Source organism: Micromonospora sp. CPCC 206060 (assembly GCF_036906895.1).
In the GTDB taxonomy this organism is placed as follows: Bacteria; Actinomycetota; Actinomycetes; order Mycobacteriales; family Micromonosporaceae; genus Micromonospora.
Window position 1 is genome coordinate 1 of record NZ_JBAKHU010000023.1, and the last position, 57,671, is coordinate 57,671.

Consider the following 57,671-nt stretch of genomic DNA (forward strand, 5'->3'; position numbering starts at 1 on the left):
CCGCAACACCGCGTTTTCCCGCCGCAACACCGCGTTTTCCCGCCGCAACCCGGCGTTTTCCCGCCGCAACCCGGCGTTGTCCCGCTCCAACTCAAGAACCCGGGCCTCCAACCGGGCAAGCCGCTCAAGCAGCTCCACGATGGACGGCGTTCCGGACACCCAACCATGATCCAACCCGAACGACCCAGGTCAAGCCGACCCGCCGACGAGCACCTGACCAGTCACTCCGCGCCAACCAGAGAGTCGTCGGGCATAAGAAATTCCTCCTCGGGGCTCGACCGAATCGCAGAATACTTGAATCCATTGAGCGACAGTCAATCCTCGCGGACGTTGACCCGGGTGCAGCAGATATGCACACGGGAGCGGTAAATACACATCGGTGACATCACCGTCAACATTTGCAGTGTTGTCACCGGTCGCAGATCCCACATATTCTCGGATCCCACCATTGGGCGGTGCAGTGGAATCCCGTCGCCCGTCGTCAATTTCGGAGGATGGATCAGTGACAGGAGAGGCCGCGCCCCGGCCCTACCCGTTCGACCCGGACGGCGAGGCGGGTACCGATCCGGTGTACGCCCGGCTCCGCCGGGACCAGCCGCTGGTCCGGGTCCGGATGCCGTACGGCGAGCCCGCCTGGCTGGCCACCCGCCACGCCGATGTGAAGCTGGTCCACGCCGATCCCCGGTTCAGCCGGGCGCTGGCCGGGAAGCGGGATCAGCCGAGGGCCTTCCCGGTGATGCCCGACGACAACCTCCAGGGCATGGACCCGCCGGACCACGGGCGGCTGCGCAGACTGGCCGCCCGGGTGTTCACCGCGCACCGGGTGGCGCAGATGCGGCCGCTGATCCAGCAAATCACCGACGATCTCCTCGACCGGATGGACCAGGCCGGCCCGCCGTGGGACCTGGTGGAGGACTTCGCGGCACCGCTGACCGGCGGGGTCATCGCCGAGCTCTACGGTGTGCCGCATGCCGAGCGACCGCAGTTCGCCGAGTGGGCGAAGGCGCAGACGGCCACGACGTCCATGTCGATGGAGCAGATCGAGGACCACGTGGGCCGGCTCCAGCAGTGGGTCGCGGACACGGTGGCGAGGCGCCTCCGGGAGCCCGACGACGGCCTGATCGGGGTACTGGTCGACGGATACCGGCAGGCCCCGGACATCAGCGAGCACGAGGTGGTGACCCTGGCTCGGCTCATGCTCGCCGCCGGGCACGACAGCGTGAAGTACCAGCTCGGGCACTGCGCGTACCTCCTGCTCACCCACCCGGCGCAACTGGCGAGGCTGGTGGCGGACCCCACGCTGATCTCGTCAGCGGTGGAGGAGTTGCTGCGCTACGGGAAGACCGACGAGGCCGCGGTCTTCGCCCGGTACGCCACGGAGGACATGGAGCTCGGCGGGGTGCGGGTCCGGGCCGGTGAGCCGGTGATCCCGTCGCGGATCTCCGCCAACCACGACGAGCGGGTGTTCGACGACCCGGACCGGTTGGACATCGGCAGGAAACACAACCCGCACCTCGCCTTCGGTTTCGGCCCGCACCACTGCCCGGGCGCCAACCTGGCCCGGTCGGAGTTGCAGATCGGGCTCGGGAAACTGGTCGCCCGGTTTCCCACGCTGCGCCTTGCCGTGCCGGCGTCGGAACTCCGCTGGCAGAGCGGGGGCCTGGCCCGGGAACTCGTCTCGCTTCCGGTCACCTGGTGAACCGGATGTCGCCCAGGGGGGTCAGGGAGATGCCCGGTCCCGCCGGGCGGACGGCACCGCCGTCCCGACTACCGTCCCTGACGGGACTGCGCTTCGTGGCCGCCGCTCTCGTCTTCGCCACCCACGTCACCTGGAACACCAGCCTCGTCGAGGGGCCGTACGGTGCGGGGATCCGGCAGGCCTTCTCCCTGTCCGGGGCGTACGGGGTCGGCTTCTTCTTCATCCTCAGCGGGTTCGTACTGACCTGGACCGCCCGGCCCGACGACTCCGCCCCCCGGTTCTGGCGCCGACGCCTGGTCAAGATCTATCCCAGCCATCTGGTCACGTTCGCCCTGGCCGGTGCGCTGATGGTCGCCGCCGCCCGACCGGTCGCCACCGTCGACTGGCTGTCCAATCTGCTCCTGCTGCACGCCTGGTTCCCCCGCCTGGAGACCAGCACGTCGATGAACGGGGTGAGCTGGTCGCTCTCCGGTGAACTCTTCTTCTACCTCTGCTTCCCGCTGCTGTTCCCGATGATCGGTCGGATCCGGGACAACCGGCTGTGGGCGGCGGCCGGTGCGGTGGTGGCGCTGATCGTCGGCGCGGCGCTGACCGCCCAGTTCCTCGTCAGCGACCAGCCGCGGTTGCAGATCTTCTTCCTCGACGGTTCGTACTCGTTCACCCAGGTGTGGTTCGTGTACTTCTTCCCGCCGGTCCGTGCCCTGGAGTTCGTGCTCGGCATCCTGCTGGCCCGGATCGTGCTCGCCGGTCGCTGGCCCGCGCTCGGACTCCTGCCGGCTGCCGGCGTCGCGGTCACCGGGTACGTGGCGGCGCTGTTCCTGCCGTACCTGTTCGGTACCGGCGGGGTGGCCTCGATGTGGACCGCTCCCCTGATCGCGTCCGCCGCGGTCGCCGACTGGGAACGCCGCCGCTCGCCGCTGCGCGGTCCGGTCCTGGTCCGGCTCGGTGAACTGTCCTTCGCCTTCTACCTCGTCCACCTGATGGTCGTCATGATCGGTGGCCAGGTGATCGGCCTGGACCGCACGTTCCCACCGCCGGTCGGGCTCGCCCTGATCCTCGTGTTGCTGGCGGTCTCGCTCGCCCTGTCCTGGCTGCTCTATCGGTACGTGGAGGATCCGCTGGTACGGCGCTTCAGCCGCCCCGCTCCGCGTCGATCATGGAGTTGTGGTGCCCCACAAAAGGTACGAGACGGGGCGTAGGTGCCACCACAACTCCATGATCGACGTGGGCGGTCGGGTCAGTGGGTCAGCTCGGCGGTGGTGGGTGCCGGGGTGTGCCGCATCCGGCCGGCCCGGATCGCGCCGATGATGAAGCCGAGTACCAGCGGGGCGAGCACGATGGAGTTGCCGACCGCGCCCAGACCGGTAAGCAGCTTCATCTGGCTGATCACCAGCAGCAGCACCGCGCCGAGCAGGACGGTGGCCAGGCCGGGGGCGATCAGCCGCTGCCAGAGGGTCTCGCCACCGCTGCGGTTGCGGCCCAGGTAACGGATCACCGCGACGCTGGTCAGGATCTCCAGCGCCATCACCCCGACCAGGGTGGGGGTGTTGGTCCAGACGATGATCTGGGTGTACGGGTCGAGCGAGGTCAGCCCGAAGGCGATCAGGGCGACCACGATCGCCGCGGCGTGCACCACGCCGGCCACGCTCGGGGTGAGGGTACGCGGATCGGTGCGGCCGAAGGCCGCCGGGATGAGCTGCTCCCGGCCCAGCGAGTAGAGGTACCGGGTACTGGCGTTGTGCACCGCGAGCACCCCGGCGATGAAGCTGGTCACGATGAGCAGCTGCATCACCCCGGTCACCGCCTCACCGACGTACTCGGTGTTGAGGTTGAACATCAGGCTGGACGGGTCGTCGGCGAGCAGCGACTCCAGCCGGCTCGGCCCGGCCGCCATCAACACGGTCCACGAGATGAAGGTGAAGATCCCGGCGAGCAGCACGATCGACAGGTAGGTGGCGCGCGGCACGGTGCGCTTCGGGTCGCGGGCCTCCTCGCTGTACACGGCGGTCTGCTCGAAACCGATGAACATGATGAAGGTGAACACGAACAGCACGCCCACCGACGGGGTGGCCAGGTTGACCGGGTTGAAGCTCTCGAACGAGAAGCCCTCGTAGCCGCCCTGGACGAGCACCGCCACGGCCATCACGAACAGGATCCCGATCTCGGCGATCAGCAGCACCCCCAGCACCCGGGCCCCGATGTTGACCTTCAGGTAGGACAGCACCGACACGACCACGGCCACCACCAGGGCGCTGACCTGCCAGGGCACGTCCAGTCCGGCGACCTCGGTCATCGCCAGGGAGGCGAACACCCCGGCCGCAGCGGCGAAACCGACCTCACCGACGGCGTACGCGACGTAGGCCATCACCGCCGAGCCTGCACCGGCGACCTTGCCGAGCCCCGCGGTGACGTATGCGTAGAAGGCACCGCTGTTGCGCAGGTGCCGGCTCATCGCGGTGAAGCCGACCGCGAAGATGGCGTACACCGCCCCGGCGATGAGATACCCGGCCGGCACGATCGGGCCGGCGAGCAGGAAGACCAGGCCGACCATGCCGGCCATGCCGGTCAGCGGGGCGGCGCAGGACAGCACGAAGAAGACCAGTTCGCCGACGCCCACCGCGTTCGGGCGGAGCGTGTTGGGGGCCGGGCGGGTGCCGGTGGCTGTGAGCGGGTCGGCGGTCTGGGAGGGGGTCGTCTCGGTACTCATGGGTTGTGCTCCTTGCGGGATGGGGGTCATTCGCCCAGTAGCCGGGCCACCTCGTCCTCGCTCAGCTCGTCGAGCATGGCAACCATCGCGGCCTCGGCCAACTTGGCATGGTTGGCCACCGTGAAGTCACCGAACGCGGTCTCCGGTCGGATCTGCACACCCAGCGCCCGGTTGGTTTCCACCAGGATCTGGTTGCCCATCACGGAGTCACCGCCGAGCTCGAAGAAGCTGTCCAGGACGCCGATCGGCTCGATGCCCAGGGACTTCTGCCAGATCGCCACGATCCGCCGTTCCACCTCGTCGCGCGGGGCGACGTAGGTGGAGCTGAGTTCGGGCCGGGCGGAGAACCCGGTACCGATGGACCGCAGCGCCTCCGCCTCGGCGTTGGTCACCTCGGCGAGGAACGACCGACCGACGTCCGAGGGGTAGAACTGCACCAGGTCGCGCAGGTCGAACGGGAGCACGACCGGCTGTACCCGGGGACCGGTGGCCAGTGCCTCGAAGGCGTCCAGCCCGACCGGCGGCGGGATGGCGCTGGCCGCGGTACGCAGTTCGTGGTCGCCGGCGGAGTCCCAGTCGGCGGCCATGCCGGCGTCCGCCCAGGGCCCCCAGTCCAGGGCCACCGCCGGCCGCCCGGCGGCGTGCCGCAGGTGGGCCAGCGCGTCGAGGTAGGCGTTGGCGGCGGCGTAGTTGGCCTGTCCCGGCGAGCCGAGCACCCCGGCGGCGCTGGCGAAGCAGACGAAGAGGTCCAGTGGGTCGTCGGCGGTCAGTTCGTGCAGGTACCAGCCGCCGCGCACCTTCGGCGCCAGCGCCGCCCCGACCGCGTCGGCTTCCATGTCCAGCAGTGCCCCGTTGTGCAGTACCCCGGCGGCGTGCACGACGCCGCGCAGCGGACGACCGGCGGCGCGTACCCGGTCCAGGGCGGCGGCCAGGGCGTCCCGGTCGGCCACGTCGGCGCGGAGCACGGTCACGTCCGGGCAGGCCCGGCGCAGCGCGTCGGGCAGCGCCGCGTCGTCGCCGCTGCGGGAGAGCAGCACCAGGTGCCCGGCACCCCGCTCGGCGAGCCGTCGGGCCACCTGCAGACCGAGCGCGCCGGTACCGCCGGTGACCAGGTAGACGGCGTCCGGGTCGAGGTCGAGTCGGCCGGCCGGGGGTGGCCCGTCCGGCACGATCCGGCGGACGTACCGGCCGGTGCCGGCGTACCCGACCTCGGCGTCGGCGGTGGTGGCGGCGAGTTCGGCGCGCAGGGCCGCGACCGGGTCGCCGGCCGGGTCGAGGTCGACGCAGGTGATGTCGAGCAGCGGGTGTTCGAAGGGGACCGTCTTCGCCAGCCCCCAGAGGGTGGCGCCGAGCGGGTCGCTGACCGGCCGGTCGGCGACCGGCTGGGCGCCGCAGGTGGCGAGGACGACCCGGGGCGGGGTGGCCGCGATGCCGTAGCTGACCGCACGCAGCAGGTACAGCGCGGAGGTCACCGGCAGGGCGGCCCGGTCCGGGTCGGCCGCCGATGCCGGGTCCCCGGCGCCGAGCAGGTGCAGCACGCCGGCCAGGTCACCCCGGTCGAGCAGTCGCTGGTACTGCTGCGGGTCGGTGGGGTCCAGGCGTGGCCCGTCGGCGGCCGGACCGTCGCCCGGGTGGCAGATCAGCACCTCGTCGCCGGCCTCGGCGGCCAGCCGTTCGGCCAGTTCCCGGCCGGGTCCGTCGGGTGGGGTGAGCACCAGCCACCGGCCGGCTGCGGTCGGGGTGTCCGGGCCGGTGGCGGGCCGCCAGTCCAGCCGGTAGTGCCGCAGTCCGTCGGTGTCCTGCGGGACGGTCGTCGCCTCGGTGCGGCTCAGCCGCAGGCCCCGCAGCAGGCCGACCGCTGCCCCGTGGCCGCTCAGCAGCAGCACGTCGGCGAGGAGGCCGCCGGATCCGTCGGGGTGCAGGGTGACCTGCGCCTGGCCGGGCAGGGTGCCGGTGGCCCACCAGGTGGCCTCGGCCATGGCGACCGGCAGGATCGGGGTACCGCCGCCGACGTCCCCGGCGGCGCCGGTCGCGGCGACCACGTGCAGGGCCGCGTCGACCAGCCGCAGCCGGGCCGAGCCGGCGTCGTCGTCGGGTACGGCCAGTTCGCCGAGGGCCTCGCGTTCCCCGGCCCGGACCCGCTGCACGCCCCGGAACAGGGGACCGTATTCGAGGCCCCGGGCGGACAGCGCGGCGTAGAGCGCCCCGGCGGGCAGGTGCTCGGGGCAGCGGTCGCGTACCGCGTCGAGGTCGGGTGCGGCCGGGGTCGGGCCGGCCGGGCGCAGAGTGGCGGTGGCGTGCCGCTGCCAGCCGCCCGGCCCACCGGCGGGCCGGGCGTGCACGGCGGCGGTCCAGCCGTCGTCGTCGCGGTCCAGCCGGCACTGTATCCGCATCGGGGCGTCCACGATCAGCGGACGCAGGAACTGCACGTCGGTGGGCGCCCACCCGCCGCCGACCTGCTCGGCGGCGAGAGCGAACAGTTCCAGGTAGCCGGCGGCGGGGAAGACCGGGATGCCGGTGACCCGGTGTTCGTCCAGATAGGGCAGGGTGTCGACGCTGACCTCACGCTGCCAGACCCGGGTGGTGTCGACGTCGGCCAGGTCGACCGGTTCGCCGAGCAGGCTGCCCCCGCCGGTCGGGCGGCGGCGCGGGGCCTGACCGGCCGGGGCACGGTCCAGCCAGTGCCGCACGTGGTCCCACGGGTAGCCGGGGGCGCTGACCACCGGCAGGTCGTCCGGATAGACGTGCCGCCAGTCGACCGGTACGCCGAGCCGGTACAGCGCGGCGGCGGCGCGCAGCAGGTCCAGCCGCTGCCCCTCGGTGCCGGTGACGGTGCTGAGCACGGCAACGCCGCTGCCCTCGGTGCCCCGGCGCAGGGCGCTGCGCAGCACCGGGCGGGGGCCGATCTCCAGCAGCACGCCGACCCCGGCGGCGCGGGCCGAGGCGACCGCGTCGGCGAAGCGCACCGGGGCGCGTACCCCGGTGCCCCAGTAGCCGGCGGTCAGTTCGGCCGGGGCGATCTGCCGGCCCCGCACGGTGGAGTGGAACGCCACGGTGCCGGTGTCGGGGAGGTCGTCCAGTTCGGGGCAGTTGTCCTTGAGTTCGACGGTCAGTTCGGCGGCGGCGGCCTCCAGGTGCCGGCTGTGGAAGGCGTACCGCACCGGCAGCCGGCTGGCATAGCGGCCCTCCTCGACGAGTCGGGTGGCGATCCGGTCGAGGGCGTCCGGGTCGCCGGCGAGCACCACCTGGTCAGGGGCGTTGACCGCAGCGACGTCGACCAGGTCGCCGAAGCGCTGGGTGGCCTCGGTCTCGGTCAACCCGACCGCGAGCATCCCGCCCGGTCCGGTGGTACGCCCCATCGCCCGGCCCCGGTGCACGGCCAGCCGCAGCCCGGTCTCCAGGGGCAGTGCGCCGGCGACCACGGCGGCGGAGATCTCGCCGACGCTGTGCCCGACCACGGCGGCCGGGGTGACGCCGAGGGACCGCCACAGCTGCGCCAGGCCCAGCTGCACGGTCACGATGAGGACCTGGGCCACGGCGGTGTCGTCCAGGTCGACGGCCTCGTCACCGGCCAGCGCCGCCTCGATGGACCAGCCGAGCTGGTCGGCGACGGCCTCGTCGCAGCGGCGGACCACCGAGCGGAACAGCGGTTCGGTCGCGAGCAGTTCGCGACCCATCCCGGCCCACTGTCCACCCTGGCCGGAGAAGACGAAACCGACCTGCGGGGTGGTCGGGGCCGCCGGCCATTCCCCGGCCGCGTCGAGGCGGTCGGCGAGGGCGTCCAGCGCGGCCGGGAGGTCGGCGGGGTCGGCGACCACGACCGCGTCCCGGTACGGGCGGTGGTGCTCCCGGCGCAGGGCCCGGGTGGCGCCGAGCGCGGCACGTTCGGCGGGACCGGTGCCGGCGGTGTGCCGGGCGGTGGCCCGGGCCAGCCGGGCCAGTCCGGCGCGGCTGCGGGCCGACACCGGCACCACCAGCGGCCCGGTGTGTTCCGGCGCGGCGGAGAGCGCGTCCGTCCCGGTGGCCGCCACTTCGGTGCCGGCCACGGTCGGGTCAGCGGTCCCGGCGTCGGTGGTTACCGTGGCGGCCGGGTCGGCGGTGAGCACCACGTGGGCGTTGGTACCGCCGAAGCCGAAGCCGCTCACCCCGGCGCAGCGCTGGCCGGCCGGCCACGGGGTCGGCTCGGTGACCACCGCCAGACCCAGCTCGGCGAAGGGGATGCGCGGGTTCGGGTTGATGGCGTGCAGGGTGGGCGGGATGACCCCGTGGTGCAGGGCGAGGACCGTCTTGATCAGACCGGCCACCCCGGCGGCGGACTCCAGGTGACCGATGTTGCTCTTCACCGAACCGATCAGGCAGGTCTCCACCGCCTGTCCACCGTCGCCGCCCCGCACCCCGGCACCGTCGCCGCCCCGGGCTTCGGCCAGCGAGCGGGCCTCGATCGGGTCGCCGAGCGGGGTGCCGGTGCCGTGGCACTCGACGTACCGGGCGGCGTGCGGGGCGAGACCGGCGTCGGCGTACGCGTCGCGCAGCACGGCCCGCTGGGCGGCCGGGTTCGGGGCGGTCAGCCCGTTGGAGCCGCCGTCCTGGTTGACCGCACTGCCCCGGATCACCGCGTACACCCGGTCCCCGGCGGCGCGGGCGTCGGAGAGCCGCTTGAGTACCAGCGCCCCGCAGCCCTCCCCCCGGCCGTAGCCGTCGGCGGCGGCGGCGAACGGCTTGCACCGGCCGTCCGGGGCGAGCATGCCGGCCTCGTCCAGGCCGAGGGAGAGTTCCGGTTCGACGAGCAGGTTCACCCCGCCGGCCACCGCCCGGTCGCACTCCCCGGCGCGCAGTGCCCGGACCGCGAGGTGGACCGCGACCAGCGACGACGAGCAGGCGGTGTCCACGGCGAGGCTGGGCCCGCGCCAGTCGAAGACGTAGGAGAGCCGGTTGGCGGCCACCGCGAGGGCGTTGCCGGTGGCGGTGTGCCGGTTGATCAGGTCGGGGTCGGCGAGCTGCCGGTGGGCGTAGTCGTTGGTGGAGATGCCGACGAACACGCCGGTCCGGGAGCCGCGCAGGCCGACCGCCCGTTCCCCGGCGTCCTCGACCGCCTCCCAGCAGACCTCCAGCAGCAGCCGCTGCTGCGGGTCCATCCGGTCGGCCTCGTCGGCGGAGATCCGGAAGAAGCTGGCGTCGAAGCCGGCGATGTCGGGCAGGAAGCCACCCTCGGCGCCGGCCACGGTCCTCCCGCCCGGCCACCGGCCCTCGGGCACCGGCCCGACCGCGTCGGTACCGGCCAGCAGCACCTGCCAGAAGGCGAGCGCGTCGGGGGCGCCGGGCATCCGGCAGGCCAGCCCGACGACGGCGACCGGCTCCCCGGTGTCGGGGCTGCCCGGCCGCCCGGCCGGGCCCCGGTCACCGGGCCGGATCGCGGTACCGGTGGAGGAGCCGGTCGGGTTGGCGAGGTACGCCAGCAGCGCCGCCACCGTGGGGTGTTCGAACAGGACGATCGGGTCCACCGGCCGGCCCAGCTTTTCCTGGACCCGCTCGGCCAGCCGGGCGACCTTCACCGAGTCCAGGCCGTTACCGGCGAAGGTCTGGGTCGGGTCGATCTCGGCGGCCGGCCGGCCGGTGAGGGCGGCCAGTTCGGCGACCAGCCAGTCACGCAGCGGCTCAGCCGGTTCCCGCCGGTCCATTGTCGTCCCCCTCCTCGATCGGATCAATCTGCTGGTGGAGCACGGTCAGCTCACCGGCGCGCAGCGCGGCGGCGGTGGCCGAGCGGCGGATCTTGCCGCTGGAGGTCTTCAGCACCGAACGCGGCGCCACCAGGTGCACCGCCGCCAGCGGTACCTGGTGGACGGTGAGTACGGCCCCCCGGATCGCCTCGGCCAGCCGGCGCAGCTCCTCCGGGTCACGTGCGGTGACCTCCTGGATCACCGCGATGCCCTCACCGAGCGGGTCGACGTGGGTGACCGCGGCCCCGCCGCCGCTGCGCAGCCGGGGGTCGACGGCCTGCACGGTCTCCTCGACGTCGTGCGGGTACACGTTGCGACCGCGCACGATCAGCAGGTCCTTGTGCCGGCCGGTGACGTAGAGCTGCCCGGCCCGGAGGAACCCGAGGTCGCCGGTGCGCAGGAACCCGGACGGGCCGGGGCCGTCACCGGTGTCCGGGGTGGCCCCGAACGCGGCGGCGCTCTGCTCCGGCTTGCGCCAGTAGCCGCTGCTCAGGCTCGGCCCGAGGTACCAGATCTCGCCGACCTGCCCCTCCGGCAACTGCCGGTCGGTGTCCGGGTCGCAGATGCGTACGTCGTGGCCGGGTGCCGGCCGACCGGAGCTGACCAGGTCCCGGCCCGGCTGGTCGGGTGCGGCGACGACGGCCCGCCCGGCGGCGAGCTGGTCGGGGTCGACCCGCAGCACCCGGTCCGGTTCGTCCTGCCGGTGCGCGCCGGTGATCAGCAGGGACGCCTCGGCCATGCCGTAGCAGCCGACCACGGTGGCCGGACGCAGCCCGTACGGCCGGTACGCCTCCTCGAACGTGCGCAGCACCCGGGGGTTGATCGGCTCGGCACCGTTGAACGCGACCTGCCAGCTGGACAGGTCGAGTTTCTCGGTGTCGGCGGCGCCGGCCCGGCGGACGCAGAGCTGGTAGGCGAAACTCGGACCGCCGCTGATGGTGGCGCCGACCCGGGTGATCAGCTTCAGCCAGCGCAACGGCCGGTGCAGGAAGTGCAGCGGCGACATCAGGTAGCCGGGCATGCCCTTGTACAGCGGGTAGAGCACGGTGCCGATCAGCCCCATGTCGTGGTACATCGGCAGCCAGGAGACCACCGTGCCGGTCGAGGGCCGGTGCACGAACCAGTCCATCGCGTCGAGGTTGGCCAGCAGGTTCTCGTGCCGCAGCAGCACCCCCTTGGGGGAGCCGGTGGAGCCGGAGGTGTACTGGAGCAGCGCCAGCGAGTCGGGGCGTACCGGTGCGGCCGGGTCGGGCCGGGCGGTGCCGGTACCGACCGGGCGGGTGACCACCCACGGCACGTCACGCAGCCGGGGGTGCGCGGCGGCCCCGGCGGCGAACGGCTGGCAGGTCGGGCTGGTCAGGATCACCTCGGCCTTGCAGTCGTCGACCACCCGGGCCAGGTTGGCCAGGCCCGGGCCGGGCTTGCCGGGGGCCGGCGGATACACCGGCACCGCGGCAACCCCGGCGAGCTGGCAGCCGAAGAACGCCACCAGGAAGTCCAGCCCGGCCTCGAAGACCAGCGCCACCCGGGCGCCGGGGGCGACCCGCCGGGAAAGCTGCCCGGCGACGGTCGCCGCGTCGGCGGCAAGCTGCCCGTAGGTGAGGCTGCGCTGCTCGTCCTCACCGTCGGTGACGAAGGTGTAGGCCAGCTCGTCGCCCTGCCGTTGGGCCCGCTCGACCAGCAGGGTGGCCAGGGTGTCAGCCATCGCGCCGGTCCCCCGCCGCGCCGGCGCCGCCGACGTGCAGCCGCCACAGCGACGCCGCGTCGAGCGCCCGCTGGGTGCCGACCTGCTGCTTGCTGACCCCCTCACGCTCCCACAGCAACGGGTACGCCTCGACGACCGGCGGTTCGAACTCCTCGATCGGCCGGACGTTGGCCATCGCCTTCTCGATGTACGGGGCGAGTTCGGCCTCCTTGCGGGCCTGCCGGACGGCGTGCCGCTCGGCGAACTCGGGCAGCACGTCGGTGCCGAGCAGGTCCAGCGACTCGCAGATGTGCTCGTGTTCGTACCGGCCGCCCTGCTGGAGCAGGATGAGCTGGTCGACCCCGGCCTCCTCCAGTTCGGCGAAGTGTGCCCGGGCACCGGCCGGGTCGTTGACCCCGCCGAGGCCGGCCATCGGCTCCGGTGCGCTGCGCTTGAACTCGGCCCACAGGTCGGTCCGCCCCGGTACGTGTGCGCCGTGCCGGTAGTAGTGGGCCAGCGCCCACTTGAAGAACTGCTGCCCCTCCACACCCCGGGCCCGGGCCACCTCGGCGTCCGGGTGCACCATCACCCCGGCGAGCATGGCCACGTTCGGGTTGACCGTCTGCCCGATCGGGGTGCACTCCTTCTTGAACGTCTCGTAGTACTCGTTGACCCAGAACCGGGCCTCCCCGGCGTCCATGAAGGAGAAGGTCAGCGCGCCGACGCCGAGCCGGGCGGCCATCTTCAGGGTGTCCCGGTTGGTGCAGGCCACCCAGAGCGGCGGGTGCGGGCGCTGCACCGGCTTGGGCACGATGTTGCGCGAGGGCATCGAGAAGTACTTGCCCTTGTGCCCCGGGTACGGGGTGGCGGCCATCATCTTCGCCGCCTCGCGTACCCCCTCGGCCCACATGGCGCGCTTCTCGATGTAGTTGACCCGGAAGCCCTCCAGTTCCAGGCGGGAACTGGACTCCCCGGTCCCCCACTCGACCCGGCCGTTGCTGACCAGGTCGAGCATGCCGATCCGCTCGGCGACCCGGGCCGGGTGGTTGTACGCCGGGGCGGTCAGGTTGATGCCGTGCCCGATCCGCATCCGCTTGGTCCGCTGGCTGACCGCGGCCAGGAAGACCTCCGGGGCGGTGGAGTGCGAGTACTCCTCCAGGAAGTGGTGCTCCTGCGCCCAGGCGTAGTCGATACCCGCCTTCTCACCGAGTTCGGCCCAGGTCAGCGCGTTGTTGATCAGCTCCTGTTCGCTGTCTTCGCGCCACGGCCGGGGTAGCTGGAGTTCAAAGAACATGCCGAACTGCATCGACATACCTCCCTCGGGTCACGAGGCGCGGGGCGCCTGTCCTCGCTCGGCGAGCAGGGTCGCCAGCAGCGCGTCGAGCTTGTCGTCAGGAAGTTCACCGACCAGGCGGCGGATGCCCTCGTGCCCGTCGGTCAACTGGCGTTGCCGGTCCAGGCCGGCCTGGACCAGGTTGGCGAGGTGCTCCACCGTCGGGGAACCGAACAGCTTCTGCATGACCAGTTCCACCCCGTACCGCTCCTGGAGCTTGACCACCAGCTGCGCGGCCCGGATGGAGTGCCCGCCGAGTTCGAAGAAGTCGTCGTGCACGCCGACGGTGTCCAGGCCGAGGAAGTCCCGCACGATGTCGGTGATCTCGGCCTCCAGCGGGGTGCGCGGGGCCACGTACGCGGTCTCGGTGCTGCGGGTGTTGCCACCCGGGGTCGGCAGTGCGTTGACGTCCAGTTTCCCGGTGCCGGTGCGGGGCAGCTGGTCGAGGACGAGGAACCGGTCCGGCACCATGTACGCCGGCAGCACGTCGCGCATCTTGCGTCGTACGTCCGGGATGAGGTGGGTCTCCGGGTCGATCGCCGGCTCCCGGGGCACCAGGTAGGCCACCAGGAGCTGGTCCTCGACGCCGTCCGGGTCGGAACGGACCGCCACGACGGCCTCGGCGATCATGATGTGGCTCTCCGCGGCGGCGGTCACCTCGCCCAGTTCGATCCGGTAGCCGCGTATCTTCACCTGGTCGTCGCGGCGGCCGACGAACTGCAACGCCCCGTCCGGCCGGTAGCGGGCGAAGTCGCCGGTGCGGTACATCCGCTCCCCGGGTGTGTCGGCGAACGGGTCGGGCACGAACCGCTCGGCGGTCAGCGCGGGCGACCCGGCGTAGCCCCGGGCCAGGCCGGCACCGGCGATGCACAGCTCACCGACCGCGCCGAACGGCACCGGCCGCAACTCGTCGTCGACCAGGTAGCAGCGGGTGTTACGGATCGGGTGGCCGAGCGGGACCGGCTCGTCGGCCGCCAGCCGGGTGACGGTGGCCCAGACGGTGGTCTCGGTGGGGCCGTACTGGGTCCACGCGCCGCGCTGGGTGTCCACCAGGTACGCGGCCAGGTCGTCGCCGACCCGCTCGCCACCGACCAGCGCGTTGATCCGCACCGGGTTCTCGGCGCGACGCAGCAGCTGCCAGGCGGTGGCGGTACCGGAGATGACGGTGGCCCCACCGGCGGTGAGCGCGGCGGCGAACCGGTTGCCGTCGGCGATGTCGTCGCCGTCGACCAGGTGCACGGTGCCGCCCACCGACAGCGGGCCGAACAGCTCGGCCACCGAGGCGTCGAACGCCGGGGAGGCGATCGCGCCGAGCACCACCATCTCGTCGAAGTCGTGCTCCTCGACCAGGGAGAGCAGGTAGTTCACCGCCGACCGGTGGCTGACCAGCACACCCTTCGGGGTACCGGTCGAGCCGGAGGTGTAGATCTGGTACGCCAGCGCGTCCGGGTCGATGGCCGGGGCGGCGCCAGCGTCCGGGGCGGCGCCACCCCAGTCGTCGGTGAGCAGCACCTGCTCCGGTGCGGCGCCGAGTTCGGCGAGCCGGCCGGCGAGGCTCTTGTCGGCGGTGAGCAGCACCCGCACCCCGGACCGCTGTAGCGTCCCGGCGTTGCGCCGTTCGCTGTGCGCGGGGTCCAGCGGCAGGTAGCAGCCACCGGCGCGGAGCACCGCGAGGGCGGCCACCGCCAGTTCCGGACTGCGCGGCAGCAGGACCGCGACCGGCTCCTCGGCGCGCAGCCCGGCCCGGGTCAGTCGGCCGGCCAGCGCCCGCGCCCGGGCGTCCAGCTCGGCGTAGCTGAGCCGGGTGCCGGCGGCGGTCACCGCGAGCGCATGCGGGCGGCGAGCGACCTGCCGGTCCACCAGGTCCACCACGGTCAGCGGCGGCAGTTCCCGCTGCGGTCCGGCGGCCAGTTCGGCCAACTGCCGGACCTCGGCGTCCGGCAGCGGCCAGAGCCGGCCCAGCGGCTCGTCCGGCAGCATCAGCAGCATCCGGGTGGCCACCACGAACCGCTCGGCGAGCCGGCGGGCGGTGCGCGGATCGAACAGGTCGCTGCGGAAGACCAGACCGCCGTGCAGGTGCGGCTGGTCGCGCAGGTGCAGCTCCAGGTCGGCCCGGGCGGTACGCCAGCCGAGCTGCACCGGCGTGGCGGGCAGGCCGGCGAAGTCGGCGGCCGGGGCGCCCGGCTGGAGCACGAACAGCACCGGCAGCGGCCCGGCGTGCGCGGCGCTGCGCGGCAGCTTCAGTTCCTCGACCACCCGGTCGAAGGGCAGCTTCTGGTGGGCCAGGGCGGCCAGGGTGGTCTCCCGGACCCCGGCGAGCAGGTCCCGGAAGCCGAGCCGGGTGTCGACGTCGTTGCGGAAGGCCAGGGTGTTGGTGAAGTTGCCGATCAGGTCGTGGGTCTGGGCGAGTTCCCGGCCGGCGACCGCGCCACCGATCACGATGTCCCGCTGGCCGGTGGTCATCGCCAGCACCACGTTGAGCGCGGCGAGCAGCACCATGTACGGCGTGGTGTTGGTCTCCCGGGCGAACCGGCGGACCGCCGCGTCGAGGTCGGTGCCGAACTCGACCGGCGCCCAGTCCCCGTCGTAGGTGAACTCGGCGGCGCGGGGCCGGTCCACCGGCAGCTCCGGCGGGCGCAGGTCGGCCAGCCGCTCCCGCCAGTACGCCCGCTCGGCGTCGTACGCCGGGTCGTCGCCGTCGGCACCCGATCCGCCGTTCTGCCAGGCGGCCACGTCGGCGAAGCGGATCGGCAGCGGCGCCAGGTCGGCCGGCTGCCTGGCGACCCGGGCCGCGTAGAGCGTGGCGAGGTCGCGCAGCGCGACGGTGAGCGCCCAGCCGTCGGCGATCACGTGGTGCACGACCACCAGCAGCACGTCCCGGTCGGCCAGCCGGTAGACCACCAGCCGGGCCAGCGGCCCGGTGCCGAGGTCCATCGGTTCGTCGGTGACCTCGGTGGCCCGGGCGGTCGCGGTGGCCAGCCCGTCCCCGGCCGGTACGTCGGTCAGGTCGACCACGTCCAGCCGGGGGCGGGCACCGTCGGCCAGCACCTGCCGGGGTTCGCCACCGGTGGCGTCGATGACGGTGCGCAGGATGTCGTGCCGCCCGACCAGGTCGTCGAGCGCCCCGGCCAGTGCGTCGGTGTCGACCCGGCCGTCGAGCACCGCGCAGTGGCTGAGGTTGAAGGCGGCGGATCCCGGACGCAACTGCTCCAGGAACCACAACCGTTGCTGGGCCGGGCTCAGCGGCGCGGGTCCCGTCCCGTACGACGGGATCGGCCGCTCCGTCGGCGCGGCCGCACCGGGCCCGTCGCCGTCGGCGGCACCGGACCGCCAGCGTTGCAGCAGCCTGGCCTTGGCCGGGGAGAGACCGGCGCCCGGATCGGGGACGTTCATTGACAGCCTCCGTGGTCGGATGGGGACACCGCGCAGGGTGGATCGGGCAGCGCCACGGCCGGGGCCGGCCGGCGCGGACGGGTCAGGCCGACGTGGCCATCCGCTCCCGCAGGGAGCGCGGGCGCAGGTCGCTCCAGACCTGCTCGATGTGGGCCAGGCAGTCGGCCCGGGTGCCCTCGAAGCCGGCCTTGCGCCAGCCGGCGGGCAGGTCCCGGTCGGCCCACCACACGGAGTACTGCTCCTCGTCGTTGACCACGACGGCGTGGGTGACCTCAACGGTGTCGTTGCTCATCTGTCTCTCCTCGATGGACGTCGGTTCGTGGGGCGGCCGGGCGGCCGGGCCGGGGGGTGTCGGCCCGGCCGCCCGGCGGTTCACCGGGTACGTGTCACCGCTTGCGCGGGAACGCGCTCGGCGGGTCGAGGTGCCCGTGCCGGACGAGGAAGTCCAGGCAGTCGTGCATGTACTTCTCGTCCAGCGGGGCCGGCTCGTAGCCCATGCCCTTGATGCCGTCGAGCAGGTTGATGCACTCCATCCGGTTGTCGATGGCCTGTTCGGTCTCCATGCTCATCTCCAGGCCGGCGTCGCCGGAGGTGTAGAGCAGCAGGACCGGGACCATCGGGTAGACCGGGTGGTCGGGGCCGGCGTTGATGGCCAGCTGCACCGCCTCGTCGAAGTCGACGACCTCGAACGGGTACCCGTAGGACTTGATCCACGGGAACAGCGCGTTGTGCGGGATCGCGTCGGTGTTCCAGAGGTGGTAGATGTTGCCCAGCGACGCCTCCTGCCGGGACACGTGCACCATCGCGGCGCTGGCGTAGTCCAGGGTGATGGCGTTCATCGACTCCGGGTAGTCCGGCAGGATGCCGAACTCCAGGAAGCCACGCAGTGCGGTGAGCACGTAGTTCTGCGCGTGGCAGGCACCGGTACGCGGGTGACCCATCATGATCGACGGCCGGTAGATGGTCACCGGCAGGCCCCGCTCGCGGGCCTTCATGATGATCTTCTCGCTGACCCACTTGCTCTGCGGGTAGCTGAACGGCACCTGCGGGGGCTTCGCCGGCAGGTCCACCTCGAGGAACGGCCGGTTCATGTGACCGGCGATGAACACGTCGATGGTGGAGACGAAGTGCACCTGCTTGGTCTTGTACCGCGACGCCAGCCGCAGCATCTCGACCGTGCCGTCCACGTTCGGGGCCTTCAGCGCCGAGTAGGGCAGCGAGAAGTTCACCAACGCGCCGTTGTGGTAGATCGTGTCGATCACCTTGGCCAGGTCGTCGAAGTTCGACGGGGACAGGCCGAACAGCGGCCGGCCCAGGTCACCGATGACGGCCTTGACCCGGCGCTCGAACCGGTCGTCCCACGGCACCTCGTACATGGCGCAGCTGCTCTTCAGCCGGGCCATGCCGCCCGCGACATCCCGGGCCCGGACCAGGCAGTAGATGTCCGCGTCGGTCTGCTCGATAAGCTGGTCGAGCAGGAACACGCCGAAGTAGCCGGTGGCACCGGTCAGGAAGATCGCCTTCGGAGCGAAGAAGTCCGCCTGCGGCAGCCCCTCGCCGGTGATCGTCTCGTCCAGCTCGGCCTCGCGGTCCAGGTCGTCGACCGCGTCCCGGGTGGCCTTGAGGCCCTCGAAGCCCTCCCGCTCGTACAGCTCCACCCGGGCGGCCACACCGGACACCGTGGGGGTGCTGAACAGCGCGTGCAGCGGCAGCTCCATGCCGTACGCCTTGGACAGCCGGGCACCGACCCGGGACAGCTGCAACGAGCTGCCGCCGAAGGAGAAGAAGTCGTCGTGCAGGCCGACCCGGGCCACGCCCAGGGCCTCGGCGAACACGTCGGCGATCTCCTTCTCGATGCGCCGGCGGGGGACCTCGCCGGTGGGCAGCGAGACCGCCTTGACCTCCGGCTCGGGCAGCGCCCGCCGGTCGACCTTGCCGTGCGCGTTGAGCGGGAACTCGGCGCAGGTCACGATCGCGCTGGGGATCATGTAGCCGGGCAGCAGCTTCTGCAGGTGACCGGTCAGCTCGGCGGTGGTCGGGGCGTCCGCGCCCTCGGCCGGGATCACCCAGGCCACCAGCGAACCCTCGTCGGTGGGCAGGCTCTTGCGCAGGTCCACCACCGCGCTGGTCACGCCGGGGTGCTGCTGGAGGGCGTTCTCGATCTCGCCCAGTTCGATCCGGAAGCCCCGGATCTTGACCTGGGTGTCGACCCGGCCGAGGAACTCCAGCCGACCGTCAGCCAGGTAGCGGGCCAGGTCGCCGGTGCGGTAGAGCCGGTCGCCCGGCGCACCGAACGGGTTGGGGATGAACCGGTCCGCGGTCAGCCCCGGCTGACCCAGGTAGCCCCGGGCCAGGCCGGCACCGGCCACGTGGATCTCACCGGGCACCCCGACCGGTACCGGCTGGAGGTTGGCGTCCAGCAGGTAGACCTGGGTGTTCTGGATCGGCCGGCCGATCGGGACGCTCGCCCCGTCCTCCTCGGCGCCGGAGAGCTGGGCGGTGGCCCAGACGGTCACCTCGGTGGGGCCGTAGTCGTTGTAGAGCTTCGTCCACGGCAGCAGCTTGTAGTGGTCCACCGCGAGCTGCGCCGGGAACACGTCACCACCGGCCGAGATGTCCTTCAGCGAGATGAGCTGCCGGCCACCGGCCGCGAGCAGCAGCTGGTAGTACGACGGCATGTGGGTGATGTGGGTGATCCGCTCGGTCTGCACCAGCCGGGCCAGCAGTGCCGGGTTGCGCACCTGGTCCTCGCTGGGCAGCACGATCCGGCCACCGGTGAGCAGCGTCCAGTACAGGCCGGCGGCGGAGGCGTCGAAGGAGAGCGCCACCGGGATCGCGTAGGACTCCGGTGCCTCCCGGCCGAACGCGCTGCGGGCCAGAGTGGAGTTGACGATCTGCCGGTGCGGGACCACCACGCCCTTCGGGCGGCCGGTGGAGCCGGAGGTGTAGATGACGTACGCGGTGTTGGCCGGGTCGACGGCCACCTCGGGGGCGGCGTCGCTGCCGGCGAGCACCTCGTCGGCCTCCGGCGCGATCCGCAGCAGGGCCGGGTCGTCGGCCAGCGACTCGATCGCCTCGCTGGAGATGACGATCCGGGCTCCGGCGTCGGCGATCACCGCGCGCATCCGGTCACCCGGCTGCTCCGGGTCGACCGGCACGTACCCGCCGCCGGCCTTGAGCGCGGCGAGGAACCCGACGACGGTGCTGACCCGCCGGTGCGCCATGACCGCGACCAGCTCCTCCGGGCCCACCCCGTGGCCGCGCAGGTGGTTGGCCAGTTTGTTGGCCCAGCTGTCCAGCTCGCGGTAGGTGAGCCGCTGCCCGCCGGACATCACCGCCCAGGCGTCCGGGGTCCGCTCGGCCTGCTCGGCGATCAGCGTGTGCAGGACCGGGCTGGCCGGCAGCTCGGCGGCGGTGTCGTTCCACTGCCGCAGCACCAGGTCGGTCTCGGCGTCGGAGAGCATCTTCAGGTCGGCGCAGCGCCGGTCCGGGTCGGCCAGCGCCGCGCCGAGCAGCGCGGCCAGGTGGCCGAGGAACCGCTCCACGGTCTCCGGCTTGAACAGCTCGGCGTTGTACTCACCGACCAGCTCGTACCCGTCGCCGCCGTCGTGGGCGTAGACGGTCAGGTCGAACGCCGACAGGCCGGTGTCCACGTCGGCGACCGACCAGGACGCGCCACCCACCTCGCGGGTGCCGAAGGCCGAGCTGCGGTCGACGAAACGCACCTGGTGCAGCGGCGACCGGCTGAAGTCGGCCTCCGGCTTGAGCTGCGCCACGACCTGCTCGAACGGCAGGCGCTGGTGCTGCTCGGCCTCCTTGCGGGCGACGGCCACCCGGTCGACCAGCTGCCGGAAGCTGGGCTCGCCGCCCAGGTCCGCGCGGACCACCACGGTGTTCTCCAGCGGCGCCAGCACCCCGGCGTACGTCGACTCGATCCGGCCGTCGACCGGCAGACCGACGGTGATGTCCTGCTCCAGGGTGTACCGGCTGAGCACCGCGACCAGCGCGGCGAGGGTGACCTCGGAGAGGCCGGTGCCCTGGGCGTCGGCGAGCTGCCGGGCCAGGCCGACCTGGTCGGCGTCGAGCCGCCGGGTCACCCGGGCGCCGCTGAGCGACGGCATCCGGTCCACCGGCCGGGGACGGTCGGTGGGCAGCTCCAGGGTCGGCACCGCGGCCAGCCGCTTGGTCCAGAACTCGGTCTCCCGGCGCGCCTGCGGCGTACCCAGCCAGGTGCGCTCGTGGCGGACCACGTCGGCCAGGGACATCGTCGGCTCGGCGACCGCCGGCGCGGTACCGGCGGTGGCCAGTCCGTGGTAGATGTCGGCCAGCTCGCCCAGCAGCAGGTCTGCGGTGACCTCGTCGGCGAGCATCTGGTGCGCGGTGAAAATCACCTCGTGGTGCTCGGGGCCGCGCCGGAGTACCGACAGCCGCAGCAGCGGCGCGGTCTCCAGGTCGAACGCCCGCCCGGCCTCCCGGACCCGTACCCGGTGCACCTCGTCGGCGTCGTCCGCCACGTCCAGCACGGTGACACCGGGGCGTACGGTCCCCGGTTCGGCGAGCCCGCGCACCGGCCGGCCCTCCACTGCCACGTAGCTGGTCCGCAGGCTCTCGTGGGCGTCGACGAGTGCGTCGAGCGCCCGGTTCAACACGTCCACGTCCAGCCCGCCGCGTACCTCGACGACCCGGACCACGTGGGTGGGCACCTGGGGGGACACCTGGTGCAACACCCAGTAGCGACGCTGCGACGGCAGCAGCCGCTCACCTTCACGGTCACCGTCCTGGCCGAGTAACTGGGCCAGCAGGGCGCGCTTTTCCTCATCGGACAGCTCTGCTACCTGTTCGCGAACACTCGACACTGCTTCCCGCCCTCTCTCGACCCAGCGGCACAATTACGTGGATGGATCAACACGGGTTACACGCTAACGATCGCGTCGCGCAAGAAGCCGATGATTGACGGAAATCTTGCTGGCTAGAAGCATCGATACGTTAACCCGCCGGTCAACCGCGAACACCCGCCTGCCAGCACTTTCAAGACATCGACATATCTGTCAGGCAACCTTGACACCATTTCCGTCCGGGCCGAAGAATCCACTCATGCCTCGCCCAGGCACAACCCAATTCAGACTTTCTCGCAACAGTCGTCAGGGGCGAAGCAAGGTAACGCCGCGATATGCCCCTGGCTTTCCGATCCCACCGACCCGAAAGGGGGGACCCGCCATGCGTTACCTGCACTGAAGCTAAGCAGCGTCGTGGTCCGGCACGCCTCGCGTGCCGGGCCACGACCACCCGCATCGGCAGGTATCCGGCCGGCAGGCCAGACAGGCAGGTCGAAAGTGAGCAACCAGGACGAGCTGTTCAATCCGCTCGACCCCGAGGTCATCCGGGACCCGTACCCCGTCTACCGGCGGTTGCGGGAAGAGGATCCGGTGCACTGGCATTCCGAGCTCGGCGCCTGGGTGCTGACCCGGCACGCCGACTGCCTCCAGGCACTGAAGAACCCGGCCGTGTTCGCTGCGGACTTTCGCAAGGTGGGCATCCCCACCCCTGGCCCGCTGCTGAGCCTGCAGACCCTCGACCCGCCGGACCAGACGCCGCTACGGCACTTCGCCATCGACGCGCTGCGCTCGCAGGACCTGGGCGCCCTGGAGCGGCACGCCGAGGAGCGCGCCGAGCGGCTGCTCGACGACATCTCCGGCCGGGACAGCATCAACTTCGTCACCGACTTCGCCACCCCGTTCACCCTGGGCACCATCTCCGAGCTGGTCGGCATGCCGCCACCGGAGGCCGACGAGGAGTGGCGGCAGCGCAACGACGAGCTGCACCGCAGCATGGACGCCGGCCTGGACCCGAACAGCGAGGAGGCCGGGCTCGCCGCCCGCCAGCACTTCAGCGACTTCGTCGGCCGGTGGCTGGCCAGCGGCCCGACCGAGGGCATCTCCGGGTTCGTCGCCACCAACCGCAGCAAGGTCGACTACACCGACGCGGTGCTCAACAACTCGCTGCGCGCGTTCTGGCACGCCGGGTTCGAGGTGCCGGCCCGGTTCCTGGGCAACGCGCTGACCACCCTGCTGAACCGCCCCGAGCTGCTGCCGCAGTTCTTCGCCGACGTGGACGCCGGTGTCGAGGAACTGGTCCGGTTCTCCGGGCCGGTGCACGTGGTCAGCCGGGTCTGCACCGAGGACGTCACCATCGACGACCGCCGGCTGCGCCGCGGCGACATGGTGATCATCGTGCTGGCCGCCGCCAACCGCGACCCGGCCCGGTTCGACGACCCGGAGAACCTGGTGCTGACCCGCTCCCCCAACCCGCACCTGGGCTTCGGTCGGGGCGCGCACTCCTGCCTCGGCAACGCGGTGGCCCGGATCGAGGCCCGGGTGGCGCTGCCGGCACTGCTGCGCCGCTTCCCCGAGCTGCGCATCGACGGCGAGCTGGCCTGGTGGGAGAACGCCACGCTGCGTGGCCACTCGGCCATCCCGGTCGCCCTGCGCGGCGAGCCGGCCGCCGTCCGCTAGGTAACGACCATCCACGTCGAAGGAGCTGCCATGCCGGGCGACCCGGGTGTCATGCCGTCCAGCGCCGTTCCGCTCGTGGTGATCCCCGAGCCGGTCAACCGGCAACGGCCCCGCTTCGACCAGTCTGTCCGGGAGCTGTGGGCCCAGGCCGAGGCGAGCCTGGGCGCCCTGCTCGACATGATCGGTCGCAGTGGTGGCACCCCGGTCGACAAGCACTTCCGGTTCGCCGTGGAGAGTCTCGGTACGCTGGGCCGCCGGCTCGCGGCCCTGGCCCCGGTCGAGGGGGCGGAGCAGCTTCCGCCCCCGGTCCCGGTGCACTCGGACTACTTCCGGGTCCGGCACACCGCGCTCACCCCGGAGCAGCAGGCCGCCCAGGCCGTGGTCAACACCTTCCGCACCCTGGCCGACCTGCGGCTGACCATGCTGGAGATCAACGACGTGCTGGCCGAGCTGACCAGCATGGCGGCCCTGCTGGAACTGCTCCGCCCGGAGCCCGACCCGGCGGCCGGCGTACCGGCCGAGCGGGCCAACGGCCGGGTGACCGAGCAGAGCTGGTTCGAACCGACCGGCGACTGGCTGGACCGCTGGTTCCTGGTCCACCACTTCTACTTCCTGCTCAACGTGCACACCGCCGACGAGCTGCGGCGGGCCTGCGAGCTGGTGGAGGCCGGCGACGACGCGGCGGCGACCCGGGCGCTCACCTCGGCCGCCACGCTGATCCGGGGCTTCACCGCCGCGATGATCCACAGTGGTGCCCTGCCGGCCCGGTACTACCAGGAGGTGATCCGGCCGACCATGGCTCCGCCGTTCGTCCGGATCAACCTCACCGGGGTGATGCAGCTGGAACACCGTCGCTACCGGGCCGCCGTCGACGAGCTGTTGCGGGTACTGCCCGAGCCGTACGCCGACATGTACGTCAGCCGGCCGCAGCTGGCCGCCGCCCGGGACGAGGTACTCGAAGCCGACCTGCTCGACCTGGAACGGCACGTGACGCTCGCTGCGGTGCTGGTCGGCAACGACCGCTCCCTGGTCCAGCCCGGCAAGATCGCGCAGAACGCCACCAGCATGCTCCGCGAGATGCGGCACCTGCGCGCCACCAAGTACTGCCCGCTCATGCAGTTCGGCGACCAGTGGCTCAACCGGATGCCGCGGTGAGTCACCGACGGCCCGCGTCGCCCGTCGACGCGGGCCGGGGTCACCGCTGATTGGAGTCCGCATGTCATCGCAGCCGCCCATCGCCCCGGGTCAGCTCGCCGAGCCCCTGGAGATCGCGCCCGCCGACTGGCGCAAGCCGGACGTCTACCAGCTCATCACCTCGCTGGTGGTGCCGAGACCGATCGCCTGGGTGTCGACCGTTGCGCCGACCGGGCACCGGAACCTGGCCCCGTACTCCTACTTCAGCCTGGTCGCCGACCACCCGCCGCACGTCGCGTTCTCCTCGATCGGGGAGAAGGACACTCTGCGCAACATCCGGGCCACCGGCGAGTTCGTCATCAACATCGCCGACCAGAGCCTGCTCAAGCAGCTCGACGGCACCGGCAGCCACTTCGGCGCCGAGGTCGACGAGTTCGGCGAGGTGGGCGTGACCCCGGTGCCCTCGGTCCGGGTCCGACCGCCGCGGGTGCAGGAGGCGCGGGCACACCTGGAGTGCCGGGTGGCCGCGATCCACCCCGTCGGCAACGGCAACCTGATCGTCGGCGAGGTGGTGCACGTGCACGTCGAGCCGGAGGTCTGGCGGGACGGTCGGGTGGACAGCACCCTGCTGGACCCGGTGCTACGCCTCTCCCGCTGCTACGGGCGGCTGAGCACCGAGGTCACCGAGGAGGAGGAACCGGCGCCGCACGTCTTCACCTGAGCGACCGCCCACCGCCACATCCGGCCGGCGCAGCCCATGCCCGTCGAGCCTGATGACTCTGCGGCATATTCATGCCCGACAGTCATCAGGCTCATCGTGGTTGGCGCCCCGGCACGGAGGACCGGTCACCAGACGTCGCCGTCGCGCCAGTCGCAGACCAGCGGTTCGGACAGCTCCAACGGTTCGGCACCGGGCAGGACGAAGACCCCGCCGTCGTCATCGACGGTGCGCTGGACGCCGTCCGGGGTGAGCACCGCGGTCGGCCCGGTCCACCGCGCCCAACCCCGGGCGGCGTAGAAGCCGATCGCCTCCTCGCTGCTGCTCAACGCCCCCAGGTCGTACCCGCCCGCGATTACCCGCTCCAGCGCCGTCATCAGGGCCGCCCCGTACCCGCGCCCGCGCCGGTCCGCACGGACCGCGACGCCCTCGACGTAGCCGGTACGCAGCGCCCGCCCCCGGTACAGCAGCCGCCGCTGCACCACCGCGCCGTGGCCGATCAACTCGTCGCCATCCCAGACCAGCGCGTGCACCCCGCCCAGGGAGTGCTCCCAGTCCTGGTCGGAGAAGTCGCCGTCGAAGGCCCCCTCCAGCAGCGCCCGGACGGCGGCCCGGGTCTTGGCGTCCAGATCTGCGGTGTGTGCGGTAGAGATCCCGGTCATCAGGCCATCCTCTCCCGATCGGCAACAGCCGGACATGGCGGTGGGCCGCACCCGTGACAGGTACGGCCCACCGGTGTGTGTCCGGACAGGAGGGTCAGTCCTCCTTGGGCGGCGGGCCCATCATCATCATGGGCGGCGGGGCGATCGCCCCCTTCGGCAGGGCCAGCACGCAGACGGCCACCAGCACCGGCAGCACCAGGGCGGTGAGGAAACCGGCCCGGTAGCCGGACATCAGCGCCTCGGCCGAACCGTCCACCCCGCCGGCCGCGATCCGCACCACGACCACGTTGAGCAGCGCGAGCGAGAGCACGCCACCGATCTGCTGGGAGGTGGAGAGCAGGCCGGAGGCCAGACCCTGCTCGGTGGGGGCGACACCGGTGGTCGCCACGAACATGGCCGGCGCGAAGCCGAGGCCACCACCGATCCCGAAGATCACCAGACCCGGCACGATGTGCAGCAGGTAGTTGCCGTCGGCCGGGGTCATGGCCAGCAGCACGATGCCGACCGCGCTGAACGCGGCGGCGATCAGCAGCACGTTCTTCACCCCGAACTTGGCCACCGCGGCACCGGACTTCAGGGCGGCCACGGTGATCAGCGCCGAGACCGGGGCGAAGGTCAGGCCCGCCTGCAGAGACGAGGCACCGAGGACCTGCTGCATCACCAGCGCGGCGAAGAAGACGGTGGCCATGGTGGCACCGGCCGAGGCGAAGCAGATGACGTTGCCCAGGCTGACGTGCCGGTTACGGAACAGGCTCAGCGGCACCATCGGCTGGGCGACCCGGCGCTCGACGAGCCAGAAGGCCGCCAGCAGCACCAGGCCGGCCAGGCCGGTCAGCAGCACCACGGGCCGGAACCCGCCGTTGCCGGCCTGCGACGCGGCGGTGACCAGCAGCACCATGCCGGCGGTGAGGAGGCTCGCGCCGACCAGGTCGGTCTTGCCGCTCTGCCGCTCCCGCTGGTCGCTGACCTGCCGCAGCACCGCCACGATGACCAGCAGCGCGAACGGCAGGTTGATCAGGAAGATCATGCGCCAGCTCGCCAGCTCGGTGAGGATGCCGCCGAGGAGCTGGCCGACGACCGCGCTGCCGGAGGAGACCGCACCCCAGGCGGCCAGGGCCTTGGCCTTGCCGGCGCCCTCACCGAAGCTGACCATGACCATGGCCAGCGCGGCCGGCGAGACCATCGCCGCGCCGACGCCCTGCACGCCACGGGAGACGAAGAGCAGCCAGCCGCTCTCGGCCACCCCGCAGCCGAGCGAACCAAGGGCGAACACCACCAGACCGGCCAGCAGCATGCGCCGGGCACCGAACAGATCGGCCAACCGGCCGGCGGTGACCAGGAAGCCACCGAAGGTCAGCGCGTACGCCGTGCCGACCCACATGATGTCGGCGGCGCCGATACCCAATTCGTTCTGGATGGTCGGCATGGCGACGGCCACCACGGCGACGTCGAGGATCAGCATGAACTGCGCGAGGCAGAGTACCGCGAGCAGGGCGCGTCCCGCGCCAGATGGTGCCGCCTCGGCTACGCCGCCGGCGCCGGGCGACGGCGGCCCCGCGCTCTCGGCCGACTTGTTGGTCTCGGTGCTCATCGAGTGATCCTCCGGTTGGTGTCCGAGCGTTCTTCTCGGTCGCGTCAACCCGTCGCCGGCACTGGCGACCGGTTGGTCAGGTGTGCTGATGGACCCGCTCCGACCGGTACTCCGGGCCGGATGCACCGGCCCGGGGCGGGGAGGCGGGGGGACGTGCCCGGCACGAGGCGGCAGATCGGCCGCGACCGATGGTGCGACACCTGCCCTCCTCGCTCTAGACAGCGAAAGGCCCCGATCCCACGGATCCGGGCCGCACCGCTTGCGGTGGCAAAAGGTATAGCCAGTTAACCACAGGTGGTGGCGGTCAGGAAACGCCCTGCGAGGTGCAGATTACCGGCTGCTATCGAGTTGTCCACAGAATACGGACCGACGGCGGCTGCGGTTTGGCGCAGATGACGTCACCTGCGCCACCGCCGCTGTCGAATCCGGTGGCGACCGGGCCGCTATAGGAAATGGCTGCGGCCGGCCGACCGGTCACGGTGCGAACATCTCCACCGCCCGGGCCAGTTCCTCCGGTACGGGTGCCGGCACCGTACGATCCCCGTCCCGCCGCATACAGGCCACGGTCTGCCGGCCGATGGCCACGGTGACGTCGTCACGGCAGAACTGGAAATCCATCTCGACCCGGTTGGCGCCCTTCCCACGCAACGTCATGCCGACATCGATGACATCGAGCCCGAACGACTCGGCGTAGTAGTCCATCGCGCAGGAGACGGTGACCAGGGCCAACTCCCCCGACTGCACGGCCTTGAGTACTCCCGGCGCGTGGTCGAGCAGGAACCGTTCCCGGCAGTGGCCCTGCCAGTGCAGGTAGTGGGCGAAGTAGACGTTGCCCACCAGATTGGTCTCGTCGAACGTGACCAGGTGACGGTAGTGGTACACGGGGGTGGTCATCGCTGCCCTCCATCGATCGCCACGGCCACCGTCACCGGGGCCGGTCCGCCGGCCACCGCGACCCGGGCGACCAGCACCTGGGTACCGTTGCTGCGCACCACGACCAGACCCGGTTCGACCACCTGGTCCAGACGCAGCGGCTGGGTGACGGGCCGCTTCGGCAGCCGACGCAGGGCGGCCTCCGCCACCTGGACCCGCAGCACCGCCACCTCGACCGGCTCGCCGGTCTTGTCGGCGATGTCGCGGGCGAGCCGGTCCGGCGCCGGGTCGGTGTCCCCTGTGGACGGGCCGGACAGCCGCCAGTCGAAGGCCACCGGCCGGGGTGCCCGGGCGCCGATCGTGCCCCACCCGGTCCGGTACGTGGCCACCGGTCCCGACCAGCCCGGTACGGTCCGGGCCGGACCGGCTGCGGCGCCCGGCAACGACCAGATGTCGATGTCGTCGGCCACCTCGCACTCGATGAGCCGCCGGGCCAGCGAGGGTCCCATCGCCGCGAACGGCAGCGGGTCGTTGCGGTGCGGGCCGGCCGCCCGCAGACGCAACCCGGTCCAGGTGGCCACCGGCCGGCCGTCGGGGTCGTGCAGATCCACGTCGAAGACGTACTCACCGGCGGTGTGCGACCGTTCCGTCGCGCTGACCAGTACCGGCCCGGCGACCGGGCGCCAGACGGTGAACCGCTCGACCGCGACCGGCAGCGCCCGACGGTGCGGGACGCAGGCCAGCAGGACGTGGATGCTGGCGTCCAGCACCCCCGGATCGCCGAGCAGCAACTCCTGGCCGTGGAACTCGGAGAACCAGCGGGCGGCGGGATCACTGTCGACCCAGGCCCGCACGGTGAACGCGGAGAGCCACTCGTAGCTGGTCAGCCGCTGGAACCGGCCCTCGTGGAACAGCACCGGCCCGTAGAACGGGTGCGGTCGGTCCACCGCGCTGACCGGGGTACGCGCCCCGATCGGCGCCGGTGGCTCGGGGGCCGGGGCGACCGTGGCCTGGAAGCGGGTACCGGCGAAGCCGTCGCTGTCGTCACGGAGTACCACCTCGACCTCGTCCGGGTCGTGCGCGGCGCCGAGCGCGGCGCAGCGCAGGGTCCGGGCCGCCCGCTCCGGTACGGTGATCGGCGCGGTGAACGCGGCGTCGCGCAGCGACCAGACCTCCCGGCCGCCCCGCAGGGTGGCGGTGGCCTGGGCCATCGCCTCCAGACCGAGCACGGCGGGGAAGACGGCGGTGCCGTCCAGGCGGTGGTCGGCGAGATACGGGTCGGAGCCGACGGTGAGGCTGCTCTCCAGCACCACCTCCACCGACGGCAGCAGGTCGTGCCGCTCCTCGGCGAAGCGCAGCGTCCCGGTGGCCGCGACCGTGGGCGTGGTCAACGCCGGGGTCGCCGGGAACCGGCTGGTCACCAGGACGGTCACCGGCGCGCTCGGATCGCCGAGCAGGTCCCGCAGCACCGCCTCGCCCTGCTCCGGATCGATCGGGGCCACGCCCTGGCGGCGCAGCCCGTCGAGTGCGCCCAACCGGACGCCCATCCCCCGGTCGGCCCAGACCGACCACTCCAGCACGTGGGTACGGCAGGCCGGGTGCCGCTGCGCCCAGCGCTCGACCTCGATCCGCATCCAGTCGTTGGCCAGGCAGTACTCCGGCTGCCCGGCCAGGCCGCAGCGGCCGATGATGGATCCGTAGGCCAGGACCAGCTTCAGCCGGTCCCCGGCGGCGTCGAGCAGGTGCCGCAGCCCGTCCACCTTGGGTGCCAGGGTACGGCGCAGCCCGTCGACCGCCACGTCGGACATCCGGCGGGGTTCGTTGACACCCGCGCCGTGCACCAGGGCGGCCACCGGGCCGTGTACGGCGGCGGCGGCCAGCGCGGCCGGCACCGCGTGTGGGTCGGTCACGTCGCAGCTGACGTAGTGGGCGGGGACCCGCTGGCCGAGCTGGGCCAGCCCGGCGCCGACCTTCGGGTCGTCGGCGCTGCTGCGGCCGAGGACGACCAGCACGGCACCGGCCTCCTCGGCGAGCACCGCCGCCGACGAGGCGGTGATGCCGGTGACGCCGCCGGTGACCAGGATGACGTCCCCGGCGGCCAGCGGCAGCGGCCCCCCGCCGGCCACCGGTCGCACGGTGGTCTGGGAGCGCAGGATCCCGCCCTGCGGGTCCATCCGCAGTTCGAGGTAGCCCCGGTGGTCGGCCACCCCGAGGTCGGTCAACTGCTGTCCGGGCGGTACGTCGACGACGGTGGCCGCGCAGCCGGGCACCTCGGCGACGGCGCTGCGGGCCAGCGCGGCGGCGGCCGGATGGTCGTGGTGCACCACCAGCAGCCGTTCGGGCTGTTCGGTGCCGATCAGGGCCATCAGCTCGGCGATCCGGGTCGCGGTGTCACCGGACGGGGCGACGTCGGGCAGGACGACGGCCAGCCCGTGCCGGACCCGGGCACCGGTGGTCGGCGCGCCGGCCAGCTCCGTCAGCCAGTGTCCCTCCGGGGCGTGCACCTGCCAGCTCACCGGGGTACGGGCCGGGCCGGGCCGGTACGGCACCCAGGTGTGCGCGAAGACCCGCACGTCGGGGCGTACCCCCTCCACGGTGTCGCTCTCCCCGGCCGCTTCGGGCAGGTCGGCCAGCAGTTCGGCGGCCCGCCCGACGGTGGCACCGGCCAGTTCGGCGGGCGGCTGGCCCGGGACCTTGCCCAGCGAGCCGGCCAGTTCGGCGAAGGTCTGCACCACCTGCAACGAGTTCAGATGTAGGTCACCGAGGAGGCTGGCGTCCGGCCGGATGCCGTCGATCGGCAGTTCCAGCACCCGCGACAGGTGCAGGCGCAGGGCGCCCAACGGGTCGCCGCCGGCGGGGACGGTCGCACCGACGGGCGCGAGAGCGTGCTCCCGGGTGGAGAGCACGGCGGCACCGGCCGGCAGCGTCACCGAGGGCAGCGTCTCGCACTGGTTCTCCAGCAGGGCGATCGGCTGACCGGGCCGCATCGGCCGGGCCGGTCGCTCGGTGAAGAACGGTGCCGGGTCGGCCGCGCCGGTGGCGGCGAGCACGGCGGTGGCCCAGGCGTGCCGCCGCTGCGGCCCGCCGCAGTCGAGGCTGACCGCCGGCACGGTGACCCCGCAGTCGGCGGCCAGGCCGGCGAGGATGGTGCCCGGACCGACCTCCACGAGCAGGTCGCACTCCGCGGCCAGGTGGGTCACCGCGGCGAGGAACTCCACCGGCCGGGTGAGCTGGTCGACCAGCAGGCCGGTCAGGTCGGTGCCGGCGGGCAGCGGCGCACCGGTGGTGGTGGAGACCACCGGCCGGGCTGGTTCACCGAACGTGAGGTCCCGCAGCGCGGCACGCAGCGGCTCGCGTACCGGCTCCATGGCCGGGCTGTGGAAGCCGTGCGAGACGGGGATCTGGCGGCCGACGACCCCTTCGGCGGCGGCCCGGGCCAGCACGTCGCGCACCTCGTCGACGTCGCCGGCGATGGTGGTCTGCCGCAGCCCGTTGTGCCCGGCCACCACCACCGCCGAGTCGCCGATCAGCTGCCGGGCGTGCTCGACGCCGGTGCCCAGGCTGGCCATCGTGCTGCCCGGGGCGCCGTGTTCGGTCATCAGCCGACCCCGGACGGCGGCCAGGGCCAGTCCGTCGGCGGCGGAGAGCGCGCCGGCCCAGACCAGGGCGCTGATCTCACCGAGGCTGTGCCCGGTGGCGGCGACCGGTCGGCAGTTCAGCGCGTCGAGCCACGCCACACCGGCGAGGCTGGACCGGACCACCGCCGGTTGGGCCTGGTCGGTCGCCACCTCACCGTCGCGGACCACCAGCCCGTCGGGGAACGCCGGCACGTCGAGCCGGCGGGCCCAGTCGGGCAGGTCGGCGCGGACCGGGGCGGCCTGGCCGGGGAAGAGCAGGCCCACCCGGGGCGCCGCGCCACGGGCGACGACCGCGCCGGTGCGCTCGTCGAGCGCGAACGGGCCGTCCAGTTCGGCCAGCAGCTCCCGGGCCCGTCCGGCCGCCTCGGCGAGCTGGGTGGGCCGGGCCGCGATCAGGGCGGCCCGGTAGGCGTCGTCGGCGCCCGGGGCGTGACAGGTGACGGCGAGGTCGTGCAGTTCGGCCCGGCTCAACCGCCCGGCCTGCTCGGCGACGGCGCCGAGCCGCTGGTCCAGGCCCGCCCGGTCGGCCGCGCCGAGGAGCACGATGTCGTACTCGGGCAGCGGCGCGGCGAGCCGGGCGAGGGTCGCGGCCGGGGTCGCCGGACGGCCGGGGTCCGCCCCGGCCAGTACCACGTGCGAGTTGATACCACCGAAGCCCATCGACGACACGGCGGCGATGGTGTCCGGGCCGGTCCACTCCCGGGGCTCGGCGAGCACCTGCACCGGGGTACCCGGGTCGCGCAGCAGTCCGTGCGGGTCGTCGCAGCCGGTGGTCGGCGGCAGGACCCGGTGGTGCACGGCGAGCGCCGCCTTGATCAGACCGGCCACCCCGGCGGCGGCCTTGGTGTGCCCGATGTTGGCCTTGATGCTGCCCAGCGCGGCCGGGGCGGCGCGGTCCGCCGCGGCCAGCACCTCCCGCAGGGTCTCCAGTTCCACCCGGTCACCGACCGCGGTCCCAGTGCCGTGCCCCTCCACCAGGCCGACCGTCGCCGGGTCGAGGCCGGCCATCGCGTACGCCCGGCGCAGCGCCTTGACCTGGCCGTGCGCCGCCGGCCGGGTCAGCCCGCCGGAGCCGTCGGAGGAGGTGCCCCAGCCGACGATCCGGGCGTAGCTGCGCAGCCCCAGCCGGTCGGCCTGCTCGGCGCGCATCAGCGCGACCATCCCGCAGCCCTCACCGGGCAGGAAGCCGGTCGGATCGGCGTCGTAGACCCGCATCTCGTCGACGGCCAGCGCGCCGACCCGGGCGAACCCGACCAGTTCCAGCGGGTCGAGGCTCAGGTCCACGCCGCCGGCGACGGCGAGGTCGAGTTCCCCGTCGCGCAGCGCCCGGCAGGCCGTCATCACCGCCAGCAGGCTCGACGAGCAGGCACCGTCGACGGTGTAGCCGGTGCCGTGGAAATCGAAGTGGTTGCAGATCCGGCCGGCGATGGTGTTGGACAGCGACCCGGCGAGGGTCTCGTCGTTCGGTTCGGCGAAGGTGGACCGGACCAGGTGTTCCAGTTCGGCCAGGGCGAGCGCGGCCCGGTCGTCGTCCACCCCGGCCCGGTCCATCGCCAGCGCGGCGGCGCTGCGCAGGAACGGCAGCCGGGCGCGGACCGTCCAGGACCGGCTGAACTCGCCGGTCAGCGAGTTGCCGATGATCACCCCGACCCGGTCCCGGTCCACTCCGTCGCGGTCCAGGTCGTCGGCGTGCAGACCGGCGTCGGCGAGGACGTCGGCGGCGGTGGCCAGGGCGAGCCAGTGGCTGTGGTCGGCCGAGCGGTACAGCGGGCCGGGGATGCCGAAGCGTTCCCGGTCGAAGGTCCAGTCCCGCAGCAGGCCGGCGTGGGTCACGTAGGTGACGTCCGGGTTGTCCCGGTCGCCCCGGTAGCCGGCGCCGAGGCGCTGTTCCGGCAGGAGCCGGAACCCCCGGCGGCGACCCAGGACGGTCTGCCACAGTTCGTCGGGGCCGGTCGCGTCCGGGTACCGGCAGGCGATCCCGACGACCGCGATCGGCTCGGTGTTCATCCGCCGGCCGCCGCGGTTGTCGCCGGGGCGCCGACGGTGGTGGGCTGCGCACGCTCGCGGTACCGGGCGGCCAGCAGCACCGCGCCCCGCAGGATGCAGGTGATCACCAGGGCGAAGAAGAGCCCGAAGGAGATGCCGGAGACCACCAGGATGCCGTAGACGGCGGCGGCGGTGAGGCCGAAGATGACCTGCCCGCGTACCCGGGTGGGGGTGGTCCCGGGGTCGGTGATCATGTAGTTGGTGAACAGGATGAAGGCGAACCCGGTGATCGGCAGCAGCGCGCCGATCAGGGTGTGGTCCAGGATCAGCCAGCGCAGCACGGCCTGGGCGATGAACCCGCCGACCCAGGCGAGGATGAGCGGGCTGCGCCGGGTGAGCTTGGCGTTGAGCATCGTGCCGAGCATCAGTACGCCGAGCGGGAGCAGCCAGTCGACCGCGCCGGAGATGTTGTTGGTGAAGTGGTAGGGCGGCGCGATCCCGACCCACGGGAAGATCACCAGGGTCAGCGCGATGCCGGCGTTGGACGGGTTGAGCACGTGCCGCAGCCGGTCGCCGCTGCGCAGCCGGACCACGTACTTGCTGACGTTGGCCACGGTCACCGCGAACAGGTACGGCCACAGCGACGAGTTGCCCCACAGCAGCATCCCGCAGGCCAGACCGGCGATGTGGGCGGGCAGCAGGAAGGTGATCAGCTCGTTGGGTCCGCCCGCGTACTCGGGCCGCCGGCCGCGGGCCCGGGAGTCCAGCCACTCCATCAGCAGAGCCACCGCGTAGCTGACCAGCACGCTGAGGATCGGGGTGATCGGGGACTGCTCGAAGCCGAGGAACAGGTGGCCGAGGATGTTGAACACGGTGATGGAGAGGGCGAACCGGCGCAGGGCCTTGACCCGGGGGGTGACGACGAAGGTCGGGGTGGCCGCCGGGGTGGCCGGCGCCGTCGGGCCGGCGGCCTGGTCGAGGGCTGCGGCGTTACGGGGCTCCGCCGTGGTTGTCATCGCACTACCGCCGTTCCGTCGGGGTTGAGCAGGACGGTGTGGCGCCCTGCGGTGAGGGTGATCTCGGCGCGGTGCACGCCGTTGGCGTCCCGCCACGAGACGGTGGCCGGCACGCTGCCGCTGGCCGGCAGGGCGAGGTGCAGCTCGGCGGCGGAGACCCCGGCGTGCCCGTTGGCCGGGAAGAGCTGGGCGCGGCGGCTGCCCTCCGGGTCGCGGACCTCGATCTGGGCGCCGATCGCCGGGCGGGTACCGGTGCCGGCGGGCATCTCCAGCCGCAGCCCGACCCCGGGGGCCGCCTTGCCGTCGTTGAGCAGTACCCGGGAGTCCTCCCACTGGTTGGCGACCAGCACGTCGAGGCGGCCGTCGGCGTTGACGTCGCCGAAGGAGAGGCCACGGGACACGTCGGGGGCGTCGATGCCCAGCTCGGGGGCGAGGTCGGCGTAGCTGCCGTCAGCCTTGCGTGCCCAGAACGGGTTGTGCTCGTGGCCGGAGAGGTCGGCGCCGGGTACGAAGTGCGGCCAGGTGGCCGGGAAGCGCAGCAGGTCGTCGTTGCCCATGGCCAGTTCCTGGAGCTGCGGCCAGAAGTTGGTGTCGCCCTTGACGAAGCCGGTGGCCTGCATCAGTTCGTCCACGCCGTCGTTGTCGAAGTCACCGGACTTGACGTCCCAGGCCCAGCCGGAGCGGGACAGCCCGAGTTGTTCGCTGCGGTTGGTGAAGGGCACCTTTCCGTCGAGCAGCTCGCTGCCCTGTCCGGTGGGGACGAAGGCGAAGTTGCTCTCGTGCAGGGCGAAGTTCGTGGTGATGTTGCTGACCACGATCATCGGCAGGGTCTCGCCCCGGTCGTAGGTGAAGGTGACACCCATGCCCTTGAACGAGTCCCGGCCGAGCACCTGGGACTTCGGGGTGACCATGTCCCGGTCGCCGAGCACGGCGTCGAGCCGTACCTGACCGGGCTTGGAGTGGTTGACCAGCAGGTGGTCGGGGCCGAAGTCGTTGCCGAGGTAGATCTCCGGCAGGTGGTCGCCGGTGAGGTCCTGGAAGCCGATGGCCAGCGTCCAGGACGTCGAGGCCCGGGCCGGGATCGCCGCGCTGGCGTCGGTGAGGGTCGGTACGGTGTCCGGCTGGCCGGTGGGGCGGGCCAGTAGGAGCTGGTTGCGGCCGGCGTTGGCGGCCAGGTTCATCGAGTGCTGCATGGCGATGCGCTGGTCGTCGCGGGCGTTCGGGTCGAGGATCCGGGCGCCGTCGGGGAAGTAGTTGGCGACCAGGACGTCCAGGTGGCTGTCCCCGTCGACGTCGGCGACGTTGAGCCCCGTGGAGTTCCACGGCTGCATCGGGGTGACCAGCTCGGCCGCGCGGAACCCGGCGGCGGTGGGTACCGCCGTGCCGGCGGCACCGGCCGGGGCCGGCCCGGCCGTGTTGAGGAAGACGATCGGTGAGCGGCCCCAGTAGTAGACGACGATGTCCTGGTCACCGTCGGCGTCGAGGTCCGCCGGCACGCAGCCCATCGGGGCCATCGTCGCGTCGTAGGGCAGGGCGCCGGCGGTCAGCCGGACCGGCTGGTAGTCGGGGCCACCGGCCTGGGGCACCGGGCGCAGGGTCACCGAGTCGTCGCGCGGGTCGACCAGGCAGGCGTCGGCTGGCCGGCCGAGACCGCGCAGGTCGGTCAGGCCGACCGCGGCGCCGACCGCGGAGATCCAGCCGCTGAGTCCGCCCAACGCGGGTGCCACGTTACGCACCTTGCGGGCGCCTTCGGGCGCGCTGTTGAGCGGGTACGCCGTGAAGGCGAACCGGTCGGCCATGCTCTTCAGCTCTGCGGCGCTGGTGCCGGGCCGGACGACCAGCACCGCCAGGACCACACTCAGTGCCACCCCCACAACTTGGGGAACGAATCGCCGAAGGTTCTTCGGCATGTGTCTCACCTCCAGGGGAACGCGAGCTCAGCGGGATTCGGCAACCAGGGCCCGGAGGCGGGACTTCCACTCCAGGTATGCGGCCAGGTGCGGCGACGATTCGAGGTCCCGGGATGTCTCGGTGGTCCACCGGTGCACGGTGTGCACGTCGGTGCCGAGCAGCCGGCGGCAGACGTCCTCGGTGTGTGGCGGGACGATCCCGGAGCGGGCCCGGGCCCCGACCGCGAAGGTGACACCCTGCCGCAGGTGGGGCAGGTACCCGGCGGCCAGGGCGGGCAGCCGGTCGATTTCGTCGCCGTTGACGGCTCCGGCGTACCCGCAGGCCAGCCCGACTCCGCTCCACAGGTGCGGTCGGGCGGCGGGCGGCTGGTCGTTGATCACGGTGGCGATGCCGTCGACGTCGGCCGACTCGACGAACCACAGGGCCCGGCCGGAGCCGGCCACGGTGGCCGCCCACCGGTCCGAGGCGGGTCGTCGGGCCCGTCGGCGCAGCGCCGGCAGGCCGCCGAAGAAGGTCTCGCCGAATCCGGCACCGTCCAGGGCCAGCCACCGCATCAGCGGGGCCCGGGGCAGCCGGGGCAGCGGCAGCCGCATCGGGGCCAGGGTCCAGCCGGCGCCGACGTGGATCAGGTGGATGTACCGGTCCCCCGGACCGGCCAGCAGTTTCTCCACGGCCCGGGCCCGGCCGGCGGTGCACAGGTCGAGCTGCGAGGCGAACATGGCGGCGCCCTCGTACGCGAAGCCACGCTCCGGGTCGGGTACCTCGGCCAGGACGTCGTGCCGGTCCCGCCAGTGCAGGGCGGCGAGGTTGAACCCGGTCAGGAAGCTGTGCGCGTGCTGCTCCAGAATGGCCCGTGACGCCGGTCGGTCAAGCCGGAATCCGCGCCGCTGGAAATCGGCCATGCGCATCGGCAGGGGTAGCCGTGGCATGGCCTTCAGATCTTTTTGCTGTGACGCGGTCTGCGCGCTTTTCTGCGACACATCGGCCTCCCCGGCAGCTTACCCCGCAATGCCTTTGGTATCAGCAAATATTGAACGTGGTCAAGGTTCCCGCCAGTCATCTGTCGGGGCTCTGTCAACGTTCAGCAACATTTCCGTCGACCCACTGGAACCTCCCCAGGTCAGCGGCACTGCCGACGTAACCGGGTCAACGGGCGAGGCCCTCCGTCACCTTCCGCATCGCCTCCACTGCGTGATCGATTTCTTCCCGGCTGTTGTAGAGATGCGGCGAGAGGCGGATGGCGAAAGACGGCGGCTGCTCCTTCGGAGCGAATCCCACGCATTGGACAGCAATCCCGTGTTCACGTTGCATGCGAGTTTCGAATTCCATGAAACGAGCAAATTCGGAGAGATCAGCGGGATCGGTGAACGGCTGGAAGGCCACGATTGAGGAATGCAGCCGACGGTCGTCGTACGGGCTGAGCAGCCGGTCGGGGCCCCAGTGCTCGATGACACGTTGCTTCAGGTGCTCACCCAGCCCCAGCACGTACTGCTGCACCCGGGCCCGGCCGAGCCGGTCGAAAAGCTGTGCGGCGGCGGCCAGCGCGGCGGCGCGGGACAGGTCGGCCGAGTCGGTCTGCTGGAGCAGCGCGCCCAGGTCGTAGCCCGCCTCCCGGGAGGTGCTGCGCGGCGGCAGCGTCCCGTCGACCGGGTAGGTCAGCGACACCACCGGCCAGAAGGCCGGCAACGGCGCCGGGTTGTGCTCCGGCAGCACCCGGTTGCGGGCGTACAGGAAGCCGCTGCCCAGCGGGCCGCACTGGTATTTGCCGCCGGAGGCGCTGAGGAAATCCACCCCGGTGGCGTGCAGGTCCAGCACGAACTGCCCGGGCACCTGCGCGCCGTCGACCACCGACACCAGGCCGTGCCGCTGGGCCAGTTCGGCCAGCTCCCGGGTCGGGAAGGTGGTGCCGATGGTCAGGCTGACCGCCGGCCACTGGATGACCCGGGTCCGGTCGGTGATCGCGGCGGCGAACATCTCGACGATCTGCTCGGCCCGTTGCGCCGGCCCGACCGGCGGATCCAGCCGGCGCAGCACGACCCCCCGCCGCTGCGCCAGCAACGCCAGCGGCGACCGGACGGTGAAGCACTCGTGGCTGGTGGTCAGGATCTCGTCGCCGGGGGCCAGGTCCAGCCCGTGCAGGATCCGGGTGGTCGCGTCGGTGGCGCTCTGGGTGATCGCGATCTCGTCCGGCGCGCAGCCGTAGCTGGCCGCCAGGGTGGTCCGGGCGGCGACCACGGCGGTGTCCGCGTACGGGTCCCGGGGGTTGCGGGCGTACTCGCGGTCGGCCGCCCCGAGCAGGTCCAGCACCTCCGTCGGTACCGAACCGACCGCCGCGGTGTTCAGGTACACGCCCCCGGTGTCCAGCGGGAAGAGCTGACGTACCCGCCGCCACGCCGCCGGATCGGTCAGCGGTGCCGGGTCGGTGTCCGCCGGTCCGGGACCGGTCGTCGGGTCCCCGCCGGTTGCGTGCTGCGCCATCGAAGTCCTTTCGTCAGCCCGGTCCGCCGCTCGACAGCCGGGACGTGGGGCGGGCGTGGGTGGGGCGGCCGTGGGTGGGGCGGCCGGGGCGTGGACGGCCGGGCGGGGAGGCACCGGACCGGCGCGGGTGCCCGCCCTACGGGCGGCCGGCGCGCAGCGCGGTGACCAGGTCGGTGACCAGGTCTGCGGGATCCTCGATTCCCAGCGACAGCCGGATGAGGTTGTCGGTGACGCCCAGCCGCAGCCGGACCTCCCGGGGTACCGGCCGGTGGGTCATCAGGGCGGGACACTCGATCAGCGACCGGACCCCGCCGAGGCTGACCGCACTGGCGAAGAGGCCGACCCGGCTCATCAGCTTCTCCGGGTCGTGCAGGTACTCGAAGCTGACCAGCGACCCCGCCCGGGTCATCTGCCGGCGGGCCACCTCGTGCCCGGGGTGACCGGGCAGCCCCGGGTAGTGGATCCGGCCGACCGTCGGCTCGGCGCGCAGCGCCTCGACCACCGCCTCGGCGTTGTCGACCTGGCGGGCGACCCGCAGCGACATCGTCTTCAGCCCCCGGTGCACCAGGAAACAGTCCAGCGGACCGGCCATGTTGCCGGCCGTGGTCCGGTACGTCAGGAAGCTCTCGTGCAGGTCCGGGTCGTGGTAGACCAGGGCGCCGCCGAGGACGTCGAGATGCCCGGCGATGCACTTGGTGGTGCTGTAGAGGCTGATGTCGGCACCGAGCGCCAGCGGCTGCTGGAGCACCGGGCCGGCCAGGGTGTTGTCCACCACCACCAGCGCACCGCGCCGGTGCGCCCGCCGGCACACGTCGGCCAGGTCGACCACCTTCAGCAGCGGGTTGCTCGGCGACTCCACCCACACCATGGCGATGTCGTCGCCGTCGTCGCCGAGCGCCCGCTCGACCACGGCGGGGTCGGACAGGTCGGCGTAGTCGACCCGGATGTCGTAGCGGGCCAGCATGGCGAAGAGGGTGTGCGTGCCGCCGTAGACGTCGTCGGAGCTGAGCAGCCGCTGACCGGGCCGCAGCACCGACACGGCGGTCATCGCGGCGGCCTGCCCGGAGGCGTACACGGTGGCGAACGGGGCCTCCTCCACGGCGGCCAGCGCCCGTTCCAGGTCCTCCCGGGTGGGGTTCTCCCCCCGACCGTAGAAGTACCGGGGCGGGTCCTGCATGTCCCGTTCGTAGGTCACGGCCAGGTGCAGCGGGGGAATGACGTCCCCGGTGCCGGGTTCGGGGTCCTGGCCGATCCGTACCAGTCGGGTGTCGAACCTCATGCCGGTCCGCCCTCGGCCACCGCCCGCAGACAGAGGCTGACCGAGGGGAGGCTGACCGTGCCGTCGGCGGTGACGAACCGTTCGGCCTCGGCGCGCACGGCGGCCCAGATCTGCGGGTCGTCGACCGCTCCACAGCGGTCGGTCAGCAGCTGGCGCATCCGGGGCGGCAGCACGTCCCGGGTGAAGGTGACGAACTCGTCGACCGAGTCGAGTACGAAGGGCACCACGCACTCCTCCACGGCGACCTCGACGAATCCGGCCGCGCGCAGTTCCTCGGCGGCCTGGGTCGGGTCGGCCATCGAGAACGGGCCCGGCCCGCCGGGCGGCGGTGGGTCCAGCGCGAGCTGCCGGGAGATCACCGCGAAGCCGAGACTGATCATGGGTACCGACGGCGGCGGCCCCCAGACCGCGGCGGCCAGCACGCCACCGGGGCGCAGCAGCCCGGCCACCCGGCGCAGGGTGGCGACCCGGTCGGCGGCGAACATCAGCGCCCACCGGCTCAGCACCACGTCGAAGGCGCCCAGGGGCAGGGTCGCGGTCTCCACGTCCCCGACGGCGAAGTGCAGGTTGTGCCGGTCGGCGCCGGCGCGCTGGGCCGCGGCGATCATCTCTGGGGCCGGGTCGATGGCGAGCACGCTGCCGCCGGGCCCGACCACCCCGGCGGCGGTCCGGGCCGGCTCACCGACCCCGGTACCGACGTCGAGCACCCGCTGGCCGGCGGTCACGCCACCCAGCTCGATGAGCCGCCGGGTGACCACCCCGGCGCCCCGCTCGAACTGCGGGGCCCACCGCTGCCACGGGCCGGCTACCGAGTTCCAGATCGTACGCTGCTCGCCGCGGATCGCGGCGACGTCGATCGAGGCCGAGGACATCGCACTACACCTCGTATTCTGTCGCAGGTCACAGGAACCGGGTGTTCGGTTGTTCGGTCGTCCAGAAACCGGGGCGGACGGTGCGCAGCGCGTCGCAGACGCGTTCCAGGTCGCGTTCGGTGTTGTAGACCGCGAACGAGACCCGGACGGTGCCCACCAGGTCGAGGCTGTCCAGGAAGGTGCTGGAGCAGTGCACCCCGCAGCGGACCGCGATGTTGTGCCGGTCCAGGTGGCCACCGACGTCGTAGGGGTGCAGCCCGTCGATGGCGAACGAGACGATGCCGCTGGGATCATGCGCGGGGTCGCCGATGATGCGTAGCCGGTCGAGGCCGCCCAGCGCCTCCACCGCGGTACGGACCAGGGTCTCGTCGTGTGCCCGGACCGCGTCCCAGCCCAGGTCGGTCAGGTAGCGCAGCGCCGCGGCGAGGCCGAGTCCGCCGGCCACGTCCGGGGTACCGGCCTCCAGCCGCGCCGGAACCGGCACGTAGGTCACCGGTTCGGCGAACGACACCCCCTTCACCGTGCCCCCACCGACCTGGTACGGCGCCAACTCGACGAGCAGGTCCCGGCGGCCGTAGAGCACCCCGGTGCCCATCGGGCCGTACACCTTGTGGCCGGAGAAGCAGTAGAAGTCGGCGTCCAGGTCCCGCACGTCGACCCGGCGGTGGGCGACGGCCTGCGCGCCGTCGATGACGGTGACCACGCCGTGCCGGTGCGCGGCGGCGATCATCTCGCGCACCGGGTTCACCGTGCCGAGCACGTTGGAGACGTGCGCGAACGCCGCGATCCGGACCCGGGGACCGAGGGCCGCGGTGAAGTCGGCCAGCCGGACCCGGCCGTCGACGGCGACCGGCACCACGACCAGTTCCGCCCCGGTCTCCTCGGCCAGCCGGCGCCAGGGCAGCAGGTTGCTGTTGTGCTCCATGCCGGTGATGACGACCTGGTCCCCCGGCCCGACCAGCCGCCGTCCGACGGTGGCGGCGAGCAGGTTCGTCGCGTCGGTGGTGCCCCGGGTGAAGACGATCTCCTCCGGGTGGGCCGCCCCGAGGAATTCCTGGGCCGCTACCCGGGCCTGCTCGAACGCCTCGGTGGAGGCCAGGCCGAGACGGTGGTAGCCACGACCGACGTTGCTGTTGATGGTGGTGTAGTAGCCGGTTATGGCATCCAGCACCACCTGTGGTTTCTGGGTGGTGGCCGCATTGTCCAGGTAGACCAGTCCGGTGTCCTCCGGCTCGGCCCGGAGGATCGGGAAGTCGTCCCGGACCGATGTGGTCAGGTAGCGCGGACGGAGTTCGCTGTGCCGCATCTGAGTCATTCCCGCTCCCGGATCTGGAATGCGTTGCTGAATCGGTCGATATAGGTGCGTACGAACGGGAACACCTTCTGTTCGGCGTACGGCCGGTCCGGCGGCGGCAGGTAGCCGGGATCGCCGGGCTGCCGCAGCCGACCGTCCGGGCCACGCAGGTGCGGCCCGAAGAAGAACCAGCAGAACTGGCCGAGATGCTCCGTGAACAGAACGGGATGCACCTCGTCGGAATACATGTGCAGATGGCAGTAGGTGGCCTTGAATTCGCCACGCGGGCCGAAACTGTTGTGGAACATGACATGACCGAAGAGGTCGTGCACCACCCGGAAAAGGTCGTTGTGGGTCAGCTCGACGTCGCCCAGCACGACCCCCGAGGGCTCCCGCAGCGGGTGGAATCCGGCCTCGGCACCCGGTCGGGGGCCGTGTCCGTTGCGGGTCAGGTACAGCCGCAACCGCCGGGTCCGGCGCACCTCGCGGACCAGCTCGGCCGAGTTGCGGTACGGCTGGCCGGGCCCCTGCCAGGGGACGACCTCGACACCGGCGTCGAGCAGCACCTGGTACTGCGCCCGGTTCTCCTGCTTCAGCCGGTCGTAGCGGGCCCGCAACGTCTCGTCGTACGCCAGCATGGGTGCCTGGTGGAAGTAGTCCGCCACCTCACGGCAGTAGTCCTCGTCGAGGTGGACCGCCAGTCCGTCCAGGTGCGCGAGTGGAACGTCGCGCCGTCGAGACGGCGGTTGCCGGTCGACGTACTCCTGCGCCACGCGGAGCAGGTCCGGCTCGGCCGACATGTCGTCCCTCACCACCCTCTCCATGCCCCGCGAGCGTCGTGGCAGCGGCGGGCCGGACCGCCGGCTCGGCGGCGCGCACGACGCTCCCGGTACGCGGCCGGCCGCCGGCCCACCGACCCGACAGGTGCCGGCGGTGGCGCACATCGTCGACGGCCACTCTGGCAAGTTATGCCGACGATGATCCGCCGGCCAGACTTCCGTTAGCCCGAGGAAAGAGGTCCGTCAACGCCACGACGGGGTACGCCGGCGCAGGGTCGGGTTGCTGTCACGTCGGCCGACCCGGGGATTGACAACAGCCGTTGACAAGGTCGGCGGCGGGCTGGCACGGGGCCAGGATCGGGTTGTCATGTCAGCGGTGAAACATGCCGCCGGATCCCGGCCCGCACCCCCAATGGTCGGGACTCTCCGCAGGTCGGGCGGGGCACGGCGGGGTCGACTCAGGAATGCCGCAACCATGACACTAATTACCCCAAGGTAACAAAAAGCATTCTTCACTTTGCTATAGCATCGCCGGCCACGCATCGATTAACCTTCAGCTTGATCTGCACGTCAGGGTCGTCGATGCGGCGCCAGGGGGACACATGCAGCGTCACGAGTCGCATGATCATCCATCGTCAGTGGAAGACCATCCGATGTGGGGGGCACTGCCCTGGCTCCACCGGTGCTACGACCGGATCGCGAGCGTGCCCAGCCGGGGGGACGGCGGGGCAGGGCGCGGTGAGCGGACCAACCTCTCCTGGTCCCGCGCCAAGGACCTGGCCGCCGCAATGCTGGACTACGCGCGGTGGAGCGGGGACGAGGACCGCCTCGATTGCGCGATCGCCCTGCTGCGGTACGCGCGGTCGATCGCACCGTCCGCCGGCCCGCCCCGCCGGATCATCGCCACCCAACTCGGCCTGGCCCTCTACGTGCGCTTTCAGCGCCGTGGGTCACGGACCGACCTGGACGCCGCCGTCGCCGAACTGTGCCGGGGGCGTGGCCCGCTCGATGATTCTGAAGCGACCGGCAACGAGGTACCGACGTCGGAGGTCCGGCTGTTGACCGAGGCACTGCGCCACCAGGTCCAGGCCGACGAGCACCCTCTCGACCGGGAGTTGGCGACCACGCCGGTGCGGCACACTGCGGCGTGACCGTCGACCCACGGGCCACCGGCCACCCGATCCGACCAGCGCAGACCGGGCTGCCACACCCGCGACGGGTACCGGCCTGCCCACCGGGGCGCCCCGCCCGACCGACGAGCGCCGACACAGCCCGCCGGACCGGGGGCCCGGTGCCGGGTCCCGCCGACCGCGGTCACTTCCGGCGGCTACGGATTCCACGCGCCGGGCCGGAAACGGTAAAAGATGTTGACGGAAGCATGGCAGTGCTTTGTCATACGGGTCATCCTTTGGGAGACATTCGGTTACTATCGATAACTAGCGGTTTGACAGCCCCGCCTCGCGAAACACTGAGGTCTTTCACCAGGACTGGCATCCTCATGAAGACAGGCTCCCCAGCTTCCGACGCAGGCGCCACGCCGACCCAGTCGTTCGGAACACGCCTGCGCCTCCTGCGCCTCGACCGTGGCCTGCGCCAGCGGGACCTGGCCGGTGACAAGATCTCGGTCAGTTATATCTCGTTTCTGGAGTCCGACCGCCGCGCTCCCACCGAACGCGTCATCCGGCAGCTCTCGGAGCGGTTGGGCTGCCGCCCGGAGGAACTGTGGTCCCCGGCGGACTCCCCCGCCCCGGAGTCGCCCATTCCCGCCGCCGTGGATTTGCGGCTCGCCTGGGTCGCGCTGATGGTGGGCCGGTTCGGTGATGCGGAGAAGACCTTCGAACGGGTGCGGATCGAGCATGACACCGACAGCGACGAGGTCCGCGAGGCCGAGTTGGGCCTCGCCCACGTCGCCGAGGCGACCGGCCGGGTGAACGAGGCGGTGGCGGGCTTCGAGGCGTACCTCGCGACGGTGGAGCACGGCCACGGCCCGCACCGGCTCGCCGCCACCATGGGCCTGTCCCGTGGCCTGGCCCACCTCGACGACACCGAGCGGGCGATCCGGTTCAGCACCGAGGCAATGGACTACATCCGCCAGATCGGGCTGGACATGTCCGACGTGGGCGTGGAGATCCGGGCCATCATCGCCAGCATCCACTGCGACCGGGGCGAGCACGTCCTGGCTCGGCAGGCGATCGCCGAGGCGTTGGACATCGCGCCGCAGATCGCCGACCAGCACCGGCTGGCCGACATCTACTGGCAGGCCGGGGCGACCGCGGTCGCCGAGGGTGATCCGGGTCGGGCGCTGGAGCTGCTCAACCGGGGCGCCCAGCTCGGCAACGGCCGCGACTACCACCGCACCATGGGCATGCTCCGGGCGCTCTACGGTGGCCTGCTGCTGCGCCATCCACCGACCGACCCGGCGCTGGCCCACGAGATGCTCACCCAGGCCCTGATCGACCTGCGGGCCAGCGGCAGCCTGCTGGAAACCGCCCGGTGCCGTAACGACCTGATCTGCGCCCTGCTGATGCTCGGCCGACCGGCGGAGGCCGACGAGACGGCCCAGCGGTTCCTCGCCGACACCGCCACGCCGACACCGGAGCGGATCGCCACCCTGATCCTCCGGGCGACCGCCCAGTCCACGCTCGGCGACCTGGACGGTTCCCTGGCCAGCGGCGAGGAGGCCCGCACGGCGCTGGAGGACCTGGTCCCCTCGCCCCAGGTGTCCCGGCTCTGGTCGCAGTTGGCCGAGGCGATGACCCAGGCGGGCGACACCCAGGGCGCGATACTGGCCTACCGCCGCGCCGTCCAGGGCCTCGGAGTGCCACCCGGCCCGGCGATGATGCCCGGTGGGGACGGTTCACGACCGTTCTGACGGTGGCCCGGCGCGTCGGCCGGGACCGTCGCGGCGTTCTTCGCGGTGGGTGCGGCCAGAGCGGACGCCGGCCCCGGCAACGGCCGTCCCGGGTGCCCGGGCCGGTGCGCAGTCCGGCCCCGGCCGCGTCAGGCCACGGCCGGGGCCGGCTCCTGCTCGGTGAGGCGCAGGAAGACCTCGTCGAGGGTGGGCCGGCGCAGCGCCACGTCCTCGATCACCACACCCGCCGCGTCGAGTTCCCGGACCACCAGGGGGAGCGTGAACCCGCCGGTCGACGTGGTGACCCGGACCGTCCGCTCATCGTTGTCGACCACCGGTTCGATCCCGGTCAGCGCGGCGAGGACGGCCGCCGCGCCGGCCAGCGCGTCCCGGTGACTGACCACGACCTCCACCCGGGTACCGATGCTGGCCTTGAGGGCGTCCGGGGTGCCCGAGGCGATCGCCCGGCCGTGGTCGACCACCACCACGTGGTCGGCCAGGTGGTCGGCCTCCTCCAGGTACTGGGTGGTCAGCAGCACCGTGGTACCCGCCGACACCAGATCGACGACGTGACCCCACATCTGCTGCCGGCTACGCGGGTCCAGCCCCACGGTGGGCTCGTCGAGAAAGAGCACCGGCGGCGCGACGATCAGACTCGCCAGCAGGTCCAGCCGGCGGCGCATCCCACCCGAGTACGTGCCGACCAGCCGGTCGGCCGCGCCCACCAGGTCGAACTGCGCCAACAGGTCGTCGGCGCGGCGGCGGGCGGCCCGGTCACCGAGGTGGTGCAACCGGGCGAACATCCACAGGTTCTCCCGACCGGTGAGCCCCTCGTCCACCGCGGCGTGCTGACCCGCCAGGCCGATGTTGCGGCGTACCTGTTCCGGCTGTTCGACCACGTCGAAGCCGGCCACCCGCACCCGACCGGCGTCCGGGGCGGTGAGGGTGGACAGGACCCGGACCGCGGTGGTCTTGCCGGCTCCGTTGGGCCCCAGGACCGCACACACCGTCCCGGCGCGGACGGTCAGGTCCAGCCCGCGCAGCGCGTGGGTCCTACCGTAGTGCTTGTGCAGGTCGCTGACCTCCACCGCAGCCCCGCCGGTGGGGACGGGTCCGACTGCGCTCATCGCTCCTCCACGGTCGGGTTCGGCGGCACCGGGTACGGCGCGAACGGCGGACGACCGGGCCGGGCAAACCGGTCGGGGTGAACCGACCATGACCCGGTCCCGGTCGTCGGAGCTGGTACGTCAATCAGGCTGACGTCGCTCATCCGATCTTCGGCGGCGGCGATCCCCAGGTGACGACGACCATGACGAGGGTGATGACGATGGTCGCCGCCAGTGCGACCTTCCGCACCCGGTCCCGGGTACGCGCGGAGAGTTTGGCATGGTCCAGGGAGTACTGTCCGGCGCCGGCCAGCAGCAGCACCAGGCCACCGGCGAGGACCGCCAGCTCCCACTCGAAGCCACCGGGCATGAAGAAGCCCACGCTGAGCTTCAGCGAGGTCGACGTCGCCATGGTGATGACGACCAGCGACGCACCGACCGCGGTGAAGAAGCCGAGCAGCATCGCCAGGCCGGCACCGATCTCCGCGAACGCGAGCAGCCAGGCCATGAACCGCGCCCCGCCACCGAAGCCCTTGTCACCGAGGTAGGTGGCCATCTTGGCGGTGTCCCAGCCGGTCCAGGCACCGGAGAGGTTCTGGATGCCGTGCAGCAGGAACGTGCTGCCGATGGCGAGCCGTACGGCGAGCAGGCCGGCGCCCACCCACGGGTCCTGCGCGACGGCATCCCGAGCCGTCACCGACGATGAACTGGCACTGTCTCTGTTGACATCGCCGCCCCAGTGCCCGGGACGGACAGCATCGGTACTCATGATTCCCAAATTACTGAGGGAATGGCCGCCCGAGGGGATTTCTGTCGGTGCGGGGAAAGCGTCGTTCGGACGACCCGGAAATTGTCCCGACGGGTGGTTGAAAAGCGCCCGCCGCCGGCCGGAACTCATGCTCCGGTCAGCGGCGGGCCGGCCGGTCAGGGGCGCCCGGCCCCGGAGGGGACATCCTCGTCGACATCGGTGAGGCCGTACTCGGCGGCGAGGTCGGCCACGGTGATCGTCCGCCCGGCGTGCCGGGACACCTGCGGGTCCTCCAGCAACGCCCGTACCGCGCGACCGGGGAACTCGATCGAGTCGCTGCCCGGGGGCCGCCCGCCACCGAAGGCCGCCATGATCGCCTCGGTACGGGTGAACCCCGGTGACACCGCGAGCGCGGTCACCCCGTGTGGTCGCAGGTCATGGGCGGCGTCGTGGGCGAGCCGGCTGACGCTGGTCATGGCGAGGTCGTAGAAGAGGTGGTTGGCGATCACCTCGGCGCCGGGCTGCGCCAGACCGGTGAAGACCAGCAGGCCCTTGCGCTCGATGAGCAGCGGGGCCGCGTGCCAGGCGGCCACCAGGTGCCCACGGACGCCGTTGTCGAACATGTTGCGCCAGTGCTCCAACGGCAACGTCCAGAACGGACCGCTCCGGAACGGCAGTGCGTTGCCGTTGAACGCGTTGGCCACCAGCAGGTCGAGCCCGCCGTGTTCGGCCCGGACCCGCTCGAACAGGGCGGCCACCGCCGCGTCGTCGGTGTGGTCGAGGGGTACCGGGATGCCCCGGCCGCCCCGCTCGTCGACCTGCTCGGCGGTGTCCTCGACCGTTCCCGGCAGCTCCGAGTAGCGCCGGTCGCGGCTCTCCCGGTCGGTCAGGTAGACGGTCGCGCCGGCCTCGGCCAGGACGAGGGCTGTCCCCCGGCCCACTCCCCGGGCGGCACCGGTCACCACGGCGACGGTGGTCATCGTTAACTCCTTCCCGCGCGCCGCCCGCAGGGCGTGACGACGCGTTGCGAATCTGTCGGAAATTGACAATAGAAAGAACCGGACACTGGCCGTGGGAACCCGCGACGAACGGCTGTCGGACGCCGGTACGGACCGGATCGCACCCCGGATCAGGCGGCCCGCTCCGGGGCGCCGGGCGACTGGTCCGCCGCAGCACCCCGGGTACGGCGCAGCAGCAGTGCGCAGAGGACCGCGACGACCACGGCGATCACCGCGCTGGTCACGGCGGCGGCCTGCACCGCCTGGGCGAACGCGTCCCGGGCGGCGGCGGCCAGCTCGGCGCCGAGACCGCCGGGCAGCCGCTCCGCCGCAGCCAGCGCACCACCGAGGGTCCGTTGGGCCGACTCACCCACCTCGGCGGGCAGTCCACTCAACGCCGTACCGGACATCAGGTCCCGGTAGACGGCCACGCCGACGGTGCCGAGCAGCGCGATGCCGAGCGCCCCACCGAACTCGGTACCGGCCTCGGAAACCGCCGACGCGGCACCGGCCCGCTCCTCGGGGGCCTCGGAGACGATCAGGTCGGTGGCCACGATGTAGACCGGCGCCACCCCGAGGAAGAACACCACCGAGCCCGCCACCAGCACCGGCAGCCCTGATCCGGCGCCGACCTGGGCCAGCAGCAGGAACCCGACGGCGGCCACCGTCATGCCGGCCGCCATCACGTACCCGGGCCGGATGAGGCGGACCAACGCCGGAGCAACCATCGCGCCGACGACGAACCCGAGCGACGAGGGCACCGTCCAGAGTCCGGCCCGCAACGGCGAGAGCCCGAGCACCAGCTGGAGGTACTGGGAGATGAGCAGCAGGGAGCCGAACGCGACGAAGAAGGCGACGGTGTTGGCGAGCAACGCGACGCTGAACCCGGGGATCCGGAACAGCCGCAGGTCGATCAGCGGCTCGGCGACCCGGCGCAGCCGGCGGACGAACAGCACGCCCACCACCAGGCCGACGGCCACCGACAGCACGGGCAGCCAACCGGCGCCCTCGCTGGCGAAGCGCTTAAGGCCGTAGATCACGGCGAGTACGGCCACCACGGAGAGCAGCGCCCCCGGCAGGTCGAAGCGACCGGCCTGCGGGTTGCGGTACTCCGGGACCAGGACCGGTGCGAGGGTCAGCACCAGCAGCATCACCGGGACCGCCACCAGGAACACCGACCCCCACCAGAACTGCTGGAGCAGCACCCCGCCCAGCAGCGGCCCGAGCACCCCGCCGAGGGAGAAGCTGACCGTCCAGATGCCGATGGCGGTGGTCCGCTGCGCCGGGTCCTGGAACATGTTGCGGATCAGCGAGAGGGTCGACGGCATCAGCGTCGCGCCGGCGACCCCGAGCACCGCCCGGCTGGCGATCAGCGCCTCCGCGCTGGTGGCGAAGGCGGCGACCAGCGAGGCGGCCCCGAAGGCGGCGGCACCGGTCAGCAGCAGCCGGCGTCGGCCGATCCGGTCACCGAGAGTGCCCATGGTCAGCAACGCACCGGCGATCAGGAAGCCGTAGATGTCGACGATCCAGAGCAGTTGCGCGCCGCTGGGCCGCAGGTCCGCACTGAGTTGCGGTACCGCCAGGTTGAGCACGGTCAGGTCCATGGACACCAGCAGGCACGGCAGGGCCAGCACCGCCAGTCCGGTCCACTCCCGACGGCCCGCCCTGGGCGTGGCGGTGGTCGTCGTCTCCATCACCGTCTCCCTGTCTGCTGATCAGCCGTTGATTCCCCGGACAGCACCGGACGGACGGGCCTCCCCGCCCTGCCGGACACCACCACCGGCGGCGGCCGGCGCGCTGCGACAAGATGTAGGAGCCCGGTCGCCCTCAGTCGTGGAAGCGTACTGGGCAGAGCGGGAAAAAGGAGTGGAATGACGCGCGGGGACGGCAAAAACCTGCCGTCCCCGCGCGTCACCGTCCGGCCTCAGCCGCCGGTCGGGGTGAAGCTGATCGGCAGCTCGACCAGACTGCGGAACATCGAGCTGCGCTGGTAGGAGATGTCGGAGTCGGCGATCTCCAGGCGCACGTTCTCCATCCGGACGAGCCGGTCCAGGGCGGTACGCAGCTCCAGCCGGGCGAGGATCGCCCCCAGGCAGAACCGCATACCCGCGCCGAAGGACATCACCTGGGTACCGGTGCGGGTGATGTCGAACCGGTCCGGGTCGTTGAACTTCGCCGGGTCGCGGTTGGCCGCGCCCATCAGGGCGACCACGAAGTCACCCTTGCGCAGCAGCTTTCCGCCCAGCTCCACGTCCTCGCCGAGGCGGCGGCTGTTGGACTGCACGGCCGAGTCGTAGCGCAGGCCCTCCTCGACGCAGCCGGACACCAGGCTCGGGTCGCGCTTGAGCAGGTCGAGCTGGTCGGGGTTGCGGATCAGCGCCAGCAGGGTGTTGCTGATCTGGTTGGTCACCGTGTCGTGGCCGGCGAAGACCACCGAGATGATGGTGCTGACCATTTCGTTCATGGTGACCGGCGGCTCGCCCTTGGCCCGGCTCTCCTCCTGTGCGTCCAGCATCACGCTGATCAGGTCCGGCCCCCGGTAGCTGCCCCGGCTCTCGATCAGGCCCTGCAGGTAGTCGGCGAACGCCCCCATCGCGATGTTGCCCTTGCGGATCTCCTCGTCGTTGGGGATCAGGTCCAGGGTGGGGCCGATGTCCAGCGACCAGGTGCGGACCCCCTCGTAGCCCTCCCGGGGAATGCCGAGCAGTTCGCAGACGAAGGTCAGCGCGAGCGGGGCGGCGAACTCGTTGACCACCTCCATCTCGCCGCGGCGGAACAGCGGGGCGAGCAGCTCGTCGACCACCTCGTCGATCTTCGGCTGGAGCGCCTTCATCCGCTTCGGGGCGAAGACCGGGGTGATCAGACCACGCAGCCGGGCGTGCTTCGGGTCGTCCTCGAAGAACATGGTGTCGCGCATGATCTGCTTGAGCGCGCCCGGGCCGATCATCTCCTCCCACCAGTCCCGCACGCTGGAGCAGCCGAACTTGTGGTCGCTCATCACCAGCCGCACGTCGGCGTAGCGGGTGACGTACCAGGTGTCCTCCGCGCCCAGGTGGACCGGGTCGTTACGCAGCAGCCAGTGGTAGTAGGGGTAGGGGTCCAGCTGGAAACCGGGTTCGAGCGGGTCCAGGCCGGTACGAGGAATCGGGCTCTCCGTGAGCTGGATCGTCATCGTCACCCTCCCGGTGTGTCGCGCCGCCCGCCAGCTCTCGCTATTGAAATATATAGCTGCACGGGTGAGCCCAGTACAGGAGCAAACCGGGCCGAGGTCAAGCCTTTCTGGCGGTACGCCGACAGGTTGCCGAGCGGTCTGCGACCAAGAGTGTCACCGGCGGGAAAGAAACATATAGTGAGCCATCCGTGATCCTCTATCGTCCTGCCGAAGCGACCGACTACGGAAAGGGGCCCCCGTGTCCGACGCCACCCGCGTCACGCTGCCCACGACGCATCGTTCCCCGTACTCCGAACTGGCCCGCCTGCTCGACGCGGTGATCGACGATGCGGTCGGCGAGCAACGGGTGGTCGGCACCGCGGTCCTCGTCGCCCACCGTGGCGAGGTGGTCTTCTCCCGCTACGCCGGCTGGGCCGACCGGGAGGCCGGGGTGCCGGTCGTCCCGGGGCACGTCTTCCGCCTGGCGAGCATGACCAAGCCGGTGGTCTCGGCCGCCGCGCTGGCCCTGGTCGACCGGGGCGCACTGGCCCTGGACACCCCGGTGCACGAGGTACTGCCGTACTTCCGCCCCCGGCTCGCCGACGGCAGCGTTCCGATGATCACGCTGCGCCACCTGCTGGCCCACACCTCCGGGCTCTCCTACGGCTTCCTCTCCCCCGACAACGAGCCCTACCGCAGCGCAGGCGTGTCCGACGGCGGTGACGCCAGCGGCCTCACCCTGGAGGAGAACCTGCGCCGGCTGGCCGACGTGCCGCTGATGTTCGCCCCGGACAGCGAGTGGGGGTACTCCCTCGGCACCGACGTGGCCGGGGCGATGGTCGAGGCGGTCACCGGCGAGCCGCTCGCCGACGCGGTGGCCCGGCTGGTCACCGGCCCGCTGGGGATGACCGACACGGCGTTCGTCGCCACCGACCGGACCCGGCTGACCGCCGCCTACGCCGACCCGGACCGGCCCGGTCGCCCGGCCCGCCGGATGGCCGCCGCCGACCAGGTGCCGATGCCCTTCGGCGGACCCATCCACTACGCCCCGGCCCGGGCCACCGACCCGACCGCGTTCCCGTCCGGCGGGATGGGCATGGTCGGCACCGCCACCGACTACCTGGCATTCCTGGAGGCGGTACGCACCGGCGGCGCGCCGATCCTGTCCGCCGGCGCGGCCGAACTGATCAGCACCGACGCCGTCCCCGGGCACACCGTGCACGTCGGGCCCGGGATGGGCTTCGGCCTGGGCTTCGCGGTGGTCCGCGACCAGCAGGCCGCCGGCTCGGTCCGGCCGACCGGCAGCTACGGCTGGGGCGGGGTCTACGGCACGAACAGCTTCGTCGACCCGCACGCCGACCTGAGTGTGGTCGCGTTGACCAACACCGCGCTGGAGGGACTGTTCGGCGCGTACGTCACCGAGGTCGAGACGGCGGTCTACCGGGGGCTGGACGGCTGAGAGCGACCGGGAACAGGGCGGTCACGCCGCAGCCCCGCCAGTCCTGTTCCCGGTCGCTCTAAGCGGACGCCGGGGCGGTCGCGGGTACGGCACAGGCCGCCGCGATCGCCTCGGCGAAACCGACCGGGTTGTCGTCCATCATCGAGTGCCCCGCATCGGGTACCACGAAGGACGGGATGCCGTGGGCGGTGAATCCGCTGACGTCCACCCGGGACCGCGCCCCGACGATCAGGGCCCGGGGCATGCCGAGTGCGTACAGGTGCTCACGCAGGCTCGGTTCACGGACGGTCCGCAGCGATCGGGCACTGCGGTGCAGGGCGTACGGGGCGGCGTTGCGCACCGCCGCCGCGAAGGTGCCGGCGGTCGCCCCCTCGGTCAGCGACATCTGCTCCAGCATCTCCACCAACGCCCGGTGGCCCCGGTCGACGAACTCGTCCTCGGCCAGGTCGGCCACGTACGGGCTGAGCACGCCCCGCCCCCCGGGGTTGATCGCCGGTTCGGCGAGCACCAGCCGGCCGACCAGGTCCGGCCGGCGCACGGCCAGCACGATGGCCACCGCGCCGCCCATGCTGCTGGCCACCACGGTGCAGCCGGTCAGGCCCAAATGGTCGAGCAGGTAGGCGACGGTCTCCGCGTGCTCCTCCACGGTGTACCCGAACCGGACCGGGCGATCGCTGAACCCGGCACCGAGCAGGTCCACCACGATCCACCGGCGGTCGCGCAGCACCGGTTGCGCGGCGGTCTCCGGGAAGTCCGCCGACCCGGCCGAGGCCAGACCCGGCAGGTACACCCCGACCGACCCGCCCGGCGGTCCACCGTGCGCCCGCGCACCGGTCGGGTCGGCGCCCGTCACCTCCCCGTCGGGCGCGACCGTGGTCACCGCCGGCCGGCCGGCCAGGTCGTGGTAGCGCAGCCAGGCGTGGTGCGCCGGTAGCAGCAGGGAGCGCATGGTCGTCCTCTCGGATGCTCGGCGGGGTCACCCACCCGGGTGCCCGGCGGACTCCCCCCCGGTCGTGGGGGTCCGCCGGGCACCCGACGAGGTCCGGGCCACCCGGGGTGGCGGATCCGCGGCAGCCCCGCCAGTCATACTGCCGACGCTCTCAGGCGCGCTCGGCCTCGACCGCCCAGGCCGGCAACGCGACCCGACCCCGCTCGTCGGTGACCACGTCGATCTTCTCCTGCCGGAAGAACTCCCCGGCGTACTCGTTGACCAGGTAGCTGTCCCGGCGCAGGCCGGTGATGGTCCAGCCGGCGGCGCCGAGTTCGTCGCGGATGATCTGCTCGGTGATCCGGTAGACCCCGGGCAGGTCGGTGGGGAGCTGGTCGGAGAAGCAGCACAGGGTCAGCTTCGCGCCGGGACGGGTCACCCGGTGCAGCGCGGTGAGGTACCGCGCCCGGTGGTCGGCGTCCAGCACGTCGTACAGGGCGCTGTCCACCACCGAGTCGAACCGGCCGTCGTACCCGGCGAGGCTGGTCGCGTCGGCGACGGCGAACTCGACCGTGGCGCCCTGGGCGGCGGCCCGCTTGGCGGCCCACTCCACGGCGGTCGGCGCACCGTCGACACCGGTCACCTGGTAGCCCCGTTCGGCCAGGTAGATGGCGTTGTCGCCGAGGCCGCAACCGGCGTCGAGCACCGCACCGGAGAACCGGCCGGCGTGCTCGGCCGCCACCACGATGGGCTGGGCGGCGCTGATGTCCCACGGCACCGCGCCGAAGGTCATGCCCTCCACGGGGGACGACCCGGTGTAAAAAGCCTCAAATCCCGCCAGGTAGTCCTCCGACGGTGGGGTAGCGGTCATGGTTATCTCCTTGCTGACCGGTGGGCGTCGATGCGAGCGTTTGTACCGCAGGCCGGGGCGGCAAAACGGACACCTGACAGGGAGCCGTCGAACTTTCCGCGGACGCGGCTCCCCGCGCCGGTCAGTTGTACGGCATGCTCGGGAACCAGCCGTACCCGAAGATGGCCGGCACCCGCAGGTCCCAGTAGACGACGGTGAACACCCCGAGGGCGATGGTCAGCGAACCGGTGACCACGGCGGTGCGGCTCGGGCTCTCCGCCAGCCAGTGCAGCACCCGGCCCCGACTGGCCAGCACGACCAGGGCGAACAGCGCGGTGACGATCACGACGTTGCCCAGTGACTGGAGCACGAAGGCACCGGCACCGTAGAGCGGGTTACCGGTGTCGGCGGCCCAGTGGAACAGCTTGTTGAACAGCGGGTACGGCCGGCCGATGAGGAACCCGCCGATCAGCGCGCCCAGCGTCACCACCCGGGCGACCGGACGGTGGGCGAAGATGTCCGGCAGCACCCCCAGCGCCGCCAGGCCGAGGTAGATCAGGGCCAGGCCGATCAGTCCGAAGACCACCGAGGACTGGATGATCCGTACCGGCATGCCGTCGACCGTTTCGGTGGACAGCTGCGGCAGCCGGTCGCCCAGCAGTACCCCGACGAAGCCGTACGTCGCGGAGACCACCACCATGCCGAGGGTCAGCCAACCCACCGGGCGCAGCAGCATCCGGACCGCGTCGGGCCGCCGGCCGGCCTGTCCGGCCTGGCTCATCGGGCCGACCGAGGCGACCATGGCGATGTTGCAGGCGGTGAAGGTACCGGCCAGTCCGGAGACGAAGGCGAAGACCAGTCCGGCGCCGGTACCGGCGATCGCGGTGCCCTTCGCGTCCTGGCCGAGCAGGGCGTTGGCCACGTTGTCGCCGATCACCGAGTCGACGAAGTGGTACGACCAGAGGATCGCCAGGGCCACCCCGGCGAGCACGCTGAACAGCACCACCCGCCCGGTACGGGGTGGCCGGTCCGGCTCGACGGAAATCGGCGGGCTCGCGTTCCGCATCGTGCTCATGTCGCACCTACCCTGTCGTGTCGGGATGGCATCCACGCAGGTCAGCAGCGGCTACCTACCGGCACCGACCGTCGACAGCGAGTGTGGCAGCATGGTCGGGTCGGGAATTATCGCGAATTGCGGTTGCGTCCGGGCCGGTCGTCCCCGGGCGGACCGCGCACCCGGACGCCGAACGGCTGAGGCGCTGCCGTCGGTGGCAGGGAAGGATGAAAGAATGAATGTCCTCTTTCTCGGCGGGCCGTGGCACAACGAACGCCATGAGGTGACTCCCGCCCGCCTGGCATCCGCAGCGCGTTCCCTGCCCACCCACTTCACCGTTCCGGTAGCCATCGCGCACCCGAGGACCGCCGACCCGGCCGCGCCGGCCCACAGCCATGTCACCTACACCCGGCGGTACGCGCGGTCGAACGGCGAGCGCCTGCCGGTCTACGTCGCCCCGGGTTACCAGGGACCGCCCCGGGCCTGACCCGGGGGGCGGGACGGCGGCACGATCCGCTTCCCGGCCGGGGGCGGGACGGCGGCACGGCCGGGGGGGCGGGCGGCGGCGCGATCCGCTTCCCGTCCGCGGCCGGGGATCACCGCTCAGTGGCCGCGACTGATCCACTCGTCCAGGTGCGGGGCCTCCCGGCCGATCGTGGTGCTGTCCCCGTGCCCGGTGTGCACGGTCGTCTCCGGTGACAGGGTGAGCAGCCGCTCCCGGATCGAGCCGATGATGGTGCCGAAGTCGCTGTACGAGCGACCGGTGGCGCCCGGCCCACCGGCGAAGAGGGTGTCGCCGGTGAACACCACACCCAGCCCCGGGGCGTGGAAGGAGCAGGCGCCGGGGCTGTGCCCCGGTGTGTGCAGCACCTGCAGGGTGGTACCGGCGACCTCGATCCGCTGGCCGTCGGCGAGTTCGCCACCGGGTGGGGTGTCCGGGTGGACCATGTCCCACAGCACCCGGTCGGCCGGGTGCAGCAGCACCGGGGCGCCGGTCGTGGCGGCGAGTTGCGGGGCGACGCGGACATGGTCGTCGTGGGCGTGCGTGGCAAGGATCGCGGTGACCCGCCGCCCGCCCACGGTACGCAGGATCGCGTCCACGTCGTGCGGGGCGTCGACGACGACGCACTCCACGTCGTCACCGATGACCCAGACGTTGTTGTCCACGTCGAAGGTCTGGCCGTCCAGCGAGAAGGTGCCGGAGGTGACAGTGTGGTCGACACGGGCCGTCATCAGAACACCACCACCGA

At 72.2% G+C, this 57,671-nt stretch carries 38 protein-coding genes (1 of these 38 running past the window's edge); 9 read left to right on the forward strand and 29 right to left on the reverse strand.

What is annotated here, in order from left to right; translation table 11 throughout:
* Positions 1-502: 502 nt before the first annotated feature.
* On the forward strand, positions 503-1,699 hold the full coding sequence (locus tag V6U90_RS16400; RefSeq protein WP_334436688.1) for a cytochrome P450: 1,197 nt from the start codon (positions 503-505) through the stop codon (positions 1,697-1,699).
* Positions 1,700-1,728: 29 nt separating this feature from the next.
* Positions 1,729-2,898 carry an acyltransferase family protein gene (locus V6U90_RS16405; protein ID WP_334436690.1) on the forward strand — a complete coding sequence of 390 codons (1,170 nt, stop codon included), beginning with the start codon at positions 1,729-1,731 and terminating at the stop codon, positions 2,896-2,898.
* Between the two features lie 38 nt (positions 2,899-2,936).
* On the opposite strand, the gene V6U90_RS16410 is transcribed toward V6U90_RS16405, so the two are convergent.
* The 7 genes from V6U90_RS16410 to V6U90_RS16440 form a co-directional block, all read right to left on the reverse strand.
* A complete protein-coding gene (locus V6U90_RS16410) occupies positions 2,937-4,406 on the reverse strand; it encodes an APC family permease (protein WP_334436692.1) in 1,470 nt (489 codons plus the stop codon).
* A 26-nt stretch (positions 4,407-4,432) separates the two neighbouring features.
* A complete protein-coding gene (locus V6U90_RS16415) occupies positions 4,433-10,084 on the reverse strand; it encodes an SDR family NAD(P)-dependent oxidoreductase (protein WP_334436695.1) in 5,652 nt (1,883 codons plus the stop codon).
* Positions 10,062-11,828, reverse strand: a complete 1,767-nt coding sequence (locus V6U90_RS16420; RefSeq protein WP_334436698.1) for a fatty acyl-AMP ligase — start codon at positions 11,826-11,828, stop codon at positions 10,062-10,064. Before V6U90_RS16420 ends, V6U90_RS16415 begins: the two co-directional genes overlap by 23 nt.
* Complete coding sequence (locus tag V6U90_RS16425) at positions 11,821-13,113, reverse strand: LLM class flavin-dependent oxidoreductase (RefSeq protein WP_334436701.1); 1,293 nt, start codon at positions 13,111-13,113, stop codon at positions 11,821-11,823. The genes V6U90_RS16420 and V6U90_RS16425 overlap by 8 nt, the downstream gene beginning before the upstream one ends.
* An 18-nt stretch (positions 13,114-13,131) precedes the next feature.
* Positions 13,132-16,533 carry a non-ribosomal peptide synthetase gene (locus V6U90_RS16430; protein WP_334436703.1) on the reverse strand — a complete coding sequence of 1,134 codons (3,402 nt, stop codon included), beginning with the start codon at positions 16,531-16,533 and terminating at the stop codon, positions 13,132-13,134.
* 82 nt (positions 16,534-16,615) lie between these two features.
* Positions 16,616-16,825, reverse strand: a complete 210-nt coding sequence (locus tag V6U90_RS16435; protein ID WP_334436705.1) for an MbtH family protein — start codon at positions 16,823-16,825, stop codon at positions 16,616-16,618.
* Positions 16,826-16,919: 94 nt separating this feature from the next.
* Positions 16,920-21,389 (reverse strand): amino acid adenylation domain-containing protein, encoded by a 4,470-nt coding sequence (locus tag V6U90_RS16440; protein ID WP_334436707.1) that lies wholly within the window; start codon positions 21,387-21,389, stop codon positions 16,920-16,922.
* 477 nt (positions 21,390-21,866) lie between these two features.
* On the opposite strand from V6U90_RS16440, the gene V6U90_RS16445 reads away from it, so the two are divergent.
* The 3 genes from V6U90_RS16445 to V6U90_RS16455 all read left to right on the forward strand — a co-directional run bounded on the left by V6U90_RS16445 (position 21,867) and on the right by V6U90_RS16455 (position 24,900).
* Positions 21,867-23,045, forward strand: coding sequence for a cytochrome P450 (locus tag V6U90_RS16445; RefSeq protein ID WP_334436709.1), 1,179 nt, complete (start codon positions 21,867-21,869; stop codon positions 23,043-23,045).
* Positions 23,046-23,075: 30 nt separating this feature from the next.
* Positions 23,076-24,200, forward strand: coding sequence for a hypothetical protein (locus V6U90_RS16450; protein ID WP_334436711.1), 1,125 nt, complete (start codon positions 23,076-23,078; stop codon positions 24,198-24,200).
* Between the two features lie 61 nt (positions 24,201-24,261).
* Positions 24,262-24,900 (forward strand): flavin reductase family protein, encoded by a 639-nt coding sequence (locus V6U90_RS16455; protein WP_334436713.1) that lies wholly within the window; start codon positions 24,262-24,264, stop codon positions 24,898-24,900.
* 125 nt (positions 24,901-25,025) lie between these two features.
* Here the strand turns inward: V6U90_RS16455 and V6U90_RS16460 are convergent, their stop codons facing one another.
* From V6U90_RS16460 to V6U90_RS16515, 12 genes are all read right to left on the reverse strand, one after another.
* A complete protein-coding gene (locus tag V6U90_RS16460) occupies positions 25,026-25,595 on the reverse strand; it encodes a GNAT family N-acetyltransferase (protein ID WP_442933600.1) in 570 nt (189 codons plus the stop codon).
* Positions 25,596-25,653: 58 nt separating this feature from the next.
* Positions 25,654-27,150, reverse strand: a complete 1,497-nt coding sequence (locus V6U90_RS16465; RefSeq protein ID WP_334436718.1) for an MFS transporter — start codon at positions 27,148-27,150, stop codon at positions 25,654-25,656.
* Positions 27,151-27,624: 474 nt separating this feature from the next.
* Entirely contained in the window at positions 27,625-28,044 is a 420-nt protein-coding gene (locus V6U90_RS16470) for an acyl-CoA thioesterase (RefSeq protein ID WP_334436721.1), read from the reverse strand.
* Positions 28,041-33,668 (reverse strand): type I polyketide synthase, encoded by a 5,628-nt coding sequence (locus V6U90_RS16475; protein WP_334436723.1) that lies wholly within the window; start codon positions 33,666-33,668, stop codon positions 28,041-28,043. Before V6U90_RS16475 ends, V6U90_RS16470 begins: the two co-directional genes overlap by 4 nt.
* Positions 33,665-34,663 (reverse strand): RnfABCDGE type electron transport complex subunit D, encoded by a 999-nt coding sequence (locus V6U90_RS16480; RefSeq protein WP_334436725.1) that lies wholly within the window; start codon positions 34,661-34,663, stop codon positions 33,665-33,667. Before V6U90_RS16480 ends, V6U90_RS16475 begins: the two co-directional genes overlap by 4 nt.
* Positions 34,660-36,531 (reverse strand): CRTAC1 family protein, encoded by a 1,872-nt coding sequence (locus V6U90_RS16485; RefSeq protein WP_334436727.1) that lies wholly within the window; start codon positions 36,529-36,531, stop codon positions 34,660-34,662. Before V6U90_RS16485 ends, V6U90_RS16480 begins: the two co-directional genes overlap by 4 nt.
* Before the next feature lie 69 nt (positions 36,532-36,600).
* Complete coding sequence (locus V6U90_RS16490; RefSeq protein ID WP_334436729.1) at positions 36,601-37,503, reverse strand: DUF1702 family protein; 903 nt, start codon at positions 37,501-37,503, stop codon at positions 36,601-36,603.
* Between the two features lie 217 nt (positions 37,504-37,720).
* Positions 37,721-39,052: an aminotransferase class V-fold PLP-dependent enzyme gene (locus V6U90_RS16495; protein WP_334436732.1), complete on the reverse strand. Its 1,332-nt coding sequence runs from the start codon at positions 39,050-39,052 to the stop codon at positions 37,721-37,723.
* 136 nt (positions 39,053-39,188) lie between these two features.
* Complete coding sequence (locus V6U90_RS16500; protein ID WP_334436735.1) at positions 39,189-40,331, reverse strand: trans-sulfuration enzyme family protein; 1,143 nt, start codon at positions 40,329-40,331, stop codon at positions 39,189-39,191.
* Positions 40,328-41,203 carry a class I SAM-dependent methyltransferase gene (locus tag V6U90_RS16505; RefSeq protein ID WP_334436738.1) on the reverse strand — a complete coding sequence of 292 codons (876 nt, stop codon included), beginning with the start codon at positions 41,201-41,203 and terminating at the stop codon, positions 40,328-40,330. Before V6U90_RS16505 ends, V6U90_RS16500 begins: the two co-directional genes overlap by 4 nt.
* 28 nt (positions 41,204-41,231) lie before the next feature.
* Entirely contained in the window at positions 41,232-42,518 is a 1,287-nt protein-coding gene (locus tag V6U90_RS16510; protein ID WP_334436741.1) for an aminotransferase class V-fold PLP-dependent enzyme, read from the reverse strand.
* Complete coding sequence (locus V6U90_RS16515) at positions 42,515-43,309, reverse strand: hypothetical protein (protein WP_334436744.1); 795 nt, start codon at positions 43,307-43,309, stop codon at positions 42,515-42,517. Before V6U90_RS16515 ends, V6U90_RS16510 begins: the two co-directional genes overlap by 4 nt.
* Before the next feature lie 605 nt (positions 43,310-43,914).
* Here V6U90_RS16515 and V6U90_RS16520 point away from each other — a divergent pair.
* Both V6U90_RS16520 and V6U90_RS16525 read left to right on the forward strand, forming a co-directional pair.
* Positions 43,915-44,427, forward strand: a complete 513-nt coding sequence (locus V6U90_RS16520) for a hypothetical protein (protein WP_334436746.1) — start codon at positions 43,915-43,917, stop codon at positions 44,425-44,427.
* Positions 44,428-44,774: 347 nt separating this feature from the next.
* Positions 44,775-46,148: a helix-turn-helix domain-containing protein gene (locus V6U90_RS16525; protein ID WP_334436749.1), complete on the forward strand. Its 1,374-nt coding sequence runs from the start codon at positions 44,775-44,777 to the stop codon at positions 46,146-46,148.
* A 128-nt stretch (positions 46,149-46,276) separates the two neighbouring features.
* On the opposite strand, the gene V6U90_RS16530 is transcribed toward V6U90_RS16525, so the two are convergent.
* From V6U90_RS16530 to V6U90_RS16550, 5 genes are all read right to left on the reverse strand, one after another.
* A complete protein-coding gene (locus V6U90_RS16530; protein WP_334436752.1) occupies positions 46,277-47,254 on the reverse strand; it encodes an ATP-binding cassette domain-containing protein in 978 nt (325 codons plus the stop codon).
* Between the two features lie 139 nt (positions 47,255-47,393).
* Positions 47,394-48,002 (reverse strand): DoxX family protein, encoded by a 609-nt coding sequence (locus V6U90_RS16535; protein ID WP_334436755.1) that lies wholly within the window; start codon positions 48,000-48,002, stop codon positions 47,394-47,396.
* Positions 48,003-48,157: 155 nt separating this feature from the next.
* The gene (locus V6U90_RS16540) at positions 48,158-48,961 is read right to left on the reverse strand and encodes an SDR family oxidoreductase (RefSeq protein ID WP_334436758.1); all 804 of its coding nucleotides are present in this window, start codon (positions 48,959-48,961) and stop codon (positions 48,158-48,160) included.
* Between the two features lie 149 nt (positions 48,962-49,110).
* Positions 49,111-50,673: an MFS transporter gene (locus tag V6U90_RS16545; protein ID WP_334436761.1), complete on the reverse strand. Its 1,563-nt coding sequence runs from the start codon at positions 50,671-50,673 to the stop codon at positions 49,111-49,113.
* Between the two features lie 230 nt (positions 50,674-50,903).
* Positions 50,904-52,151 carry a cytochrome P450 gene (locus V6U90_RS16550; protein ID WP_334436764.1) on the reverse strand — a complete coding sequence of 416 codons (1,248 nt, stop codon included), beginning with the start codon at positions 52,149-52,151 and terminating at the stop codon, positions 50,904-50,906.
* 238 nt (positions 52,152-52,389) lie between these two features.
* Between V6U90_RS16550 and V6U90_RS16555 the strand changes: the two genes are divergently transcribed.
* Complete coding sequence (locus tag V6U90_RS16555; protein WP_334436766.1) at positions 52,390-53,589, forward strand: serine hydrolase domain-containing protein; 1,200 nt, start codon at positions 52,390-52,392, stop codon at positions 53,587-53,589.
* 58 nt (positions 53,590-53,647) lie between these two features.
* On the opposite strand, the gene V6U90_RS16560 is transcribed toward V6U90_RS16555, so the two are convergent.
* From V6U90_RS16560 to V6U90_RS16570, 3 genes are all read right to left on the reverse strand, one after another.
* The gene (locus tag V6U90_RS16560; protein ID WP_334436768.1) at positions 53,648-54,538 is read right to left on the reverse strand and encodes an alpha/beta fold hydrolase; all 891 of its coding nucleotides are present in this window, start codon (positions 54,536-54,538) and stop codon (positions 53,648-53,650) included.
* A gap of 151 nt (positions 54,539-54,689) precedes the next feature.
* Entirely contained in the window at positions 54,690-55,388 is a 699-nt protein-coding gene (locus V6U90_RS16565) for a class I SAM-dependent methyltransferase (RefSeq protein ID WP_334436770.1), read from the reverse strand.
* A 121-nt stretch (positions 55,389-55,509) separates the two neighbouring features.
* Positions 55,510-56,442, reverse strand: coding sequence for a hypothetical protein (locus tag V6U90_RS16570; RefSeq protein WP_334436772.1), 933 nt, complete (start codon positions 56,440-56,442; stop codon positions 55,510-55,512).
* Between the two features lie 214 nt (positions 56,443-56,656).
* On the opposite strand from V6U90_RS16570, the gene V6U90_RS16575 reads away from it, so the two are divergent.
* A complete protein-coding gene (locus tag V6U90_RS16575; RefSeq protein WP_334436774.1) occupies positions 56,657-56,908 on the forward strand; it encodes a hypothetical protein in 252 nt (83 codons plus the stop codon).
* A 116-nt stretch (positions 56,909-57,024) separates the two neighbouring features.
* Here the strand turns inward: V6U90_RS16575 and V6U90_RS16580 are convergent, their stop codons facing one another.
* Together V6U90_RS16580 and V6U90_RS16585 are read right to left on the reverse strand one after the other, a co-directional pair.
* Positions 57,025-57,654 (reverse strand): MBL fold metallo-hydrolase, encoded by a 630-nt coding sequence (locus tag V6U90_RS16580; protein WP_334436776.1) that lies wholly within the window; start codon positions 57,652-57,654, stop codon positions 57,025-57,027.
* Positions 57,654-57,671 carry the 3' end of an S-(hydroxymethyl)mycothiol dehydrogenase gene (locus tag V6U90_RS16585; protein WP_334436779.1) on the reverse strand. It continues 1,068 nt past the right edge of the window, so 18 of the gene's 1,086 nt are visible here — the last part of the coding sequence; its start codon lies beyond the right edge, outside the window; the stop codon is at positions 57,654-57,656. The genes V6U90_RS16580 and V6U90_RS16585 overlap by 1 nt, the downstream gene beginning before the upstream one ends.

Excerpts from the sequence above, each read along its gene's own strand:
- V6U90_RS16475 (WP_334436723.1), bottom strand. The coding sequence starts at position 33,668 with ATGAACACCGAGCCGATCGCGGTCGTCGGGATCGCCTGCCGGTACCCG.
- V6U90_RS16465 (WP_334436718.1), bottom strand. The coding sequence starts at position 27,150 with ATGAGCACCGAGACCAACAAGTCGGCCGAGAGCGCGGGGCCGCCGTCG.
- V6U90_RS16560 (WP_334436768.1), bottom strand. The coding sequence starts at position 54,538 with ATGCGCTCCCTGCTGCTACCGGCGCACCACGCCTGGCTGCGCTACCAC.
- V6U90_RS16545 (WP_334436761.1), bottom strand. The coding sequence starts at position 50,673 with ATGGAGACGACGACCACCGCCACGCCCAGGGCGGGCCGTCGGGAGTGG.
- V6U90_RS16495 (WP_334436732.1), bottom strand. The coding sequence starts at position 39,052 with ATGGCGCAGCACGCAACCGGCGGGGACCCGACGACCGGTCCCGGACCG.
- V6U90_RS16505 (WP_334436738.1), bottom strand. The coding sequence starts at position 41,203 with ATGTCCTCGGCCTCGATCGACGTCGCCGCGATCCGCGGCGAGCAGCGT.
- V6U90_RS16410 (WP_334436692.1), bottom strand. The coding sequence starts at position 4,406 with ATGAGTACCGAGACGACCCCCTCCCAGACCGCCGACCCGCTCACAGCC.
- V6U90_RS16415 (WP_334436695.1), bottom strand. The coding sequence starts at position 10,084 with ATGGACCGGCGGGAACCGGCTGAGCCGCTGCGTGACTGGCTGGTCGCC.
- V6U90_RS16510 (WP_334436741.1), bottom strand. The coding sequence starts at position 42,518 with ATGACTCAGATGCGGCACAGCGAACTCCGTCCGCGCTACCTGACCACA.
- V6U90_RS16460 (WP_442933600.1), bottom strand. The coding sequence starts at position 25,595 with ATGTCCGGCTGTTGCCGATCGGGAGAGGATGGCCTGATGACCGGGATC.
- V6U90_RS16455 (WP_334436713.1), top strand. The coding sequence starts at position 24,262 with ATGTCATCGCAGCCGCCCATCGCCCCGGGTCAGCTCGCCGAGCCCCTG.
- V6U90_RS16480 (WP_334436725.1), bottom strand. The coding sequence starts at position 34,663 with ATGACAACCACGGCGGAGCCCCGTAACGCCGCAGCCCTCGACCAGGCC.
- V6U90_RS16525 (WP_334436749.1), top strand. The coding sequence starts at position 44,775 with ATGAAGACAGGCTCCCCAGCTTCCGACGCAGGCGCCACGCCGACCCAG.
- V6U90_RS16535 (WP_334436755.1), bottom strand. The coding sequence starts at position 48,002 with ATGAGTACCGATGCTGTCCGTCCCGGGCACTGGGGCGGCGATGTCAAC.
- V6U90_RS16490 (WP_334436729.1), bottom strand. The coding sequence starts at position 37,503 with ATGCCACGGCTACCCCTGCCGATGCGCATGGCCGATTTCCAGCGGCGC.
- V6U90_RS16405 (WP_334436690.1), top strand. The coding sequence starts at position 1,729 with ATGCCCGGTCCCGCCGGGCGGACGGCACCGCCGTCCCGACTACCGTCC.
- V6U90_RS16425 (WP_334436701.1), bottom strand. The coding sequence starts at position 13,113 with ATGCAGTTCGGCATGTTCTTTGAACTCCAGCTACCCCGGCCGTGGCGC.
- V6U90_RS16530 (WP_334436752.1), bottom strand. The coding sequence starts at position 47,254 with ATGAGCGCAGTCGGACCCGTCCCCACCGGCGGGGCTGCGGTGGAGGTC.
- V6U90_RS16565 (WP_334436770.1), bottom strand. The coding sequence starts at position 55,388 with ATGACCGCTACCCCACCGTCGGAGGACTACCTGGCGGGATTTGAGGCT.
- V6U90_RS16500 (WP_334436735.1), bottom strand. The coding sequence starts at position 40,331 with ATGAGGTTCGACACCCGACTGGTACGGATCGGCCAGGACCCCGAACCC.
- V6U90_RS16540 (WP_334436758.1), bottom strand. The coding sequence starts at position 48,961 with ATGACCACCGTCGCCGTGGTGACCGGTGCCGCCCGGGGAGTGGGCCGG.
- V6U90_RS16420 (WP_334436698.1), bottom strand. The coding sequence starts at position 11,828 with ATGGCTGACACCCTGGCCACCCTGCTGGTCGAGCGGGCCCAACGGCAG.
- V6U90_RS16470 (WP_334436721.1), bottom strand. The coding sequence starts at position 28,044 with ATGACCACCCCCGTGTACCACTACCGTCACCTGGTCACGTTCGACGAG.
- V6U90_RS16580 (WP_334436776.1), bottom strand. The coding sequence starts at position 57,654 with ATGACGGCCCGTGTCGACCACACTGTCACCTCCGGCACCTTCTCGCTG.
- V6U90_RS16430 (WP_334436703.1), bottom strand. The coding sequence starts at position 16,533 with ATGAACGTCCCCGATCCGGGCGCCGGTCTCTCCCCGGCCAAGGCCAGG.
- V6U90_RS16575 (WP_334436774.1), top strand. The coding sequence starts at position 56,657 with ATGAATGTCCTCTTTCTCGGCGGGCCGTGGCACAACGAACGCCATGAG.
- V6U90_RS16435 (WP_334436705.1), bottom strand. The coding sequence starts at position 16,825 with ATGAGCAACGACACCGTTGAGGTCACCCACGCCGTCGTGGTCAACGAC.
- V6U90_RS16550 (WP_334436764.1), bottom strand. The coding sequence starts at position 52,151 with ATGACGATCCAGCTCACGGAGAGCCCGATTCCTCGTACCGGCCTGGAC.
- V6U90_RS16450 (WP_334436711.1), top strand. The coding sequence starts at position 23,076 with ATGCCGGGCGACCCGGGTGTCATGCCGTCCAGCGCCGTTCCGCTCGTG.
- V6U90_RS16570 (WP_334436772.1), bottom strand. The coding sequence starts at position 56,442 with ATGAGCACGATGCGGAACGCGAGCCCGCCGATTTCCGTCGAGCCGGAC.